Here is a 56704-nt window from a genome sequence, read left to right as displayed (position 1 = left end):
GTCATCTGAGAAGCTTTCCTCTGAGAGCATGAGGCGTATTTTCTTTCCGGGACCTGTCCGCCTGAGCCGCGCCCGCGACTGGCTGCGCGTGAAGACGAGAGTTTCAACTTGTGAGTGACACGACCCACGACGGTGGGGTGGCCCTCGGGGCCCCGCCGTCCGCCGACGAGGGCCTCGGCGCGGCCCAGCTGGCCGCCAAGTACGGCCTGACCGTGAGCGGCGCCCGGCCGGGGCTGCTGGCCTACCTGCGACAGCTCTGGGGCCGGCGCCACTTCATCCTGGCCTTCTCCCGGGCGAAGCTGACCGCTCAGTACAGCCAGGCCAAACTGGGCCAGCTGTGGCAGGTGGTCACCCCTCTCCTGAACGCCGCTGTCTATTACCTGATCTTCGGACTCATCCTGGGGACCAGGGAGGGCATTCCCCACGACGTCTTCGTGCCGTTCCTGGTCACCGGCGTCTTCGTCTTCACCTTCACCCAGAGCTCCGTGATGGCGGGCGTCCGCTCCATCTCCGGCAACCTCGGACTGGTCCGGGCCCTCCACTTCCCCAGAGCCTCGCTCCCCATCTCCTTCTCGCTCCAGCAGCTCCAGCAGTTGCTGTTCTCGATGATCGTGCTGGTCGCGGTCGCCATCATCTTCGGCAGCTATCCCTCGCTGTCGTGGCTCCTGGTGATCCCCGCCCTGATCCTCCAGTTCTTCTTCAACACCGGCCTGGCCCTCGTCATGGCGCGGCTCGGCTCCAAGACGCCCGACCTCGCGCAACTGATGCCGTTCATCACCCGGACCTGGATGTACGCCTCGGGCGTCATGTTCTCCATCCCGGTGATGCTCAAGGACAAGCCGGCGTGGATCGCCGACGTGCTCCAGTACAACCCGGCGGCGATCTACATGGACCTGGTCCGCTTCGCCCTGATCGACGGTTACGGCTCCGAGAACCTGCCGGACCACGTCTGGGCCGCCGGCCTGGCCTGGGCCGTGCTGCTGGGCGTCGTGGGATTCGTGTACTTCTGGAAGGCAGAGGAACGGTACGGCCGTGGCTGAGGACAACACGCAGGAACGGATTCCCACGGTCATCGCCGACGATGTCCACATCGTCTACCGCGTCAACGGCACCGGCGGCGGCCGGGGCAGCGCCACCGCCGCGCTGAGCCGCATGATGCGGCGCGGCAAGGGCGAGCCGCGCGGAATGCGGAAGGTGCACGCCGTACGCGGCGTCTCCTTCACCGCCTACCGCGGCGAGGCCATCGGCCTCATCGGCACCAACGGTTCCGGGAAGTCGACGCTGCTGCGGGCCATCGCCGGCCTGCTGCCGACCGAGTCCGGCCACGTCTACACCGACGGCCAGCCCTCGCTGCTCGGCGTGAACGCGGCGCTGATGAGCGACCTGACCGGTGAGCGCAACGTGGTGCTGGGCGGCCTCGCCATGGGCATGACCCAGGCCGAGATCCGCGAGCGCTACGACGAGATCGTGGACTTCTCCGGCATCAACGAGAAGGGTGACTTCATCACCCTGCCGATGCGGACGTACTCCTCCGGCATGGCGGCGCGCCTGCGCTTCTCCATCGCCGCCGCCAAGAACCACGACGTCCTCATGATCGACGAGGCGCTGGCCACCGGTGACCACAAGTTCCGCCGCCGTTCCGAGGAGCGGATCCGCGAGCTCCGCAAGGAGGCGGGCACCGTCTTCCTGGTGAGCCACAACAACAAGTCGATCCGGGACACCTGCGACCGGGCGCTCTGGCTGGAGAAGGGCGAGCTCCTGATGGACGGCCCCACCGAGGAAGTCCTCAAGGCGTACGAACGCGAGACGGGCAAGTAGTTTCCCAGCCATCCGTGGCCTCCACCGGACCGCTTCCGGTGGAGGCCACAGCGGTGTACGAGGTCGGGGCAGGCCACCCGCAGTAGGGAGCCGGGGACGATCTCCTCCCGGCGGATGAGGTCAATCCACCGGCGTACGAGCAAGGTTGATGAGCAGTGCGGTGTCCGCGCCACGGGCGCTCCACCCCCGCGCACCCCTGTGAGCTGTACAACGTAAGCTGTAGCGGTGCTGATTCATGGCAAGTGGGGCGATACGCCCCCGGCGCTCCGCCCGCTGTGCCGCAGTGCACTCGGAAGAACGAGCGGCGTGTCCGAAAAGGGATGTTTTGGGTCGGCAGTGTAGAACGGGAGATGTGACGGCAATGACGGAAAATCTCCAGCTCCGACGTGGTTTCGCCGTCCCCGCGCCGGGCGGTCCGCAGTGACCTCCACCCCGCAGGCGCGCACCGGCGACGCCACGCTCGGCAAGGCCGCGGACGAGAACTTCCCCGTGGCCCCCTTCTTCCTGCCCCGCGCCTGGCGCGGCGACCTGATGGCGGTCTACGGCTACGCCCGGCTCGTCGACGACATCGGCGACGGCGACCTCGCCCCCGGCGGAGCCGACGCCCGCCACCTGGGCCTGGAGCCCGAGCAGAGCGACGACCGGCTCGCCATGCTCGACGCCTTGGAGAAGGACCTCCACCGGGTCTTCGCCACCACCGGCCAGGAGCCGCACCACCCCCTGCTGCGCGCCCTGCGCCCCACCGCGCGGCGCCGCGCGCTCACCCCCGAACCCTTCCTCGGCCTGATCGAGGCCAACCGGCAGGACCAGAAGGTCCGCCGCTACGCCACCTACGGAGAGCTCGCCGCCTACTGCGAGCTCTCCGCCAACCCGGTCGGCCGCCTGGTCCTCGCCCTCACCGGCACCGCGAGCCCGGAGCGCGTACGCCGCTCCGACGCGGTCTGCACCGCGCTCCAGATCGTCGAGCACCTCCAGGACGTGGCCGAGGACCTCGCCCGCGACCGGATCTATCTGCCGGCCGAGGACATGGCCCGCTTCCGGGTCACCGAGGCCGACCTGGCCGCACCGTCCGCCGGAGCCTCGGTCCGCGCCCTGATCGCGTACGAAGCACAGCGCGCGAGCGAGCTGCTGGAGGAAGGCATTCCTCTGGTGGCGAGCGTCGACGGCAGACTGAGGCTCCTGCTCGCCGGATTCGTCGGCGGCGGGCGCTCCGCCCTCACCGCGGTCTCGGCCGCCGGATTCGACGTACTCCCCGGGCCACCCAAGCCCACCAAGCCCAGCATGCTGCGCGAAGCCGCAGTCGTCCTGCGAAGAGCGCGTAGAGAGAGGTGAGCTTGACCGTGGAGGGACAGACGACGTACATGTCGCCGCCGGTGCAGGCCGCATACAGTTACTGCGAGGCCGTCACCGGACAGCAGGCCCGGAACTTCGCCTACGGCATCAGGCTGCTGCCGTACGAGAAGCGGCAGGCCATGTCGGCGCTGTACGCCTTCTCCCGTCGCGTCGACGACATCGGCGACGGGGAGCTGGACCCGGGGACCAAGCGGACCCGGCTGGAGAGCACCCGCGAGCTGCTTGACCGGGTCAGGCACGGCAAGATCGAGGAGGACGACACCGACCCGGTGGCCGTCGCCCTCTCCGACGCCGCCCGCCGCTTCCCGCTCCCGCTGGAAGGCCTCGACGAGCTGATCGACGGCGTCCTGATGGACGTCCGCGGCGCCACGTACGAGACCTGGGACGACCTGAAGACCTACTGCCGCTGTGTCGCCGGGGCCATCGGCCGCCTCAGCCTCGGCGTCTTCGGTACGGAACCGGGCGCGCCCGGCGCCGAGCGCGCCTCCGAGTACGCCGACACCCTCGGCCTCGCCCTCCAGCTCACCAACATCCTGCGCGACGTCCGCGAGGACGCCGCCAACGGGCGCACCTACCTTCCCGCCGACGACCTGGCCAAGTTCGGCTGCTCGGCCGGGTTCCACCGCACCACCCCGCCGCCCGGCTCCGACTTCGCGGGTCTCATCCACTTCGAGGTGCGCCGGGCCCGGGCCCTGTTCGCCGAGGGGTACCGCCTGCTGCCGATGCTCGACCGCCGCAGCGGCGCCTGCGTCGCCGCCATGGCCGGGATCTACCGCCGCCTCCTGGACCGGATCGAGCGCGACCCGGAGGCCGTGCTGCGCGGCCGGGTCTCACTCCCCGGCCACGAGAAGGCGTACGTCGCGGTGCGCGGCCTCTCCGGCCTGGACGCCCGCCACATCTCGCGCCTGACCTCCCGGGGGCGGGCCTGATGCGCTCCGGCGGGTGCGGCGCCCGGTCAACCCTCCGGTGGCCCCACGCGTCCACGACTGCGACGATTCCTTCCGGGACGACCCGGCGATCGGCCGCGGTCCGGCGATCGGCCGCGGTCCGGCCGTCGGCGACGACCCATCGACCGGTAACGGTCCGGCGGTCGAAGACGGCCCGGCGAGAGGGGCAGGCATGAGCGACGAGATCCCGCGCCCCGTCGCGGTCGTCGTCGGCGGTGGCCTCGCCGGCATCACCGCGGCCCTCCGCCTCGCGGACGCCGGGCTGGAGGTGACCCTGCTGGAGGGGCGGCCCCGCCTCGGCGGCCTCGCCTTCTCCTTCCAGCGCGGCGACCTCACCGTCGACAACGGCCAGCACGTCTACCTGCGCTGCTGCACCGGCTACCGCTGGTTCCTCGACCGCGTCGACGCCGCCCACCTCGCCCCCCTCCAGGACCGCCTGGACGTCCCCGTCCTGGACGTCGGCCGCACCGCCGGACCCCGCCTGGGACGGATCCGCCGCACCGGCCTGCCCGTACCGCTGCACCTCGCCGGAGGCCTCGCCGCCTACCCGCACCTCTCCCTCGCAGAGAAGGCGAACGTCGGCCGCGCCGCGCTCGCGCTCGGCCGCCTCGACCCCGCCGACCCGGCCCTCGACCGCATGGACTTCGCCACCTGGCTCAGGCAGCACGGCCAGTCCGAGCGCGCCGTCGAAGCGCTCTGGGACCTCGTCGGCGTCGCCACCCTCAACGCCACCGCGCCGAACGCCTCCATGGCGCTGGCCGCCAAGGTCTTCAAGACCGGCCTGCTCTCCGAGCCCGGCGCCGCCGACATCGGCTGGGCCACCGTGCCGCTCGGCGAGCTGCACGACACCCTCGCCCGCAAGGCCCTGGACACCGCGGGCGTCCGCACCGAACTGCGCGCCAAGGTGGGGTCCCTGACCCGCACCGAGGACGGCCGCTGGAGCGTCGAGAGCGCGGGTGAGCGGATCACCGCCGACACCGTCGTCCTCGCCGTACCGCAGCACGAGACCCACGACCTGCTGCCCGCCGGCGCGCTGGACGAGCCGGACCTGCTCCTGGACATCGACAACGCGCCCATCCTCAACGTGCACGTCATCTACGACCGCCCGGTGCTGCGCCGCCCGTTCTTCGCCGCCATCGGCTCCCCGGTCCAGTGGGTCTTCGACCGTACGCACTCCTCGGGGCTCAAGGGCCCCGGGCAGTATCTGGCGGTCTCCCAGTCCGCCGCCCAGGACGAGATCGACCTGCCCGTCGCCGAGCTGCGGACCCGCTACCTCCCCGAGCTGGAGCGGCTCCTGCCCGCCGCACGCGGCGCGGGCATCCGGGACTTCTTCGTCACCCGTGAGCGCACCGCCACCTTCGCGCCCGCCCCGGGCGTCGGCGCGCTGCGCCCCGGCCCCCGTACGCGAGCGCCCGGACTCCACCTGTCGGGCGCCTGGACCGCCACCGGCTGGCCCGCGACGATGGAGGGTGCCGTGCGCAGCGGCTTCCAGGCCGCCGACGCGGCCCTCCACGACCTCGGCCGCCCCCATGGACATCCGCTGCAGGAGGCGGCATGAGCAGTACCACCGGAACAAGAGGAGAGTCAGTGACCCCGGCGAATCCGGCTTCCGACACCGTGGACCAGACCACGGACGTCACCGCGCTTCTGGAGCGCGGACGAGCCCTGTCAGCGCCGGTCCTGCGGGCTGCCGTGGACCGGCTGGCGCCGCCCATGGACACCGTCGCGGCCTACCACTTCGGCTGGATCGACGCCGAAGGACGGCCCTCGGACGGCGACGGCGGCAAGGCCGTGCGCCCCGCGCTCGCCCTGCTGTCGGCCGAAGCGGCGGGCGCCCCCGCCGAGGCGGGCGTCCCCGGCGCCGTGGCCGTCGAGCTCGTGCACAACTTCTCGCTGCTGCACGACGACCTGATGGACGGCGACGAGCAGCGCCGCCACCGCGACACGGTATGGAAGGTGCACGGCCCCGCCCAGGCGATCCTGGTCGGCGACGCGCTCTTCGCGCTGGCCTACGACGTGCTGCTGGAGCTCGGCACGGTCGAGGCGGGCCGCGCGGCCCGTCGGCTGACCTCGGCCACCCGCAAGCTCATCGACGGCCAGGCCCAGGACATCTCCTACGAGCACCGCGAGCGGGTCACCGTCGAGGAGTGCCTGGAGATGGAGGGCAACAAGACCGGCGCCCTGCTGGCCTGCGCGGTCTCCATCGGCGCGGTGCTCGGCGGCGCCGACGACCGCACCGCCGACACCCTGGAGACGTACGGGTACCACCTGGGCCTCGCCTTCCAGGCCGTCGACGACCTGCTCGGCATCTGGGGCGACCCCGAGGCCACCGGCAAGCAGACCTGGAGCGACCTGCGCCAGCGCAAGAAGTCCCTCCCGGTCGTCGCCGCGCTCGCCGCGGGCGGACCGGCCTCCGAGCGGCTCGGCGAACTGCTCGCCGCCGACGCCAAGAGCAGTGACTTCGACAGCTTCTCCGAAGAGGAGTTCGCCGCCCGCGCGGCGCTCATCGAGGAGGCCGGCGGCCGCGAGTGGACCGCTCAGGAAGCCCGCCGGCAGCACACGGTCGCCATCGAGGCCCTGCACGCCGTCGACATGCCGCACCAGGTACGGGCGCAGCTCACCGCGCTCGCCGACTTCGTGGTGGTGCGGAAGCGGTGATCAGCACCCGTATATGACTCGCAGTCGCCGTCCGGCGCCCTGACCAGGGCGCCGGGCGACGGAGACCCCAGCGCACAGCAGAGAAACCACTGCACGTAAGGGGAAGCTCATGACAGCGACGACCGACGGATCGACCGGGGCCGCGAAACTCTCCGCGGCCCCGGCAGTACATCCGGCCGACACGACCACCGCCGCGGACGACGTCACCGCCGTCGCTCGGCAGGCCGCCGAACGCTCCGTGGCCCACCTGCTGAGCCGGCAGGACGAGCAGGGCTGGTGGAAGGGCGACCTGGCCACCAACGTCACGATGGACGCCGAGGACCTGCTCCTGCGCCAGTTCCTCGGGATCCAGGACCCGGAGACCACCCGCGCGGCCGCCCTCTTCATCCGGGGCGAACAGCTCGGTGACGGCACCTGGAACACCTTCTACGGCGGACCGAGCGACCTCTCCGCCACCACCGAGGCCTATGTGGCCCTGCGGCTGGCCGGGGACCGCCCCGAAGAGCCGCACATGGCCCGCGCCGCCGCCTGGATCAGGGAGCAGGGCGGCATCGCGGCCGCCCGCGTCTTCACCCGGATCTGGCTGGCCCTGTTCGGCTGGTGGAAGTGGGACGACCTCCCCGAACTCCCACCCGAGCTCATGTTCTTCCCCAAGTGGGTCCCGCTCAACATCTACGACTTCGGCTGCTGGGCCCGCCAGACCATCGTTCCCCTGACCATCGTCTCCGCGAAGCGCCCCGTGCGGCCCGCGCCCTTCACCCTGGACGAGCTGCACACCGACCCCGCCGAGCCGAATCCGCCCAGGAAGCTTGCCCCGGCGGCCAGTTGGGACGGCCTCTTCCAGCGCCTGGACAAGGGGCTGCACCTCTACCACAAGGTCGCCCCGCGCCTGCTGCGCCGGATCGCGATGGACGTGGCGGCCCGGTGGATCGTCGAGCGCCAGGAGAACGACGGCTGCTGGGGCGGCATCCAGCCCCCGGCCGTCTACTCCATCATCGCGCTGCACCTCCTCGGCTACGACCTGGACCACCCGGTGATGAAGGCGGGCCTGGCCTCGCTGGACCGGTTCGCCGTCCGCCGCGAGGACGGCGCCCGGATGGTCGAGGCCTGCCAGTCGCCCGTCTGGGACACCTGCCTCGCCACCATCGCCCTGGTCGACGGCGGACTCGGACCCGACCACCCGGCGCTGGTGAAGGCCGCCGACTGGATGCTGGCCGAAGAGATCACCCGGCCCGGCGACTGGTCCGTACGCAAACCCGAACTCGCCCCCGGAGGATGGGCGTTCGAGTTCCACAACGACAACTACCCGGACATCGACGACACCGCCGAAGTCGTCCTGGCGCTGCGCCGGGTGCGCCACCCCGACCCCGCCCGGCTGGAGGCCGCCATCGAGCGCGGGGTGCGCTGGAACCTCGGGATGCAGTCCCGCAACGGGGCCTGGGGCGCGTTCGACGCCGACAACACCAGCCGCTTCCCCAACCGCCTCCCGTTCTGCGACTTCGGCGAGGTCATCGACCCGCCGTCGGCCGACGTCACCGGCCATGTGGTGGAGATGCTCGCCGTCGAAGGGCTCGGCAGCCACCCCCGTACACAGCGCGGCATCGAATGGCTGCTCGCCGAACAGGAGGCGTGCGGAGCCTGGTTCGGGCGCTGGGGCGTCAACTACGTCTACGGGACGGGGTCGGTGGTGCCCGCGCTGGTCGCCGCCGGACTGCCCGCCGCGCACCCCTCGATCCGCCGGGCGGTGACCTGGCTGGAGTCCGTGCAGAACGACGACGGCGGCTGGGGCGAGGACCTGCGCTCGTACACGGAGGAGAAGTGGATCGGGCACGGTGAGTCCACCGCCTCCCAGACCGCCTGGGCGCTGCTCGCCCTGCTCGCCGCGGGCCGCCGCGACAGCCGGGCCGTCGCGCGCGGCGTCACCTGGCTGACCGAGGCCCAGCAGGCCGACGGATCCTGGGACGAGCCGTATTTCACCGGCACCGGCTTCCCGTGGGACTTCTCCATCAACTACCACCTCTACCGCCAGGTCTTCCCCCTGACGGCCCTCGGGCGCTACGTGTACGGCGACCCGTTCGCCGACCGTACGGGCGCCGCCCTGGAGGCCTGATGGCCGGCGCACCGGGGGGCGCGGCCCCCCAGGCGCCGCTGCTGGTCGCCTGCGCGCTGGGCATCGAGCAGGTGGCCCTGCGCAGCGGCAGGCGCCCCGGCGGCCCGGTACGGGTCCTGCGGACCGGCATGGGCCCCCGGGCGGCGGAGGCGGCCGTCGCGGCGGCTCTCGCCCCGGGTGGCGTACCGGACGCCGCCGTCATCGCCTCCGGCTTCTGCGCCGGCCTCGCCCCCGGGATGCACCCCGGGGATCTGGTCGTCGCCGAGGAGACCCGGGACGCGGACGGCGCCACCCCCTGCACCGGCACCGGGCTGCTGGTCGCCGCCCTGGCCCGGGCCGCCCCCGGCGCGGCCGTCCACACCGGGCCGCTCACCGGCTCCGACCACGTCGTACGCGGCCCCGAGCGGGCCGCGCTGCGGGCCACCGGGGCCATCGCGGTGGACATGGAATCCGCGGCGACACTGCGCACCGCCCTGTGCCACGGACCGCGCCCGGTTGCGGCCGTCCGGGTGGTCGTGGACGCTCCAGAGCATGAGCTCGTCCGCATCGGCACGGTACGCGGTGGAATATCGGCCTTCCGTGTTCTCCGTGCCGTCCTACCGGCTTTTTACGAATGGCACCGATCTTTACTGCTCCCCAGGAGGTGAGCCAGATGGCCATGCCGCTCCGCCAGTCCATCAAGGTCGCGACGTATCTCTTCGAACAGAAGCTCCGCAAGCGTGAGAAGTTCCCGCTGATCGTCGAGCTGGAGCCGTTGTTCGCCTGCAACCTCGCCTGCGAGGGGTGCGGGAAGATCCAGCACCCGGCCGGTGTCCTGAAGCAGCGCATGCCGGTCGCCCAGGCAGTGGGCGCGGTGCTCGAATCCGGTGCCCCCATGGTCTCCATCGCCGGCGGCGAGCCGCTGATGCATCCGCAGATCGACGAGATCGTGCGCCAGCTCGTCGCGAAGAAGAAGTACGTCTTCCTCTGCACCAACGCGATGCTCATGCGCAAGAAGCTCGACAAGTTCACCCCCTCGCCCTACTTCGCCTTCGCCGTGCACATCGACGGACTGCGGCAGCGGCACGACGAGTCGGTCGCCAAGGAAGGCGTCTTCGACGAGGCCGTCGCCGCGATGAAGGAGGCCAAGGCGCGCGGCTTCCGCGTCACCACCAACTCCACCTTCTTCAACACCGACACCCCGCAGACCATCATCGAGGTCCTCAACTACCTCAACGACGACCTCAAGGTCGACGAGATGATGATCTCGCCCGCCTACGCGTACGAGAAGGCGCCCGACCAGGAGCACTTCCTCGGCGTCGACCAGACCCGCGAACTCTTCAAGAAGGCCTTCGCGGGCGGCAACCGGGCTCGCTGGCGGCTCAACCACTCGCCGCTCTTCCTGGACTTCCTGGAGGGCAAGGCCGATTTCCCGTGCACCGCGTGGGCGATCCCCAACTACTCGCTCTTCGGCTGGCAGCGCCCCTGCTACCTGATGAGCGACGGCTACGTACCGACGTACCGTCAGCTCATCGAGGAGACCGACTGGGAGAAGTACGGCCGGGGCAAGGACCCGCGCTGCGCCAACTGCATGGCGCACTGCGGCTACGAACCCACCGCCGTCCTCGCCACCATGGGGTCGCTCAAGGAGTCGCTGCGCGCGGCCCGGGAGAGCGTCGGCGGGAACCGGTGACGTCGTGACGGTGAGGGGGCCGGTGACTCCGGCCCCCTCGGGCAAACGCAGCGAAGGAGACGGACGGGCGATGACGGACGGCGGGCCGCAGGGCTTCGACCTGAAACGGCTCCTCGCGGAGCGCGGCCACGAGCGGTACGAGCTGCACACGCGCCACCTCAACCACCAACTGCCGCGCATGCTGCACACCATCGGCTTCGACAAGGTCTACGAACGGGCCGAGGGCGCGTACTTCTGGGACGCGGAGGGCAACGACTACCTCGACATGCTCGCCGGGTTCGGCGTGATGGGGATCGGCCGGCACCACCCGGTCGTCCGCCAGGCCCTGCACGACGTGCTCGACGCCCAGCTCGCCGACCTCACCCGCTTCGACTGCCAGCCGCTGCCCGGCCTCCTCGCCGAGAAGCTGCTGACCCACAGCCCGCACCTGGACCGCGTCTTCTTCGGGAACAGCGGTACGGAAGCGGTCGAGACGGCACTGAAGTTCGCCCGGTACGCCACCGGCAAGCCCCGCGTCCTCTACTGCACCCACGCCTTCCACGGGCTGACCACCGGCTCCCTCTCGGTCAACGGCGAGAGCGGCTTCCGGGACGGCTTCGCCCCGCTGCTGCCCGACACCCCGATCGCACTCGGCGACCTGGACGCGCTGCGCCGGGAGCTGAAGCGCGGAGATGTGGCGGCCCTGGTCGTGGAGCCGATCCAGGGCAAGGGCGTGCACGCCGCGCCGCCCGGCTTCCTCCGCGAGGCGCAGGAGCTGCTGCACCGGCACAAGGCGCTCCTGATCGCCGACGAGGTGCAGACCGGTCTGGGCAGGACCGGTGACTTCTACGCGTACCAGCACGAGGACGGCGTCGAGCCCGACCTGGTCTGCGTCGCCAAGGCGCTCTCCGGCGGCTATGTGCCGGTCGGCGCGACGCTCGGCAAGGAGTGGATCTTCCGCAAGGTCTACTCCTCGATGGACCGGGTCCTCGTCCACTCCGCGAGCTTCGGCTCCAACGCCCAGGCCATGGCGGCGGGGCTCGCGGTGCTCACGGTGATGGAGGACGAGGAGACCGTCGCGAACGCCCGGCGGACCGGTGATCTGCTGCGGGAGCGGCTTTCGGCGCTGGTGGACCGCTACGAGCTGCTGCACGAGGTGCGCGGGCGCGGGCTGATGACCGGCATCGAGTTCGGCCGCCCCACCTCGCTGAAGCTCCGCAGCCGCTGGACCATGCTCCAGGCGGCCCGCAAGGGCCTCTTCGCCCAGATGGTCGTGGTGCCGCTGCTCCAGAAGCACCGCATCCTCACCCAGGTCTCCGGCGACCACCTGGAAGTGATCAAGCTGATCCCGCCGCTGATCATCGGGGAGGCGGAGGTGGACCGCTTCGTGGCGGCGTTCACGGAGGTCATGGACGACGCGCACAGCGGCGGCGGCCTGATGTGGGACTTCGGCCGGACCCTGGTCAAGCAGGCCGTGGCCAACCGCTGAGTTTTTGCCTCCCGGGCAATTTATTTGCCCGGGAGGAAAGTTCCTGGCCCAATGGATCCATGAACCCTCCGGACGAACCGGCGGCCGACGAGCTCCCCGGCGTCGCCCCCCGACTGCGCGACCTGCGGCGCGGCCGCGGTCTCACCCTGGAGACCGCCGCCCAGCGGGCCGGACTCTCCCCGGCCCACCTCTCCCGGCTGGAGACCGGCCGCCGGCAGCCCTCGCTGCCCATGCTGCTCGGCCTCGCCCGTATCTACGGTACGACGGTCTCCGAGCTGCTCGGCGAGAAGCCGCCCGAGCGGGAGGCGGTCATCCGCGGCGGCGCCTTCGAGGGCGCCGAGGCGGACGGCTGGATGTACCGCCGGGCCGGCGGCTCCGGCCGCGCCATGCAGGCGCTGCGGGTCCGGGTCCCGTACGGCGCCCAGGGCGATCTGGTGCGGGTGCACCCCGGTGAGGAGTGGCTGTACGTCCTCGGCGGGCGGCTGCGGGTCGCGCTGGGGGAGACCGTGCACGATCTGGACCCGGGCGACAGCGCCCACTTCGACTCGCTCACCCCGCACCGGATCGCGGCCCTGGACCGGGGCGGGGCGGAGCTGCTCTTCGTCCACTCCCTGCTCCAGAGCCCCGCGGCCGAGCTCTGCCTCGGCAACGCGCTCCACGCGCGCTGACCCCTTCGTTCCCCCCGGCCGCGAGGCCGGCAGAGAGGACCGGCATGTCCGATTCCGAGCACTACGACCCGCTGACCCCGAGGCGCCCGAAGGCCGCCAAGGACACGCAGGAGCGCCGGATGCCGCGCGGCCTGGTGATCCGGCTCTTCGCCTATTTGGTGGTCGGCCACGTGATCGCGGCCTTCCTCTACCTGCTCTTCGTGGTGGCAGGCGCCGAATAGCCGCTCAGCCCTGGTCGAGCAGGCGCTCGCGAAGCCGCTCCCGGGTCTCGGGGGAGACGCCCAGCCCCTCCGCCAGGTAGCGGTCGGTCGTGCCCCAGGTGTCGTCGATCGCCGCGAACGCCGCTTCGAGGTAGGAGGCCTGCGCACCGAAGAGCGGGTTCAGCAGCTCCAGCACCTCGGGGGACATCCCGGTCTCCGACATGTCCGCGCGCTTCACCTTGTACCGGCGGTGCGGGTCGTTGGACTTGAGGTAGTCCGCCTCGATCGCCTCGCGCTCGACACCCACCGCGAGCAGCGAGATCGCGATCGAAAGACCGGCCCGGTCCTTGCCGGCCGCGCAGTGCATCAGGGCCGGCACGCTGTCCTCCGCCAGGGCGTGCAGGACGCGGCTGTGCTCGGCGGTGCGGTCGACGATGGTCGAGCGGTACATGGTGAGCATGCGCTCGGTGCCCTTGCCGTTGGCCAGGATCGAGCGCAACTGCTCGATGTTCCCGTCGCGCACCAGCCGCCAGAACTCGGCGCCGTCGGCCGGGTCGGAGAGCGGAATGCTGACATTCCGGACACCGGTCAGCTCGATGTCGTACCCGTCGAGCTGGTGGTCGGCGGAGTTGCGGAAGTCGAAGACGGTGTGCAGTCCGAGTCCGCCGAGGAAGAGGGCGTCCTCGGCGGTGGCGTGCGCCAGGTGGCCGCTGCGGTAGAGCCGGCCGAAGGCGGTGTGCCGGCCGTCCGTGGTGGGAAGTCCGCCCACGTCACGGAAGTTGCGGACTCCGGTCAGTGCGGTCTCGGTCGGCGGGACCTGTGGCACCTGCTGCGTCACGGGGGCTCCTGGAATCTCTGACGTCGGCGCGGCTCTCCGGCGAGGGCGCTCCTGTGACGATACGACATCGGTTCACGGGGCAATCATCGGCAGGCTGACGAGGTGTCAGGGCTCGCGCCGACGGCATGTCCGTATTGGTGCATTTCGCAGAACATGCCCCGCTAATGGGGGAGATGGGAATCCCTAGGTGAGCGGGATCATATCCGTGACGGACGGTGGCGGCGGCTCCCAGGTGTTTTCCCTGGATCCGTAAGGAAAGCCAAGATCCGTAATCCACGGAGGGTGACGGGAAATCCGGAGCGAAATTGAATCGGTGATTCCGGGGCGGAACCGACGGCTTGTTCCTGTCGTCCCGACTCGTTTACGGTCACCGTCAATCCGGACGGACCGCCTAATCCTGCCGCCGCCCGGAATTCGCACCCACCCACTCACGTGTGGCAGGAGCGGGGGAACCAGGTAAGCCGCCGGCCCGGAGCGATCCGGACCGGCTCGGGGTGAAGTCGCCAGCCGGCGACCGGGCATCTCCAGCCCGAACCCGACAGCTCACCTCGCAGGCGCCGGAGAGGAACTTCCCCATGCCCGCAAAGGGTAAGCACCGCCGTCCCAAGTCCGGCCCGATCCACCGCGGCGTCCTCGCCGCGGGCACCGGCGGCGCCGTACTCGCGCTCCCGCTGTTCGGCGCCACCGGCGCCCACGCCGCGGAGAAGGCGGCCCCCGCCGTCAAGCCCGCCGCCGCCCAGAGCGCACCGCAGGCCGCATCGCAGGCCGCCCCCGCCACCGAGAAGAAGGCCGCCCCGAAGACGTACGCCGTCGTCTCCGGCGACTACCTCGCGAAGATCGCCGCCGAGCACCAGGTCAAGGGCGGCTGGCAGAAGCTGTACCAGGACAACCGCTCGGCCGTCGGTGAGAACCCCAGCCTGATCTTCCCCGGCATGAAGCTGACCCTCGGCGCCAAGGCCACCGGCACCGCCGCGCCTTCGGAGGCCAAGAAGTCCGCCCCGGCGCCCAAGGCCGCCCCCAAGGCCGCCGCGCCGAAGAAGGCCGCCCCGAAGAAGGCCGAGCCGGCCCCGAAGGCCGACACCATCTCGGCCGACGAGTCCGACGCCGCCGCCGAGTCGGGCGCCTCCACGCAGACCGGCTCGTCCGAGTCCACCGGCTCCGGCTGGACCGCCCCGCTGGACAACGCCAACGTCACCACCCAGTACCGCGCTTCCGGCTCGAGCTGGTCCAGCGGCTACCACACCGGCTCCGACTTCCAGGCCGCCTCCGGCACCCCCGTCAAGGCCATCGGCCCGGGCACCGTCGTCTCGGCCGGCTGGAGCGGTTCGTACGGCAACGAGGTCGTCATCAAGCACGAGGACGGCATGTACTCCCAGTACGCCCACCAGTCCTCGCTCAGCGTCTCCGCCGGCCAGACCGTCACCGGCGGCCAGCAGATCGGCCTCTCCGGCTCCACCGGAAACTCCACCGGCCCGCACCTCCACTTCGAGGTCCGCACCGGCCCGAGCTACGGCTCGGACGTCGACCCGGTCGCCTACCTGCGGCAGCACGGCGTCTCCCTCTGACCCGAGGGCGGCAAGAAGTGAACGAGGGGCGGTGCGCGGCGGCGCACCGCCCCTCCACTTATTCCGGCTTTACCGAAAACTGACCGGGTGGTCTATCTCACCACCCGTCAACCCCGTATTACGGTCGCGTAGGTCACATTGAACGGTGCAGGATATGGGCTTGTGGCAGACGATTCGAGAACCCAGCAGCAGAACATCATCGGGTCGTACGCGGCGATCGGGGACAGTTTCACCGAGGGCGTCGGCGATCCCGGCCCCGACGGCACCCTCGTCGGCTGGGCGGACCGGTTCGCGGTTCTGCTCGCCGACCGGCTCCCCGCCCCCGACGCGGCGACGAACCCGGACGAGACCCGGCACGGCAATTTCCGTTACGCCAATCTCGCCGTACGCGGACGCCTCCTCGACCAGATCGTCGCGGAGCAGCTTCCCCGAGCCAAGGAACTCGCCCCCGACCTGGTCACCTTCTGCGCGGGCGGCAACGACATCATCCGGCCCGGCGCCGACCCCGACGATCTCGCCGAGCGCTTCGAGCGCGCCGTCGCGGACCTGACCCGGGCGGTCGGCACCGTCATGGTCACCACCGGGTTCGACACCCGGGGCGTTCCGGTGCTGCGCCACATGCGCGGCAAGATCGCCACGTACAACGTGCACCTGAGGGCCATCGCCGACCGCTACCGGTGCCCCGTGCTCGACCTGTGGTCGCTGCGCTCGGTCCAGGACCGGCGCGCGTGGGACGCCGACCGGCTCCACCTGTCGCCCGAGGGCCACACCCGGGTCGCGCTGCGCGCCGCCCAGGTCCTCGGCCACGACGTACCGGCCGACCCGGACCAGCCCTGGCCGCCGCAGGCCCAGCGCACGCCCTTCGACGCGCGGCGCGACAACGTCCAGTGGGCGCGGGAGTACCTGGTGCCGTGGATCGGCCGGCGGCTGCGCGGCGAGTCGTCCGGCGACCACGTCGAGGCGAAGCGGCCGGATCTGCTGCCGCTGTAGGGAACAGGTCCGGGGATCAGGGGCTGAGCAGCGGGAGCGTACGCCGGGAAGGGCCGGGGGCCACGGATCCGCCCGGCGCCTGGCCCGCGCCGAACCCGGCGGGTATCCGCTCCAGGACGCCGCCCGCGAACACGTCGTACAGCGGCAGTGTCTCCAGGTGCACATAGCCGATGTGGCAGTCGCACACGGCCAGCGGGCAGCCCCGAGGGCCGAGCGCCGCGCGATAGCTGCCGTCGTAGAGGTTGCCCAGCTCCGCCTTGACGAAGTGGCAGCGCCGCACCGTGCCGTCACCGTCCACCGAGATCACCGACTCACCCGTCCGGCAGGGCAGCCCCGCCGAGCGGTGCGGATGGCGGCTGTAGGGGAAGAGCGGATCCAGCTCGGTCCACCGCTCCGCCTCCTCGTCGGTGTACGTGTGCCCCTCGGCGGCGTTCACCCAGAGGTAGACCTCCCCGGGCAGCGCGGCCCGCAGCCGCCGGGCCTCGTCGAGGTGCTCGTCGAACCCCACCACGCCCACGCTGTAGCGGATGCCCTGAGCGGTCAGCTCCCGGCACTTCCCGAGGAACCGCTCGTACGGGGTCTGCCCCGGGTGGTACGTGCACCAGAGCGCGATCCGCTCCCGATCGGCGTCCGCCAGCCACGTGGTGCGGCCGCTGAGGTTGGTCTGGACGGCGACCCGGCCGATGTGCGGAAGGTGCGACAGCTCGGTCAGCGCACGCCGGTACCAGGAGCGCACCAGGCCCTCGCCCCACGGCGTGAACAGCACGGAGAGCCGGTCACCGGTCCGCGCCGCCGCCCATGTGGTGAACCGCTCCAGTGCCTCGCGGTCGGACGTCAATCGGGCCCTGCTGTCGCGCCGCTTGGCGAACGGGCAGTACGGACAGTCGTAGTCGCACGAGGCCAGTGGGCCCCGGTACAGGATCGTCAGGTCCACGGCCCGCTCACTTCCGCTCGTACGCGGCCATCGCGGCCCGCACCCCGGGGGAGAACAGCACCGGCCCCAGCGCGTCCGAGTGCGCCAGGCCCAGCGGGGAGAGCCGCAGGAGACCTTCCGGCGCGTGCGGGTCCAGCCAACCCCGGGCCGCGAACCGCTCCAGCTCGGCGGGGAAGTCCTCGCGGGGGTCGGTGCCGAAGCGGGCGCGGTAGCCGTCCAGGGGCAGGCCCGCCGCCTGGAGCAGCGACTGGAGGAGGTGGCGCCTGCGGGCCTCGGCGGCGTCGACATACCGGCCGACCTCGGCCCGGGAGAAGTCCTCGGTGGCGGTGAAGGAGTCGATGATGGAGCGGATCTCCCGCATGTCGACCGCGTAGTCGAAGGAGTAGTGCAGGGCCGCCGTGTAGGAACGGGCCCCGCAGCCGAGCCCGATCATGCCGTCGGTCTGGCAGGCGTAGTCCTCCGGGCCGTCCTGTGATTCCCGGGGTGCGCCGGCGCGCCGGAACATCCGCATCGACACCTGCTCGTAGCCGTGCGCCAGCAGATGGTCCCGGCCCACCGCGTACAGCCGCAGCCGCTGCTCGTCCCAGGCGGCCTGCTCCAGGGCCTCCGCCTCCGGGCCGATCCCGCCGGCGCCCAGGCGGTGCAGGCCGGTCAGCGGGCGGACGTACAGCGGGTAGAGGTACAGCTCTTCCGGCCGCCAGGCCAGCGCGGCGTCCAGGGAGGTGAGCCAGGTGCGCTCGGTCTGGCCGTCGATGCCGTAGATCAGGTCGATGTTGAGCACCGGTATCCGGGCGTCCCTTATGCGACCGAGCGCCGCCTCCACCTCGGACCGGCGCTGCGGCCGGACGGCGGCCCGTGCCTCCTCGTCCACGAAGCTCTGTACGCCGATGCTGACCCGGGTCGTCCCCCGGTCGGCCAGCACGGCGAGCCGGTCGGCGGTCGCGGTGGACGGGGAGGTCTCCACCGACAGCGGCACCGCGCGCAGGTCGGCGCCCATCCGCTTCTCCGCGATGTCGCAGAGCCGCTCCAGCTCACCCGCCGTCAGGAAGGTCGGCGTCCCGCCCCCGAACGCCGCCGCGGCGAACCGCACGGGATCCTCGTCGCCGAGCGCGTCCCGTACGGCCACGGCCTGCCGGTCCAGCGCGTCGAGATAGCGGGTCGTCAGCTCCTCGGGCGCGCCGATCCGGGTGAAGAGGTTGCAGAAGCCGCAGCGGACCTCGCAGAACGGTATGTGGAGGTAGAGGGAGAGGGCGTACTTGGGCTCCGCCGCCCACAGCTCGCGCAGCGCGGGTCGCTCCGGCAGGGGGCGGTAAGCCGTCTTGTGCGGATAGGCGTAGACGTAGCTCTCGTACGGCCTGACGGCGGGCATGGCTGTCGCCGTGGTGGTGCTGGTGGTCATCAGGAGGCCCCCGGTTCGGGCGGTGCGGGCGGTTCGAGGAAGAAGTGCGCGTACGGCACGGTCCAGACGGCCTCGTGGCCGAGCCGGTGGCCGGTGTAGCCGTCGTCGCCGTAGGTGGTGCCATGGTCGGAGCAGACGATGGCGAAACACCGGCGGCGGCTGCTCGCGGCGGCGAAGAGCCGGCCGATGTGCCGGTCGACGTACTCCAGGGCGGCCGCGTGCGTGGCCCGGGAGTCGCCCGCCTCGCGGGTCGCGCCCGGAGTGTGGAACCAGTTCGGCTGATGCAGCGCGGACACGTTGACGAAGAGGAAGAGCCGCTGTTCCTCGGGGAGTTCGGCCACCACCTGCTCGGCCCGGGTCACCTGCTCCTCGAACGAGGTCGGTGACGCGACACCGAACTCCGGCTCCCAGTGGCTCTCCTGGAACATGCCCGGCAGCACCGACCCCAGCGCGCCCTGCCGGTTGAAGAAGCCGACGCCGCCGACGCACACCGTGCGGTAGCCCTCGGCGGCCAGACCCGACACCAGGTCCGGGGTGTCGAAGACGAAGGTGCCGTCCGCCGTCGTCTCGCTGCCCGCGAACCGCGCCGCGAACAGGCGCGGGTGCGGCCCGGGGGCGGCGGGCGTCGGCAGGAACCCGGCGAACATCGCCTGGTGCGAGGCGTAGGTGAAGCTGCCCGGCGCGTGCCGCTTCTCCCATACGCCGCCGGGCAGATGGGCGGCCAGGTTCGGGATGCGCCCGGCGGCGGCCAGCTCGGCGGCGACATCGTGGCGCAGGGTGTCCAGGGTGACCAGCAGGAGGTCGTGGCTGCCCACGACCTCGGCCATATCGGGCCGGGAGCAGTCAGGCCGGGAGGGGTCAGGTCGTCGGTGGTCAGGTCGTCGGTGGTCAGGGAGATGTGACGGCATGGTCGTTCCTCGTTCGGTCCAGTACGGCGGCGACCTGTGCCGCATAGGTGTCCAGCCCCTCGGCGCCGCTGCCCGGCAGACCGGTCAGCCCGGGCAGCAGATCACCGAAGGCGTTAACCTCACCGACGGCGAAGCGCCGCCAGCCGGCCGCGGGCAGCAGGTCGACGCCCACGCACAGCGTCCCGGGGAAGCAGGCGGCGGCCCGCTCGCAGATCGCCAGCGCCTCGCGCCAGCAGCCGCCCACCGCCGACACGGCGGCCCGCACCTCGTCGAGATCGCCGCGGGCGCCCCCGAGGTGGAGGTTGGTCATGGGGGAGAGGCTCGTGCGGACGACGGCGTGGGTGGCCCGGCCGCCGACCACCACGATCCGCAGATCGGCGGCCCGCCCGCGCTGGGACGCCTTCGGCAGCCAGCGCTCGATGTGCAGACCGTCCGGGGCGAGCGCGTCCACGAGCGCGCCCACCTCCGCCTCCGTGGTGTACCGGCGGACCCGGAGCGAGTTGAACAGCCGCCCCTGGGCGTCCCGCTCCACCGAGGTGCTCGCCCGGACCCGGCCGGGCCCGGCGGTCTCCACCGCCAGCACGCCCGAGGCGGAGGAGCCGTGGGCGAGCTTCACGAACGCCCGGGGCATCCGGTGCTCCCGCAGCAGCGCCCGTACGTCGGACCAGCCCCGCACCTGGGCCGCCTGTGGCCCCGAGGTGGGCGAGGCGGGCACCGGCACCCCCGCGTCCTCCAGCAGGGCGTGGCAGAGCCGCTTGTCGAAGAGCGCGGCGAGGTCACCGGGGGAGGAGAGCACCTCGGCACCGGCCGCCGAGGCGGCCCGTGTCACCTCGCCGACCGCCGAGAGGAACCCGGCGTACCACCGCGCGGACCCCTCCACCCGGGTCGGATCGTCGACCCCGCGCAGCAGCCGCTCCACCTCCGCGTCCTCGCCGGGCGAGTCGATCCGGACGGTCTCGCCCGGCTCGAACTCCGCCTCGCCGCCCAGCACCTGGAGCCAGGACACCACCCGGGCGGGCTCCAGCCCGGCCGCCCGCACGGCCTCCCGGAAGAAGGCGACCCGGCGGTTCTCCGGATTGCCCACGACCGCGAAGCGCGGGGCCTTCGGGCCCCCGGGGCTACTCGCTGACGGCGACATAGCGCTCCGGTTCCTCGTCCGGGTCCGCGTAGTCCTCCTCGGCCTCGCCGCCCTCGACCACGGCCGGGGCGCACGCGGCCCTGATGCGGTCCAGCACCGGGCCGGTGAGGTAGTGGTGGCGCAGGTCGAGCGTGGAGAGGTGGTTGAGCGGCTGCCCGTTCAGCAGGGCTTCGCCGCCCGTGTCGCTGAGAGTGCCCATGGAGAGCGCGAGGGTCTCCAGTTGGGCCACGACGGGAGCGGACGCCACGGCCGCCGCGATCTCGTCCTGGATCTCGCTGTTCTGGAGGCCCAGGTGGCGCAACCGGGGGAACGTGCCGCCCGACAGGACCGGCCCGAGGTCGGCGAGCGTGGCGTCGCCCCCGTACCACGAGCTGCCGAACCACAGGTCGAGCCGCTCCAGCGCGGGCAGTTCGCTCGCGTCGACCGACCGCACCAGATCGCCGGGCAGCCCGCCGGACTCGAAGCGCAGCGTCTTCAGCGCCGTATGACGGATGGGCCGCAGGGCCAGGCCCTCCTGGCCGCAGCCCCGTACCGTGAACTCCTCCAGCAGCGGCAGCGCTTCGAGCACCGGCGTGATGTCGCACATCCGCAGCCACGACACCTCGCACTCCTCGCCCACCACATCGGCGAGGAAGAGCCCGCGCAGGGCCGGGAAACGCTCCGCGTGGGCGACGATCAGCTCCATCACCGGGGCGAACGGCGTGTACTCCTGATGCCACCAGGGGCCGATCAGGAGCGCCCGGACCCGCGTGGTGTCGACCGTGTCGAGGAACCGCTGCCACACGGCGGCGAAGTCCGTCCGCTCGTCGTAGCCGCATCCCAGCAGCCAGGCCACCGCGTCGGCGTCGGGAAGCGCTGGGGATGGGTCCGTTCCGGACGGCGGCGCCAGGAAGCGGACCGGCAAACCGTGGAAGCGGTCGGGATGCTGGATGTGGATGGGGGTCACGGCACTCACTCCGAGACGGCGGTGTAGCGGCCCTCGATGCCGCGGCCGCCCCACGGCTCGTTCCGCTCGGACAGGTCGACGCGCACCCCGTGCGGCTCCAGGGCCGAGCGGACCCGCTGCTCCATCGCCTCGGTGAGGAAGTGGTGGTGGAGGTCGAGCACGTCGAGATGGGTGAGCGGCTGTCCCTCCAGGAGTGCGGCCGCGCCCTCGTCCCCCAGCGTCCCGTTCGACAGGTCGAGCGTCCTGAGCCGGGCGACGACCGGCGCCGACGCGAGGGACGCCGCGATCTCGTTCTGCACCTCGCTGTTGCGCAGGCCCAGGTGGTGCAGGCGCGGGAACCGGGTGCCCGAGAGCAGCGGTGCGAGGTCCGCCACCTCGGTGTCGCCCTCGTAGGCCGACACGCCGAGCCAGAGGTCCAGCCGCTCCAGCGCGGGCAGTTCGCTGTCCAGCACCCCGCGGACCACCTGGACGGGCAGGCCCCCGGCCTGGATCGTCAGCGACCGCAGCCGGTCGTGCTTCGTCGGCGGGAACACCAGGCCGCTGCCGCCCCGCACCCCGAACTCCGTCAGCGCGGGGAAGGCGGCCAGCAGTGCCGTGACATCGGAATGTTCGATCCAGGTGATCTCGGCCTGCTCCGCCTCCAGATCCCCGACGAACACCGCCTCCAGCGACGTCAGCCGGTCGGCGGCGGCGATCACCAGATCGATCGGCACCGAGGAGTCCTCCTCGTACGCCTCACCCCACTGGCCGATGATCAGGGCCTTGACCCCGGCCGGGTCGACCGAGGCCAGGAAGCCGGCGAACTCCTCCGCCCAGGGCCGGTCGTCGTCATCGTACGGATCGACGGAGACGCGCCAGGCCACATCGTCGGCGGCGGGCCGGTCGGCCGGATCGTCCTTGGGCTGGAAGTCGACAGCGGGAAGGCCGCCGAACGCTTGCAGATGCTCCGCACCGTACATCGCACTGAACTCCTGGTCCTGGGGACGGCTGATGTCCGCAAGGTTTATCAAGCCGCACTGACAACGCCGCGACCGGGACCGCCCGAAGCCGGTGTGAGGACCCGTTGTCAGACCCTGCCCGTAGCGTTTTTCCTGTGGCCGGCACAGCGGGTGCCGCGACCGAGGGGAGACGTCTGTGTACCGGCAGGGCGATGTACTGATCGTGGCGCTGGAGGAGTCGGCGGTGCCCGCCCCCTTCCTGAAGGCTCCGGGCGAACTGCGCGACGGGCGGGGGCGGCTGGTGCTCGCGCTGGGGGAGGTGACCGGGCACGCACACGCGGTGCAGGGGCCCGGCCGGCTGATCCGGGAGGCGGGGCCGTTCGGACCGATGCTGCTCCATCTCCCGGAGGGCGGGCGGGTGGTGCACGAGGAGCACGCCACGATCGCGCTGCCTCAGGGCTGGTTCCGGGTGGTGCGCCAGCGGGAGTACGCGCCCGGCGCGATCCGCATCGTCGCGGACTGACCGCGCCAGGACCCGCGGACCGGCGGGGCACGGACACCGGCATCCGGCCGGCAAACGGACCGACAGCAGACCGACCACGACAACTGAGCACAACAACTGAGCACGACAGCCAAGCGCAACAACCGAGCACGACAGGGGACGGGACAACCGATGCAGCACGTGAATTCCTGGCGGGACGTGGCGGCGGCGACCGGCGCGGCGGACCGGGCGGCCGCCGAGGAGGGCGTGCGGCGCGCCTACCGCACCGCGGGACTCGCCGAGCCCGAGCGGATCGTCTGGGCCGCATCACCCCGGGCGGCCGTCGAGGCGGTCGGGAAGCTGGCCGACACCGGACGGTCGGTGCGCGAAGAGGTCCGCACCCGGCCGTGGGCCGAGGAGCGCCGCCGGATGTACGACGAGCTGGGCCCGGCCGGCTGGTCCGCGCTCTGGTCCGCCACCGGGGCCCAGCTCTGGGAGACCACGGCCGCGCTCGCCGGGCGCATACGGACCGGTGTCGTCGCCGATCTGGCGCCCAAGCCGGAGGACGAGGGCGCGGTGCGGCTGGTGCTGCTCGACGCGGTGCTCGGGCAGCACGACGCCGCCTGGCTCGCCGCCTTCGACGGGCGCGGCGACCGGCTCACCGGCCTGGCCGAGGTCGCCCGGAACGCCGGCTGGTGGTGGCCGTACGAGAGGGCCGTGGTGATCAGCGAGCGGCCCGATGTCCTGCACCGCGACGAGGCGGGCCGGCTCGACCACGGGGCAGGACCGGCCCTCGCCTACGGGGACGGGTTCGCGCTGTACGCGTGGCGCGGCATGCCGGTGCCCGCCGCCTTCCTGGCGGAGCTGGCGTCGCTGACCCCGCAGCGCATACGGGAGGAGGAGAACGCGGAGCTGCGCCGGGTGATGCTGGAGTACTACGGCTACGACCGCTACCTCACGGAGTCGGGTGCCGAGCCCGTCCACCGCGACGAGACGGGCCTCCTCTGGCGCATCGCCCTCGAAGGCGACGAGGACGTGGTGATGGTCGAGGTGGTCAACTCCACCCCCGAGCCGGACGGCACGCACCGCACCTACTGGCTCCGGGTACCGCCCACGACACGGACCGCCAAGGACGGGGTGGCCTGGACGTTCGGGCTGGACGGCGCCGCCTACGCGCCCGTGCGCCAGACCTGACGCACCGGGTCTGACGCACGGGGCCGGAGGCGCCAGGTCCGACGCGCCGGACGTGACCGCCCCCGACGTGACGCGTCAGCCGGTCAGCGCTGTGTGGTCGAGGCCCAGCTCGCGGGCGAGGGCGTCGTCGGTCCAGCGCAGCATCGTGGACCGGGAGAGCGGACCCACGTACGACGTCATCTGCACGGCCAGCCCGTCCAGCAGGGCGGTCAGCCGCCAGGCCGCCGACTCCGGGTCCTCGCAGCGGAACTCACCGGCGGCGGCGCCCTCCGCGATGACCTCGGCCAGCTCCGCCTTCCACCGCCGGTCGAGGTCGCCCGCGACCTCGCGCAGGGCGGGCTCCCGCAAGGAGACCGCCCAGCCCTCGATCCACAGCCGCCATCCCTTGGCCTGCCCGGTCGGCGCGTACCACCGTACGGCTGCCCGCAGCCGTCGTGCGGCGGAGGTGCGCCGGGCCAGCAGCTTGCGCAGATGGGCGAGGTCGGCCTCGGCCGCGTACCCGAAGGCGGCGGCGACCAGCTTCTCCTTGGTCGAGAAGTGGTAGAGCACCAGCGCGTTGCTCACCCCCAGCGCGGACGCCACATCGGCGATCCGCACGGCGGAGGCCCCGCGGATCTCGATCTGTTCGACCGTCGCCCGCAGCATCTCCTCGCGCCGCTCCGCCACGTTCAACCGGACTCTTGCCACGCGCCCACCCTAGACGAGCCATTCCGGTGCAACCGGTGGTGGCGGCGCCCCGGGTCACCGCTTCGCGCGTACGCGTGCGAAGGCCGCCGAGCGCCACGCCGGCCTGAGCCCCGTCGTGCCGTGGTCCGGCGGGTGGCGGTGGTGGGGGTATTCGCCTCGTCCGGGGTGATCCAGAAATTGACGTTGACGGCGGCGAAGTCCGCGTGGGTGGTGACGGCGGCGGGCACCTCGGGGCCGCACTTGAACCCCCACATCTGGCGCAGCGGGTAGCGGTCGCCGATGAGCCCCGGCAGGGCGTCCCGCAGTTCCTCGGCGATCTGCAGGAGCAGGGGGCAGCTGAACCCGTCCTGCATGAGCGCGCCCAGCCGCCCGTGGGCGTAGCGGTTGCCGAACCAGACCGTCGACTCCAGGCAGAACCGGTACAGCTCGTCCAGCGCTTCTCCGGTGAGGAAGTCGTCCACGGAGACGACGCCGGGTCCGTCCGCCAGATACTGCTCCTCGACGGCCGTGGGACCCCAGCGGTCGGACAGCGCACGCGCCACGCGCGGGGTGTCCCGGATGTGCAGCAGGCGGTTGTAGGTGGGGGCGATGCACGCGTCGGCCTCGGTGTCCAAGGGCTTCCGGGCGTCGGGGCCGTCGGCCGCCAGCCGGTCGTGCACCGCCTGGTAGGAGTCGATGACCCGGCTGTACTCCGGGCCCAGCACGCCCAGCCCCTGGAGGTGGCGCAGCTGGTCGATGTCGTGCCGCAGTTTGGGGACGCTCAGCGGGACGACCGACCGCCGGGCCGGATCGGCGACGTCCCAGCGCAGCCGGGCGAGGAGCCGGGCGCACCCCTCGGCCAGCGGGAAGTCGCCTCGTTCCAGGGCCACCGTGATGGCGCCCGGCAACCACGCCGTGGCGTCGTCGCCCGGGCCGTCGGCCTCCGTGCCCGGCGGGTCGCACCAGCGCAGCGCCTCGTCCCCCTGTTCCGAGGCGGCCAGCAGGAGCACCAGCTCGCGCCGGGACGCCTGGTCCGGCGGGCGGTCCCGCAGGGCGTCGCCGAGAACGCGCGCCGCCTCCCGCGTACGGCCGGCACCGGCGGCCGCGCTCACCCGGGCGACCAGCGGGCCGGCCTCCCATGACGTACCCACCCACGTCACCCGAGCCGGAAGGCGCCGCGCGCCTGGAGCTCGACCGCGTAGCGTGCGAGGGCGTTGAGGGTCACCGCGGCGTACGGGGGCACGAAGCTCGCGCTGATCGCGTGCTCGTCGTCCACCTGCTGGACGTGGACGAAGGTGGTCCAGGTGATGCCGGTGACGAACGGGGTGCTGCCGCGGGCCTGCATGCCGACACTCTCCTGTTCCGGCGCCGTCTCCCCGTCCCCCTTGCCACCCCCGCTTCCGCCCCGTCGCCGCAGAGCGTGTGCGAGACGTGGAGGTTGATGAAGTAGTGGAGCAGGTCGTCGGTGAGCCCGTGGATGCCCGTCTCCGCCGTACACCCCTCCAGCAGGGTCGCGAAGACCTCCTGACCGTCGTTCTCCACCGCCGCCCGGCAGAACTGCTCCCGCAGGAGGAAGTCGGTCTCCATGGCCAGGAACAGTGCGTCGATCCGGCGCACGTTCGCGGCGCGGGACATGACGGTGGATCGTCGTGCGTCCAAGGTCTGCTCTTCACATCTCGGTGTTCCGGTCGGGTGGCCCGGCGGCTGCCGGGCCGGGGGTCGGGGCTCAGGCGTGCGCGGGGTGGAGGCTGCCCCAGGCCATCCACTGTTCGGGGGCGGCGCCGACGCACCGGTCGCGCCACGTGCCGTACGCGCCGACGGCCGCATCGACGGCGCCGGGCAGCGGGGGCCCGACGCGGGGGGCGATACGGCCGGCCACGTCGGGCACGGCCATGGCCCGTGTCTCCAGGCTCCGCCGGGCGGCCAGGGCGAGCAGCCCGGTCGGTACGGTCAGCCGGCCGCCGAGCACCGGGAGGTCGCGGGTGTGCCGGGGGACGGACAGACGCCGAGGGGAGGGGGTGGGGCGAGGGAGGCGAGGTGGTTGAAGTCGATTTCCTCCTCCTCCAGCGCGTCGCGCAGTGCAGGCGCCGGACGTTCCGGCGGACCGGATCGCCGCCCCACATGCGCGGATGCATCGACGGCGCCAGCAGCGTGGGCAGCCCGGTCGAGCACAGGTAGGTCGTGGAGGCCAGGTCCGTCGCCAGACCCCCGGCCACCCGGCCGAGGAAACCGGCCGACGCCGGATGGACCAGCACCCGCCGGGCGACGTCCGTCAGCCAGACGTGCAGCGGCCGGAAGCCGGGGCCGGTGGTCTCGGTGGTCAGCACCGGACAGCGGCCCAGGTGCGCAGGGCCGGCACGGTCACGAAATGCGGGCCCGACGGCCGTGGAGCCGGGCAGCGCCGACGACAGTTCGTGGAGCAGGCCGCCGAGGTTGACCGCGGCCACCGACCCGGTGCCGATCACGAGTGTCAGCCCCTCCCGGGAGGCCGCCTCGGCGAACGAATCGGAGACCTCGCGGGGGCGGTACGCCGATGTCGTCGAGCATCGTGTCTCCGGTTCGGCTCGGTGCCTTCGAGGCCGCGCGGGGACCCCGCGCGAGCGCCGTGGCGACATCCATACCAGGTCCGGATCGGCGCGCGCCGGGCGGACAACCATCCCAACAGCAGATCGGCATGTGGGGTACGGCCCGGCGACGCGTGGTCGCGGTCCGCCTGCCCGGACAGCGCGGCGCGCCGGAATCCTCGGGGGGAGAAGCACGTTGGACCGTTCATGACGTCATTCGAACCAGCACAGGAAGCGCTGCTCCGCCTCATCGGTGAGCACGACGGGGGAGTGCTGGTCACTCTGAAACAGGACGGGCGGCCCCAGCTGTCCAACGTCAACCACGCCTATTACCCCGACGAGCAGGTGATCCGGGTATCGATCACCGAGGGCCGGGCGAAGACGCGCAACCTGCGGCGTGACCCCCGCGCGAGCTACCACGTCACCAGCGACGACCGCTGGGCCTGGACCGTCGTGGACGGCACCGCCGAGCTGACCCCGCCCGCCGCCGAACGGGACGACGCCACGGTGGAGGCCCTGATCACGCTCTACCGCGACGTCCGTGGCGAGCACCCGGACTGGGAGGACTACCGGCGGGCCATGGTCGAGGACCGCAGAGTGCTGCTCACGCTGCATATCGAGCACGTGTACGGGCAGTCGCGTGGCTGAACGGCCACGGGACCGCTGCCCCGTTCACCGCTCTCTTCTCGCCCTGTCGGACAGTCCGACGATAATGGGACGACACCGACTCCCCCAGGAGATGTTGTGACCGGCGCCGACTACTTTGTCCCCTTCCGTACGAAACTGCGTTCGATGCGCACCGAGCCCTTCGGGGCCGATCCGGCGGGAAGGCGGATGCAGCGCATTCTGAACTCGCCGAACTTCGCCGACGGGGTGTTCCAGAACCCGCTGGGAGCCCGGACCAGGCCGTCCGGGTCAGGGCTGGAATTCGCCAAGACCTACTTCCAGAAGGAGCAGCGGATCCGCAGGGCGCCGGCGGGCACCGTTCCGGTCCATGCCACCACGCTCGCCGATCTGGCCGCACCGCCCGCCACAGGGCTGCGGCTGACCTGGATGGGTCACTCCAGCGTGCTCGCCGAGATCGACGGCCGCCGGGTCCTGTTCGACCCGGTCTGGGGTGAGCGGTGTTCCCCGTTCCCCTTCGCCGGACCCAAGCGGCTGCACCCGGTGCCGTTGCCGCTGGCCACGCTCGGCCCCGTCGACGTGGTGGTGATCTCCCACGACCACTACGACCACCTCGACCTGCCGACGATCCGCGCGCTGGCGGGCACGGACACCGTCTTCGCCGTGCCGCTCGGGGTCGGCGCCCATCTGGAGCGCTGGGGAGTGGCCCCCGACCGGCTGCGCGAGCTCGACTGGAACGAGACCGCGCGGGTCAACGGGATCAGCCTCACCGCCACTCCCGCGCGCCACTTCTGCGGCCGGGGCCTGCGGAACAACCAGCACACCCTGTGGGCCTCCTGGGCCGTCTCAGGACCCGAGCACCGGATCTACCACAGCGGGGACACCGGCTACTTCCCCGGCTTCCGGGACATCGGCGCCGGGCACGGCCCCTTCGACGCCACGATGATCCAGATCGGCGCCTACTCGGAGTACTGGCCGGACATCCACATGACCCCCGCCGAGGGGATGCGGGCCCACCTGGACCTCCAGGGCGGACGCCCGCACGGGGTGATGCTGCCGATCCACTGGGGCACCTTCAACCTCGCCCCGCACGCCTGGGCCGAGCCCGCCGAGTGGACGAAGGACGCCGCCGAGGAGGCCGAGCAGGCGGCGGCGTTCCCCCGGCCGGGGGAGCCCTTCGAACCCGGCGGAACGCTCCCGGCGGACCCCTGGTGGCGAGCCGTCTCCGCCCCGATGACGGCCCCGCAGTGGCGTACGGCGACACCGGACGCGGTCCCGGGCGGCGCGCCCGTCGCGCGTCGGGACCTCGACGTGGCCGGGGAGCGGTGACGGCCGGGTGAGGGCCCAGGTGCCTGGGCCCTCACCCGCATCGGAGATCAGGACGCCGGTGCCGGGTACGTCGGGTACTCCACGCCGGAGACGTGCTGGACGACCCGGATGACCTGGCACGAGTAGCCGAACTCGTTGTCGTACCAGAGGTAGAGGATCGCGTTGTCGCCGTCGACCTTGGTGGCGCCCGCGTCGACGATCGAGGCGTGGCGCGAGCCGATGAAGTCGCTGGAGACCGCGTCGGGGGCGCTGATGAAGTCGATCTGGCGCTTGAGCGGCGAGGCCAGTGACACGTTGCGGAGGTAGTCGAGGACCTCCTCGCGGTCGGTCTCCCGGCCCAGGCGCAGGCTCAGGATCGCGATCGAGACGTCCGGCACCGGGACGCGGATGGAGCTGCCGGTGATCGGCGCGTCCAGGTCCGGCAGGGCCTTGGCCACGGCGGAGGCCGCACCGGTCTCGGTGATGACCATGTTGAGCGCCGCCGAGCGGCCGCGCCGGTCGGAGCTGTGGTAGTTGTCCAGCAGGTTCTGGTCGTTGGTGTACGAGTGGACGGTCTCCACGTGGCCGCGCAAAACGCCGTACTCGTCCGCCATCGCCTTGAGCGGCGGGACGATCGCGTTGGTGGTGCAGGACGCGCAGGACAGGATCTGCTCGTCGTCCTTGATCGTGTCGTGGTTGACGCCGTGCACGATGTTGGGGACGTCGCCCTTGCCCGGCGCGGTCAGGACGACCTTGGCGATGCCGGGGCGCAGGTGGTTGGAGAGCCCCTCGCGGTCGCGCCACCTGCCGGTGTTGTCGATCAGGATGGCGTCCTTGATCCCGTACTCGGTGTAGTCCACCGCCGTCGGGTCGTCCGAGTAGATCACCTTGATCTCGTTGCCGTTGGCGATGATCTTGCTGTTCGCCTCGTCAACGGTGATCGTGCCGGAGAACTGGCCGTGGATCGAGTCGCGCCGCAGCAGTGAGGCGCGCTTGACGATGTCCTGGCCGGAGCCCTTGCGTACGACGATGGCGCGCAGCCGCAGTCCGTTGCCGGAACCGGCCTTCTCGATGAGGAGGCGGGCGATGAGGCGGCCGATGCGGCCGAAGCCGTAGAGGACGACATCGCGCGAGTCGCGGCGTTCGATCTTGTTGGCCCCAGTCGCCCCGGCGACGGCCTCGGCGGTGAACTCCTCCACGCTCAGGCCGCGGTCGTCGGCGCGGAACGTCGCGGCCAGCATGCCTATGTCGATCTGGGAGGGGCCGAGGTCGAGTGTCGTCAGCGCCCGCAGGAACGGCATCGTCTCGGTGACCGAGAGTTCCTCACCGGCGATCTGCCGGGCGAAGCGGTGGGTCTTGAGGATGCTGACCACCGACTTGTTCACCAGGGAGCGGCTGTGCAGCAGGACGTTCACGTCCTGCTCACGGTGCAGCTTCCCGATGATCGGGATCATCGACTCCGCGATCTCCTCGCGGTGCATCCAGTTGGTGAACGAGTCGTCATTGACAGTCACGTGTTTATCTTTCGAGCTAGGCGGCGCTCATATGGTAGCCGCCCCGGTGTGTTCATCTTCAAGGTGGTCCCGTCCGGAGATCCGGGGCGGACCATGCCGGTGTCCGGGCGGCGTAATCGGGCGCCCGTGCGAGAGGTCATACCAGAGCGGGACGGATGGCGGGCAAGTTCCACAACTGCCCGTCGCACACAGGTTGATGGCGACTACCGTGTGTGCTCGGTGATCAACGGCGGGCTCCTGGACCCAAGGGCCGGCCCGACCGCTGACCCGAGCCGGACCGACCACCGTCGGTGCCACCGCAGGAACGCCGACAGGGGCGACAGGAACGCCGATTCCTGGTCCCCCGTACCGAGGACGCTGATGTCTCAACTTCGCGCACCCGCCGCGCGACCGGACCGCCGCGAGGGCGGGCGGCACGGCCGCCCCGGCGCACGCGCCCATTCGGCCCCGAACAGGCCGCGCGCCACCCCGGCGACCCCTGAAGGCCGCATTCGCCCGCAGTTGCTGCGCACCGCGCTGCTTCCCACCATCGCCGCCCTGCTCAGCGGCGCGGCAGCCGTCATCTTCACTGTCCGGGACGGTGCCGTCGACCCGTCCCCGGGCCTCTGGGCCGCGCTCGGCGGATCGGCCGCCCTGGCCGTCGCCGCCGTCGCGGCCGCCTACCTCGGCGCCCACCGCGTCGCCGGTGCCGTGCTCGACCGGGCCCTGACGCTCCGCCGCGCCAGCGCCCAGGGACAGGCCGAGCTCCAGCGGGTGGTGGAGCAGCTCCGGGCCGGGGAACCCGTCGGCCCGCGCCGCCCCCCGCCGCCGCCCGCCCCCGACGGCGACGCCTTCGACCTGCTCGCCCAGGAGATGGGGCGGGCCCAGGACGCCGCGGTCACCGCGATCGTCCAGGCCTCGCAGCTCTTCAGTTCCACGGGCAACGAACAGAAGGTCGAGGTCTTCGTCAACCTCGCCCGGCGGCTCCAGTCCCTGGTCCACCGCGAGATCCAGATCCTCGACGAGCTGGAGCACGAGGTCGAGGACCCCGACCTGCTCAAGGGCCTCTTCCACGTCGACCACCTGGCCACCCGCATCCGCCGTCACGCGGAGAACCTCGCCGTCCTCGGCGGGGCCGTCTCCCGGCGCCAGTGGAGCAACCCGGTCACCATGACCGAGGTGCTGCGCTCGGCCATCGCCGAGGTCGAGCAGTACCCCCGGGTCAAGCTCGTCCCGCCGATGGACGGCACCCTGCGCGGCCACGCCGTCGCCGACGTGATCCATCTGCTCGCCGAACTGGTCGAGAACGCCACGGTGTTCTCCGCCCCGCACACCCAGGTCCTGCTGCGCGTCCAGCGCGTCACCGCCGGACTCGCGCTGGAGGTGGAGGACCGCGGTCTCGGGATGCCGGACCACGAGCAGAACCGGATGAACGCCCTGCTCTCCGACCCCGACCAGGTCAACGTCGCCCATCTGCTCCAGGACGGCCGGATCGGCCTGTTCGTCGTCTCGGCCCTGGCCCGCCGCCACGGCATCGCGGTCCGCCTCCAGAGCAACATCTACGGCGGTACGCAGGCGGTCCTCGTCCTGCCGCAGACCCTCCTCGGCACCGACCCCGACACCGAGGCCCCGCCCGGCGCCGCCCCCGTACCGCCGCCCGGAGCCGTACACCGGCCGCCCGCCGACGACGGACGGACGGCCCCGCCCGCACCGCCCCAGGTGCGGGCCGCCCAGCCGCAGGCCGTCCCCGGGCCGGCCGGACAAGCGTCCCCCGGCCAGGCGCCCGCCGGCCACCCGCGCGACGCCCAGGCGCCGGGCTCGCACGCCCACGCCGCACCGGAGAGCCGCATGCCGGGGCCTCGCGGTGAGGCGCCGCCCCTCCCGCTGCGCGCCGAACGGGTCGACCGGCCCGCACCGGCCGCGTCCGCCCTCGACCGGCCGGCACAGGCCGCCTTCACGCCGGAGCACGCCGACCGCCCCATCCCTGCTGCCCTCACGCCGGAGCACGCCGACCGCCCGGCCCCGGGCACCTTCGCGCCGGAGCACGATGCCCGCCCCGGCCCGGCCGCCTTCGCGCCGGAGCACGCCGACCGCCCCGCCCCCGCCGCCCTCGTCCCCGAGCGGGTCGACCGGCCCGCGCCGCCCGCCGCCCGCCCTGAACTCCCCAAGCGGGCCAACCAGGAACACCTCGTCCCGCAGTTGCGGGAGGCGCCCGTGCCCCGCGTCGAGGACGAGCACGCCCTGCACGACCCGGGCCTCATGGCCGCCTTCCGGCGCGGTGTCGACCTCGCCGAGGCCCAGACGGCACAGACGGCCCAGGAGGAGGGGACCGGCGACGGATACGGCGGTGCCACCGGTGGGCCGACCGCGCTGGACGCCCCTTTGGAGACCCTCGCCCCCCTCCCCGTACGCGGAGCCGCCCGGGCGCCCGCGCCCCTCGGCCGCCCGCAGACCGGGCATGACACCTTCCTGCCGGGCCACGCCGTGCCGGAACCCCGTAAAGACACGACTTTCAAGGAGTAGACACGATGCCGAGCGACATGCAGGCCGGTCAGGTCTCGGACCTGGACTGGCTGCTGAGCGGACTGGTCCAACGCGTGCCCTACACGCGCAGCGCGGTGCTGCTCTCGGCCGACGGACTGGTGAAATCCGTCCACGGCATGGACCCCGACAGCGCCGACCACATGGCCGCCCTGGCCGCCGGGCTGTACTCCCTGGGTCGCAGCGCCGGCGCCCGCTTCGGCGACAACGGCGACGTCCGGCAGGTGGTCGTCGAACTCGACTCCACGCTCCTGTTCGTCTCCACCGCCGGGTCCGGCACCTGTCTCGCCGTCCTCGCCGGACGCGAGGCGGACGCCGCGGTCCTCGGCTACGAGATGGCGATGCTGGTCAAGAGCGTCCGCCCCTATCTGATGACCCCGCTGCGGCAGCCGGCCGGGGCCCCGTTCGCCTCGGGGCTGTGAGGATGCCGGCCCCGCAGGACGGGCCCCTGCTCGACGACGCGGCCGGCCGGCTGATCCGCCCGTACACCGTCAGCAACGGCCGCACCCGGCCGTCCACCGGATTCGATCTGCTCTCCCTGGTCATGGCCACGGGCATCGAACCCGACATCCCCCTCGGCCCCGAACACACCCTGGCCCTCGGACTGTGCGAGGGGCCCATGTCCGTCGCCGAGATCGCCGCACACCTCCGGCTGCCCGCGGTCGTCACCAAGGTCCTCCTCTCCGACCTGGTCGGCTGCGGAGCGGTCACCGCGCACGCCCCCGCATTCCATGACACACCCACCGACCGATCCCTGCTGGAGGCAGTGCTCGATGGTTTACGACGACAGCTCTGACCGCACCGGAACCACCGAGTTCTTCCCCGTGGCCCTCAAGGTGCTGGTCGCGGGCGGATTCGGCGTCGGCAAGACGACCTTCGTCGGCGCGGTCAGCGAGATCGCCCCGCTGTCCACGGAGGAGCTGCTCACCCAGTCCGGCGTGGGCACCGACAACCTGGACGGCGTCGAGTCCAAGACGGCCACCACCGTCGCCATGGACTTCGGCCGCATCACCCTCTCCGAACAGCACGTCCTGTACCTGTTCGGGACGCCGGGCCAGGAGCGCTTCTGGTTCATGTGGGACGAGCTCTCCAACGGCGCGCTCGGCGCCGTGGTGCTCGCCGACACCCGGCGGCTCGCGGAGTGCTTCGCCGCCGTGGACTTCTTCGAGCGGCGCGGCATCGGATTCATCGTGGCGGTCAACGAGTTCGACGGTGCGTACCGCTACGAACCCGACGAGATCCGGGCCGCCCTCGACCTCGGACCCGCGGTGCCCGTCGTCCTGTGCGACGCCCGGATCGCCAGCTCCGGTACGGGGGCGCTGGTCACCCTCGTACAACATCTGATCAACGCCACCTCCGCGCCCGCCCCGCTCCAGGCCTTCGGAGCCCACCAGTGACGTCCTTCGCCACCGGCCGGATGCTGCTGACCCCCGCCGACCGGGACGGCCCGGCCCGCGCGGAGCGGCTGCGGAGGCTGGACCTCGGTGAACGCCCCGACGCCTCGTTCGACAGCTTCGACGCCTTCGCCGACAAGGTGGCCGAAGCGACCGCGTCACCTTTCTCGATGGTCAACTTCATCGACGAGAACCGGCAGTTCTTCGCGGGGCTGCACACCCCGGCGGGCAATCGGGGCGGCCAGGACATCGGGGCCGTCGCGGCGGGCGGCAACCGCGGCGCCCGCTACATGGCCCGCGACCACGGCTACTGCCCGCATGTCGTCGTCCGGCGCAAGGCGCTGGTCCTGGACGACGTCTGCGACTACCCGCGGTTCGCCGGCAATCCGGTGGTCGACGACATAGGCGTCCGCTCCTACCTCGGCGCGCCGCTCATCGACCGTACGGGCATCGCGCTCGGGACCGTCTGCGCCGTCGACACCGTGCCGCGCCCCTGGGGCCGCGCGGGCCTGGACACCATCAAGTTCCTCGCCCAGGAGCTCGTCCGCCAGATCGACCACCGGGAGGGCTACCGTCATCCGTGACGCCGGATCCCTCAACTCCCATGCGGCGGTGGGCCCGTGCTGCCCCGCAGCACCACCTCCCCGTCGATCCGGACCACCCGCGAGCGCCCCGCCCCCGACGGTGTGCGCAGGGCCAGCGCGATCACCCGCTCGCCCATCGCGGTGAGCGGCAGCGCCACCGTGGTCAGCGGCGGCGACAACTCCCGTACGAGAGGGATGTCGTCGAACCCCGCCAGCGACATGTCCTCCGGCACCCGCACCCCCGCCTCGCGCAGCGCGGCCAGCGCACCGACCGCCATCACATCGGTCACCGCGAAGACACACGTCGGCCGGGGGCCGCCGGACGTCAGCAACCGCCGCGCCGCCAGATGCCCGCCCTCCCGGGTGAACGCCCCCCGCACCACCCGGTCGAGACCGATGCCCGCCTGGGCGAGCCCCTCCCGAAACCCGTTCAACCGGTCGTCCACCGTGGTCAGTTCGGGTGGACCGGTGAGAACGGCGAACTCCCGGTGCCCGAGCGCCACCAGTGCCTTCGCGAGCTCCGCCGCCCCGGCCCGGTTCTCCGGCTGCACGGTGTCCACCCGCAGCGACCGGTGCCGGCTGACCACCGCGACCCGGCCGCCGGCGCGCACGTACGGGTCCAGCTCCGCGTCCATCGCCCGCTCCCAGGCCCGGTCCTGGAAACCGGAGCCGATCAGCAGGATGGCCCGCGCGCGCTGGGCCCGCAGCATCGAGACGTACGCGATCTCCCGGGCCGGCTCACGGAAGGTGGAGGCCAGCATCACCAGCAGGTCCTGCTCCGCCGCCGCCCGCATCACCCCGCTGGCGATGCCCGCGAAGTAGGGGTCGCTGACGTCGTGGCAGATCAGCCCCACCGTACGGTTGCCATCGGAGCTGGCGAGGGCCTGGGCATGGGCGTTGGGGATGTAGCCGAGGAGGTCGGCCGCGGCGCGCACCCGGCTGCGCAGATCGTCACGGACCCGGGTGGTGCCGTTCAGCGCCCGGGAGGCGGTGGCCGGCGATACGCCCGCCTCGCGGGCCACGGCGTCGAGCGTCACGTGGGGGGCCGGGACGCGGCGACGCGGATCGGGGTGGAGAGGTGTTTCCCGTTCACTCAACTCGACCCCCAGGGGTGCGGTGGTGGCAGGGCCCCGAAACTTCGGGACGGCCTATTGACCGTGTGCGCGAACAGTCATTAGCGTGGCGGCACCTTACCAGAAAGCGCTTTCTGAAAGCGCCTTCAGATCACCGCCACCTGAGTCGCAGGATCGCAGGATCGCACAGCTCGTCACAACCGACCCCGGCTTACAGGGAGTTGACCGTGAGTGAGACCGCGTTGGCCAAGAGGCCCGCCGAGGTGGCGGGGGTCGCCCGCAGGGTAGGCCCCACGGCGGGGGAGCGGCTGGCCCGTGCCGCGGAACGGAGCTGGCGGCCCGTGGCGCTGCTGCTCGCCTGCTTCGCGCTCTGGTGGGTGATCGCGGCGGCCGAACTGGTCGAGCCGTATCTCGTGCCGTCGCCCGGCGCGACCCTCGACGTCCTGACGGGCAAGGCGGGTTACCTCTGGCAGCACAGCTGGGTGACGACGTACGAGACGCTCCTCGGCTTCGTCATCGCGGTCGCCGTCGGGGTGTTCGCGGCGGTGGTGATGGTGTATTCCTCCACCGTCGAGCGCACGCTCTACCCCATCCTCCTCTTCGCCCAGGTCGTGCCGAAGATCGCCATCGCCCCGCTCTTCGTGGTCTGGCTCGGCTTCGGTATCGCGCCCAAGATCCTCATCGCCGTCCTCATCGCGTTCTTCCCGGTGGTGATCTCGATGGTCACCGGTCTCAAGGCCGTCGACCCGGAGATGCTCCAACTCTCCGCCACGATGGGGGCGAAGCCCTGGCAGACCTTCCTGAAGATCCGCTTCCCGGCCTCGCTCCCGCACCTGTTCTCCGGCCTCAAGGTCGCCGTCACCCTCGCGGTGACCGGTGCGGTGGTGGGCGAGTTCGTCGGGGCGAACGAGGGCCTCGGCTATGTGATCCTCCAGGCCAACGGCAACCTCGACACCCCGATGCTCTTCGCCGGGCTGCTGGTGATGTCGCTGATCGGCGTCGTCCTCTTCGTCGTGGTCGAGATCGCCGAGAAGCTGCTGCTGCCGTGGCACGCCAGTCGCCGGGAGACCTCGGCCACCACCACGTACTGAACTCCCGGAAGCCACCGTCCCGTTGCGAGAAGGGCCAGCCCATGCACGCGCGCAGACTCCTGATCGGTGCCGTACCCCTCGTCCTGGTGGCGACCGCCTGCGGCGGCAACGACGCGTCGACCACCACCAGCGACTCCGGCAAGAAGCTGGACCGGGTCACGCTGACGCTCAACTGGTATCCGTACGGCGAACACGCGCCGTTCTACTACGGAAAGCAGCAGAAGATCTTCGAGAAGCACGGCATCGACCTGGACGTCCGGGCGGGCCAGGGCTCGCAGAAAACGGTGCAGGCAACTGCCGCCGGACAGACGGACTTCGGCTGGGCCGACACTCCGGCGCTGCTCGCGGGCGTGGACCAGGGCGTCAAGGTGAAGAGCCTCGGCGTCTTCCTCCAGACCACGCCCGCCTCCGTGCAGTCCTTCGACGCGAAGGGCATCGCCGCGCCCGGTGATCTCAAGGGCCGTACGATCGCCGGGACCGCCGGGGACGCGCTCTCCAAGACCTTCCCGATCTTCCTGAAGAAGAACGGCATCGGTGAGTCGGACGTCAAGGTCCAGAACACCGACCCGGCCGGCAAGATCGCCGCCGTGATCTCGGGGAAGACCGACGGGCTGCTCGGTTACGCCAGCGACCAGGGGCCCACCATGCAGGACAAGGCCAAGAAGCCGGTCTCCTACCTCCGGTTCTCCGAGCACGGGCTGAACTTCTACTCCAACGGGCTCCTCGCCGGTCAGAAGATCCTCGCCGCCAAGCCGGAGTTGGCGCAGCGCATGGTGCGGGCGGTCAGCGAGGCGTGGGCGGCGGCGGCGAAGGAGCCGGGGCCGGCGGTCGCCGCGATGGACGGTGCTTCCGAGCAACTGCCGCCAGAGTCCGTCCTGTCGGAGCAGTTCGCCACGACGCTCACCCTGCTGCACACCGAGGCGACCGAGGGCAAGGCGCCCGGCGTCAACACCGAGGCCGACTGGCAGCAGACCATCGACGTGTTCGCCGAGGCGGGCATGGTGGCCTCGCCGAAGGCCGTGGGCGACTACTGGGACACGAAGACGGCGTTGAAGGGATGACGGCGATGCCGAGGGAGCAGGCGACGACAGCGCCCGTGTCGCCGAAGGGGGTTGGGGCGGCCACAGTCCAGTTGGCTGATGTGGCGGTCCGGTTCCGTAGCAAGAAGCGTGATGTCACGGCGCTGAGCGACGTCTCGCTGGACGTGGCGCCGGGGGAGTTCGTCGCCATCGTCGGCCCGTCGGGGTGCGGCAAGTCCACGCTGCTGAAGCTGGTCGCCGGGCTGCTCACGGCCTCCTCCGGCGAGGTCCTGCTCGGCGGCGAGCGGGTCACCGGCCCACGCCACGACATCGGTTACGTCTTCCAGCGCGCGGCCCTGCTGGAGTGGCGCTCCGCGCTGCGCAACATCCTGCTCCAGGCCGAGATCCGCCGGATGCCGGCGGCCCAGGCGCGCGGGCGGGCGGACGAGCTGATCCGGATGACCGGCCTGACCGGATTCGAGGACGCCTACCCGCACGAACTCTCCGGCGGTATGCAGCAACGGGTCGCGCTCTGCCGGGCGTTGCTCCACGAACCGCCGGTCCTCCTGATGGACGAGCCGTTCGGCGCGCTGGACGCCCTGACCCGCGAGCAGATGAACACCGAGCTGAACCGGATCTGGCGGTCCACCGGCACCACGGTCCTCCTGGTCACCCACTCGATCTCGGAGGCCGTCTATCTGGCCGACCGGGTGGTGGTGATGAGCCCGCGCCCCGGCACCATCACGGAGATCATCGAGGTGGGGCTGCCCGCAGAGCGCGACTACAGCGAGACGCTGGGGCGCCCGGAGTTCCGCGCGGCCGCGGCGCACATCCGTGACCTGCTGGGGGCGGTGTCGGCGCAGGACTGAGGGGCCTGGGGCGGGGTCAGGGTCGGGGGTCCCCCTCACGACGGTGCCTGATCCAGCCCGAACGAGTCCGCCAGCATCTCCATGTGGGCGCCCAGCAGCGTGCCGCCCCGGTGCGCCATCCCGGCGAACTGGCCGGCCACCTCCAGGCTGACCGAGCCGTGCAACTGGGTCCAGGCCAGCACCGCGCCCGCCAGCGCCGAGGCCGCCCGGATCTCCCGGGCCTCCTGGGCCGGGGCGTCAGGAGGGTCGGCCACCTCCGGTGCGTACCGGGCCACCCAGGCTCCCACCGTCCCGTCCGCCGCGAGCCAGGCGGTCATCTCGTCCACCGTGGCGGCCACCGCCGGTCCGGGGCTGCCGGTGGCGAAGAGCGGCAGGAAGGGGCCCAGCACCGCACGGGCCCGCTCCAGGGTGTCGGCCGGGGCCACATAGCCGGGGACCGGGGCGCCCTGGATCAGCAGATAGCGGTGGGGCTCGGCGATCGCCCAGGCGCGGTACGCCTCGGCCAGATCGTGCAGCCGTGCGCGGACGCCCCGGGACGCCTTCGCCGAGCGGGCCGCCGCCCGTTCCATCGCGGCGGCGGCGTCGTCGTACGCGTCCCTGATCAGGGCGTTGAGCAGATCGTCCCGGCCGGCGAAGTAGCGGTAGAGGGCGGGGCCGGAGAGGCCCATCTCCTTGGCGATCCGGGTCAGCGCGAGAGCGGTGCCGCCGCCCTCCGCGAGCTGCCGCAGCGCCAGGTCCTTGATCTCCGCCCGGGTCTGCTCCCGGTACCGGGCGCGTGGTCCCTGCTGGGCCCGTTCCATCACGGTCCCCTCTCGCCTGCCCCCACCTGCCGAGCTCACTTCAGTTACAGAGTCTAACAAGCGCTATTGCTATGAGCTGTAGCAAGAGTTATGGTCTCTAACAGCAGTGCTGATCCGACCCACCTCGAAGGGGCACACCATGACCACCGCACCCGCTCTCCACACCGTCCTCGGCTCCGGACCCGCCGGTACGGCCCTGGCCACCGAGCTGGTCCGCCGGGGCCACCCGGTCCGGCTCGTCGACCGGTCGGGCGGCGGCCCGGCGATCGAGGGCGTCGAGCGGTACGCCGCCGATGTCGCGACCCTGGAGGGGGCCCGCGCAGCCGTGACCGGGGCCGCCGTCGTGTACCACTGCGTCAACGTCGGCTATCACCTCCAGGTGGAGGTCATGCCGAAGATCCAGGAGGCCGTCCTCGGCGCGGCCGAGCAGCAGGGCGCCCGGCTCGTCGTCCTGGACACGCTCTACCCGTACGGCGAGACGCACGGCGCGGTGATGACCGAGGACTCCCCGTGGAACGCGACCACCCGCAAGGGCCGTATGCGCGCCGAGCTCGACGCCCGCTACCTCGCCGCCCACCGCGAGGGCAGGCTGTCCGTCGTCCTCGGGCGCTCCGCCGACTTCGTCGGCCCCGGCGTGCTCAACTCCACCCTCGGTGGCGCCGTCTTCCCCGCCGCCCTCACCGGGCAGCCGGTTCCCGCCCTCGGCGACATCGACCTGCCGCACAGCTACACGTACATCGAGGACGTCGCCGCCGGGCTCGCCACCCTCGGCGAGCACCCGGAGGGCGACGGCCGGGTCTGGCACCTGCCCACCGCGCCGGCGCGCACCACCCGCCAGATCCTCGCTCTCGTCGAGGAGCGCACCGGCCGCCCGCTGGAGCTGACCGTGATCCCCGAGCCCCGCCCTTTCGGCCCCTTCGACGAGGCCTTCATGGCGGAGTACGCGGAGATGTTCTACCAGCACACCGAGGCGCAGATCGTCGACTCCTCGGCCATCGAGAAGGCCTTCGGGCTCGCCCCCACCCCGCTGGAGGCAGCCATCGACGCCACCCTCGGGTGGTACGAAGAGCTCCTCGCCGCCTCGCAGCGCTGAACGCGCCCCGGCCCCGGGTGCGGAACCGCACACCCGGGACCGGACGGCACGTACCGCCGCTCAGCGCACCACCGCTCCGTGGCCGCCGTCAGTAGCGCAGCCTCGACAGATACCGATAGCTGGCCCGTGCCGAGGCGAACGGGTCGGCCGGGGCGTCATGCTCCACCAGCCACTGCCGCACCCCGCCCTCCCGCGCGGTGTCGAACATCCCCGGGAAGTCCAGCACCCCCGACCCGACATCCGCGAAGTCCCCGTTCGGTGCCATGTCCTTCACATGGAGCGCCGGGAACCGCCCGGGATGCCGGACGAACAGCTCGCCGGGTGCGGAGGAGCCTCCCTTGGCCGCCCAGTACAGGTCCAGCTCGAACCCGACCAGCTCCGGATCGGTCTCGTCGAGCAGGATGTCGTACAGGCTGACCCCGTCCACCACCTCATGGTCGCCACCGTGGTTGTGGTAGAGCAGCTTCAGTCCTGACTCCCGGGCGGCGCGCCCCGCCCGGTTGAACTGCCGTGCCACTTCCCGGTATCCGGCCGGGGAGTGCAGGGAACCCGGCAGGCTCGGCACCACGATCCACGTGCCGCCAAGAGTGTGGACGTCCTCCAGGGCCTGGGGCAGCCCGGGGCCGGTCACGGTGTCGTAGCCGACGTGCTCCAGGACCGCCTTCAGCCGGACCCGGTCCAGCATCTGCCGTATCGCGGCGGGGGAGTTGCCGTGCCGGCCGCTGACGCCGACCGTGGCGTAACCGATCCCGGCGAGCCGCTCCAGCGTCCCCGCGAAGTCCGCCGCGAGCGGTGCCCGCATCGTGTACAGGTGCATCCCGATCCCGGACGGCGGGATGCGCCGGCAGCCCCGCCGCCCGGCCGCCGAGGCCGGTGCCGCGCCGCCGATGCCCACGGCGGCGGTGACGGCGGCCGTACCGAACGCCGCACTGGCTGCCGTACCGACTGCCATGCCGAGAAAGGCTCTTCGTGTGCTGTTCACGCGTTTCCCGCCTCTCACTTCACGTCGATGCGCACGGCACCGGTGGTGGTGTCGCCCTTGTTGTCGGTGACCGTCAGATGGGCGGTGTAGGCACCCTTGCGGTCGTAGCGGTGGCTCGCCGTCGCACCCTCGGGCCCGGTCGGCTTCACGTTGTCGCCGAAGTCCCAGTGGTACGAGGCGATCGTCCTGCCTTCCGCCGGCTCGACCGTGCTGCTCAGCGCGACGGTCAACGGAGCTGTTCCGGAGGCCGGTACGGCCTGCACCGCCACCTCCGTACCGCCCGCCTTCTCCACGCCCGGCCCGTTGAAGTGCAGCCAGTCGACCGAGAGCAGGTCGGCCTTGCCGTCGCTCCACTCCGGGTTGGTGAAGACGACGTACAGCTTCGTCGTGGAGCCCGGGTCCTTGAGCTCCGTCGTCGGCGAGATGAGCTTGTCCCAGCCGCCGGTGCTCGGAACGGTCACCGAACCGAGCAGCTCGCCCGTCGGGGATCCGGCCCGGAACTCCACCGTGGAGCCGAGCCCGCCCGACGAAGCGCCGACCGTCACGGAGTCGACACCCTTCAGGTTCACCGGGTCGAAGGTGACCCAGTCGCCGTCCTCGATCTCGATGAGCCGCTTCCCGCCGGAGGCGTCCGCCCGACTCCCCACCTCAGCACCGCCGTTGCGGCCACCGGTCGAGATGAAGTGCTCCGCCTCGCGGTAGGAGGTACGCAGGGTCAGCGAGGTGGAGCCGGTGAGCGCGGGGGCGTCCGGTGCGCCCTTGTCCTCGTACTGGGCGGTGATCCCGTAGTAGAGGTTCTGTCCCGGACCGTGACTGTCTCCCGCGTCCGTGACGATCTCACCCGTGCAGCCGGTGTAGTTGTCCAGCGGATGCAGATGGGTGTCATGGCCGAGCTGCGACTGCACCACGACTCGCGAGCAGTCGATCGGACCGCTCTGCCCGTCCTCCTTGTCGGTCACCTCGACCGTGAAGGGGATGGTGTCACCGAAGCTGAACATGCCGCCGTCCAGCGGCTGTTGAATGGTCACATCGGGCCGGGTGTTGCCCACGGTGATGTCCTGCACCGCCAGCGCCGTCAGCTCGTCGGGCCCGGTGACGGTCAGCCGGGCCGTGTGGAGCCCCTTGGCGGTGTACGTGTGCGAGGGGTTGGCCTCGGTCGAATCCGTGGTGCCGTCGCCGTCGAAGTCCCAGGCGTAGGTGACCGGTTGGTCTCCGGGCAGCCCGGAACCCTCGCTGGAGAACTCCACCGTGAGCGGGGCCGGGCCGCTGTCCCGGTCGACGGAGAGCCTGGCATCCGGCAGCCGGCCGTCACCGACGTGGTCGATCCGGTAGATGCCCGCGCCCTCGTTGCTGCCGCCCCGCCCGGTCCCGCTGCCGAGCCCGAAGTCGATGACGTACAGCGCCCCGTCCGGACCGAAGTCCGCGTCGAAGGGCTGGTTCCACTCCATGTCCTCGAAGATGCCGTTGATGGAGTGGAGGTCACCCTCCTTCACCGGGTCGAAGCGCGGATCGGTGAAGGTCTGGTCCTCGCTCTGGAACGAGAAAGTCTTGAACCACCGTCGGGTCAACTCGTAGTTGAACGCCTTGCCTTCGAAGTACGCGGGGAACTTCGTCCGGTAGGTGTTGTCCGGGTCGTAGTCGTAGACCGGACCGCCCATCGGGCCACCGCCCCCGGTGCCCAGCTCCGGGAACTCGGCCGACGCGGAGTACGCGTACCAGACCGTGGCGGGCTGGGCGGGCGGCAGCTCGCGCAGCCCGGTGTTGTTCGGCGAGTCGTTGACCAGGGCCGCGCAGTCGAACTTCGGGCCGGACTTCTTCGCCGCGAAGTCGTAGTCGTTGAACGGGGTGTTGTTCCCGACGCAGTACGGCCACCCGAAGTTCCCCGCCTCGGTGATACGGGTGTACTCGACGGTCCCCTCGGGCCCCCGGTCCGCCACCGCCTGCCGCGCGTCGGGACCGTAGTCCGCGACCATCAGCGCCCCGCTGATCGGATCGGTGGTGATCCGGAACGGGTTGCGCATGCCCATCGCGTAGATCTCCGCGCGCGTCTTCGCCGTGCCGGGCGCGAACAGGTTCCCCTCCGGGACGGTGTACGTCCCGTCGTCCTGCGGGGTGATCCGCAGGATCTTGCCGCGCAGGTCGTTGGTGTTGCCCGCGGTCATCTGCGCGTCCCAGGCACGCCGACCCTCGCCCTCGTCGATGGGCGTGAAGCCGTCCGAGGCGAACGGGTCGGTGTTGTCGCCGGTCGCCGCGTACAGGTTGCCGTCCTTGTCGAAGGCGAGCGAACCGGCCATGTGCGAGTTGGCCCGGCCCTCGCCGCGCAGCGTCGGAACGGTCAGCAGCCGTTTCTCGGACGTCGGATCGACGGTGTTGCCGTCCACGGTGAAGCGCGAGAGGTTCAACCGCTTCTCGACCTTGTCGGAGTGGAGCAGATAGAGCCAGTTGTTCTCCGCGAACCCGGGGTCCAGGGTCAGCCCCAGCAGCCCGTCGGACTGACTGGTCATCTCCGGTGTGTACGCGAGGTCCAGCGCGGTCGAGACCTTCATCGTCTCCTGGTCGATCACCTTCAGCTTCCCGGTCCGCTGGGCGAAGAAGACCCGCCGGTCGGGGGCGATCGCCAGCTCGAACGGGTCGGCCAGGTCGCTCGTCGCGAGCGCCGTACGCTGGAAGGAACCGGTGCGCGTCGCGGTGCAGTCGCCCTCCGCCGCACCCGCCGCCCACTGGATGCCGCCGAGCAGATGCTGGACGAAGGCCTCTTCCTGGAACGACGCCTTGTCGTGCCCGCCGGCGGTGAACCAGGAGCGCCCGCCGTCGTAGTTCTGGCACCAGGAGAACGGGTGGTCCACGCCCTCGTCGAGGCCGGTGACCCCGTCGCGCACCTTGATCTGGGCGAGCGTGTGCACCTTGGAGGTCGGGTTGGAGCGCCAGTTGTACCACTCCTCCGTCCGCTCCCAGAGGTCCGGCAGATGCTCCGTGGAGGGGTGGGCGCGGTCCAGCACCTTGACGCGGCCCGTCTGCACCTCGGGGTGCTGGTCGAAGATCGCGCCGACCAGACCCTCGTACCAGTCCCAGTCCCGCTCACTGGCGGACGCGGCGTGCACGCCCACCCAGCCGCCGCCCGCGCGGATGAACCGCTGGAGCGCGGCCCGTTCGTCGGCGGTCAGCAAGTCGCCTTTCTCCGGGGTGGAGTTGGTGTTGTTGAAGACGACGGCCTGGAAGCGGCCGAGATCGGCGTCGTTGAAGACGGCGGAGTCCTCAGTGGCCTCCACCTCGAAGTCGTGCTCGGCCCCGAGCTTCTTCACCGCCTCGATCCCGGCCGGAATGGAGTCATGGGTGAAGTTGGTGACCTCGGAGTAGACGAGCACCCGGTACGGGGCCGCCGCCTGCGCCGCGGGCGGCGCGGCCACCAGCAGGGCGAGGACCAGCGCCAGGAGGGAGGTGACGGCGATGAAGGGGGATGGGGCGCCGGGGGAACGGCCGACGCGGCCGGCCCGGCGTGACGAACGGCGTTTCATGGGGCGCTCCCTGTGCGGTAGATGCCGGCTGTGGGGTGTAGAAAGCGCTTTCTGAAGTACGCCGTTCAGGGTAGGTTCACCGCTCCGACGGGGTCAATGGGTCTGCGGGGCGCGCCGGTCCGGGTGCGACGCCGGTTTCCGCCGGGGGTGGATGTCGGTCCCGGGCGTTACGGTCGAATCCTGGGCAACGTCCGCCGTCGGGGGGATCGGAACATGACCGCCAGGAGCGACGCCACCGTCACGGCCGCCGATGTCCGCTCGGCCGCGCTGTCCCTGCCCGACACCACCGAGAAGCTCGCGTGGGGGCAGCCCACCTTCCGGGTGGCGGGCAAGATCTTCGCCTCGCTGGGCGACGACGACACGGCGATGGGGGTGAAGTGCCCCAAGGAGGACCGCGTGGAGCTGAGCGCCACCGAGCCGGGGAAGTTCTTCCTGAAGGAGGGGCACGACGACCACTACGCCTGGCTGCGGGTCCGGCTGGCCGCACTCGAGGACGCGGGGGAGCTCGCCGCCATCCTCGCCGACGCCTGGCGGCAGGTCGCCCCGCGCCGGCTGCTGGCGGCGCACCCGGAGCTGGAGGGGCCGGGGGAGGAGTGAGGGGAGGGGCCGGGAGACGGCTGAGGGGAGGGGCGGGTTCCGCCGCCCCTCCGGTGCCTGCGCTCAGCCCCGCAGGAACCCGGTGATCCGCTCCCGCAGCCCCCGCGCGTCCAGTCCGTGCGCGGCCAGATGCTCCTCCATCTGCCCGTACCGGCGCAGCTCGGCGCGCCCCACCCCCAGCCCGAGGACCCGGTGGGGCAGCTCCATGAGCGCCTCGTTCGCCGCGGCCGTGGAGGTGCCCGCCAGATAGGGCTCCACGATCACCACATCGGCGCTCGGGACCGCACCCGCATCGGTCCGGACCCCCGCCCCCACGGCGCGGCGCAGGCCCGCCGCGTCGAACGGCCGCACGGTGGTCGCGTACAGGACACCCACGTCCAGCCCTTCGGTCGCCGCGAGGACGTTGTCGAGCATCGGGCCGACCGCCACGACGGTCCCGCCCCGCCCCTCGCGCACCACGGAGAATCCGCCTGAGCCGGTGGAGCGGCCCACGGGCCGCGCCTCCTGGTTGGCCTGGAGCGATAGGCGTACGTACACGCGGTCGTCGCCGTCCACCGCTTCCCGCAGCAGCGCCTCGGCCTCGTCGGGGTGGCCCGGCACCTGGACCGTCCAGCCGTCCAACGTGTCCAGCAGCGCCACATCGCCCGGCGCCATATGGGTGAAGCCCCCGGCGGGCCAGTCGTACGAGCCTCCGGCGCTGACCAGGATCCCGCCCACCCCCTGGTGCCCGAAGTCCAGCTTGACCTGCTCGAACGGCCGCTCCACCAGGAAGCTGGCGAAGGTGTGCACGATGGGCCGCATCCCGGTCAGCGCCATCCCCGCTCCGGCTCCGATCAGCAGTTGCTCCCTGATCCCGACGTTGATCACTCGGTCCGGGTGGGCCCGCCGGGCCGGGGCGAAGCCGTCGGCGCTGATGTCGGCGAGCACGACGGCCAGCCGTGGCTCCTCGGCCAGGAGCTGCGAGGTGATGGCGATGAAGCGGTCACGCATGGTGTCCATGAAAGGGGTCCTCCTGAATCCGCCGGTGATGGACCGGCCTGAGCTGCGTTGACGGATGGCGGGGTCAGCCCTTGGGCTCGACCCGGGCGACCACGGCCCGGGGGCGGCCGGGGTGGGGTGCGGTGAAGGCCGCGTACAGGGCCTCGTGGTCGCGGCCGTCCACCGTCGCCGCCGACCATCCCGCCGCCTCGAACCGGGAGGCGATTCCGCCGGGCCAGCCGTGGGTGGCGGAGGCGTTGTCGATCACCAGCGTGTGGAGCTGGTCGAGCCCGGCCGGTCCCGCGTGGGCGATGGCCTCGTGGTTGCTGCCCTCGTCCAGCTCGGCGTCGCCGACCAGCACCCAGACCCGGGGGTCGGTGAGCCCCTGGGCCCGCAGCCCGAGGACGGTCCCGACGGCCAGCGGCAGACCGTGCCCCAACGACCCGCTGCCGATCTCCGCGCCCGGGACGAGCAGCCGGTCCGGGTGGTGGCCGAGTGGCGAGTCGTACGTGCCGAAGCCGCGCAGCAGCTCCTCGTCGAAGAACCCGTGAGCTGCCAGGACGGCGTAGTACGCCATGGGCCCGTGCCCCTTGGAGAGGAGGAAGCGGTCGCGCCCGGGATCGTCGACGGTGGCGGGCGTCACGCGGAGCACCCTGTTGTAGAGCACCCACAGGGCGTCCGTCGTGGAGTGCGCGGCGCGGGCGTGCTTCTCGGCCCCGGTCATGAGGGTGATCAGGCGGTTGACGTCGGGGACGTCGGGGGAGCCGGGGGAGTCGTGGAGTGCGGGTGCGGGTGCGGCGGTCGTGTTCGTCATGACACCGAGCGTTCACCCTCAACCAAAGTTGAGGTCAAGCGGGAAACGGGTTCGTGACCACCGGCTTGAGTGCGGTATTGTTCTCATGCGCGTTCGGCCAGGGGAAACCCCAGGTCAGACGGGCACCGGGACGTGGCGCAGCTTGGTAGCGCACTTGACTGGGGGTCAAGGGGTCGCAGGTTCAAATCCTGTCGTCCCGACCGTGCGGAAACGCAGGTCGGAGGCCGTTCTCTCATCCGTGAGAGGGCGGCCTTTCGTTTGTCCTGGGTGGTGGTCCCCATTTGCTGACGGCCGGAAGAGGCCACGCACCCTAGGGGAGGGTCCGGCTGTCGGCGGGCAGGACCTGTTCGGCCCAGATGACCTTGCCTTCCGGTGTGTACCGAGTGCCCCAGTGCTCGCTGATCTGTGCCACCAGGAACAGTCCGCGGCCTCCCTCGTCCGTGCCGGCCGCGTACCGCAGGTGCGGGGCGGTACTGCTGCTGTCCCACACCTCGCAGGTCAAGGTGCGATCACGCAGAAGCCGCAGGTGAACCGGTGCCGCGCCGTACCGTATGGCGTTGGTGATGAGCTCGCTGAGGATCAGTTCCGTGCTGAAGACGAGTTCCTCCAGACCCCACTCTTCGAGCTGCGCGGCCGCGCGGCCGCGCATGGCGCCGACCTCGCTCGGGTCGAACGGAACGTCCCACTCGGCGACCTGGCCGGTCCCCAGGGTGCGTGTCCGGGCGATGAGCAGCGCGATGTCGTCGGACGGCTGACTGGGGAGCAGGGCGTCGAGTACGGCGCGGCGGCTGGCGTCCGGGTCCCGGCCGGGGTGGCTCAGTGCCGTGCGCAGCTTCTCCAGGCCCTCCGCGATGTCCCGGCTCCGCTCCTCGACCAGCCCGTCGGTGTACAGGACGAGCTGGCTGCCCTCTGCCAGGCGCAGTTCCATGGTCTCGAACGGCATGCCTCCCAGCCCCAGCGGGGGGCCGGCCGGCAGCTCCGAGATCGTCGTCGTGCCGTCCGGGGCGACCACGAGCGGTGGCATGTGTCCGGCCCGCGCCATGGTGCAGTTCCGGGAGACCGGGTCGTAGACGGCATACAGGCAGGTCGCGCCCAGGACGCCGCCGTCGGGGGCGGCGCTGTCGCTTTCCTGGTCCATGCGCTGGACGAGGTCGTCGAGACGGGCGAGGAGTTCGTCGGGCGGCAGGTCCAGGGAGGAGAAGTTGTGCACGGCCGTGCGCAGCCGCCCCATGGTGGCGGCGGCGTGCAGGCCGTGCCCGACGACGTCCCCGACGACGAGCCCGACGCGGCTTCCCGGCAGCGGGATCACGTCGAACCAGTCCCCGCCCACGCCGGACTGGGCGGGCTGGTAGAAGTGCGCGACATCCACGGCACTCTGCTCGGGCAGGTCCCGTGGCAGCAGGCTGCGCTGGAGCGTCACGGCGAGATGGTGTTCGCGCGTGTAGCGGCGGGCGTTGTCCATGGCGACCGCGGCGCGGCCGACGAGCTCCTCCGCCAAGGACAGGTCGTCCTCGTCGAACGGTTCCGGCTTCTGCCACCGCCAGAAGTTGACCACCCCCAGCACGACGCCCCTGGCCTTCAGCGGAGCGGCGATGAGCGAATGGATCCCGTAGGCGACGATCGCCGATGTCCGGCCCGGGTCCTGGGCGTGCCAGCCTGGCGCGTCACGCAGATCCGGTACGAGTTCGACCGCGCCCGTGCCGTAACCGCGGGCCTGCGGCGTGGACGGCAGGAAGTCGATCAGAGCGCCGAGGGGGTACAGCGGGTGATCGGAACGGATGCCGTTGACCGCCGTGCGCCGCATGTCGGCGCCCGGGCCGGGCTCGTCGCCGTGCAGCACGGGGTCGGCCAGGTCGACCGTCACGAAGTCCGCGAACCGGGGGACGGCGACGTCGGCCAGCTCCTCCGCGGTCCGCACCACGTCGAGCGTGGTGCCGACGTCGCCCCCGGCGTCGTACAGCAGTTTGAGCCGTTTCCGGGCCGTTTCCGCCCGGCTGCTCAGGAGCCGCATTTCGGTGGAGTCGCGGATGGTCACCGCCGAGCCCTGCGGGCGGCCCCCGGGGTGGGTGGGCCGCTGATTGACGACGAGCAGCCGGTCCCCGGCCTCCAGCACCTCGTCCGTGGCGATCCGGCCGGACAGCAGCAGGTCCGCCATCCGGCGGTCCATGCCGACCTCGTCGACGGGACGCCCCTCGGCGTCGTCCGGCAGGTCGAGCAGTCTTCCGGCCTCGTCGTTCGCCAGGAGCAGTCGTCCTTCGCCGTCGGTGATCAGCACCCCCTCGCGGACGGCGTGGAGCACCGCGTCGTGGTGCTCGTACATGCGGGTCATCTCCTGCGTGCCGAGCCCGTGGGTCTGGCGGCGGAGTCTTCGGCTGACCAGCGCCGAGCCGACGGTGGCCAGCGCCAGGCCGCCGGCGATGGACAGGAGGATGACCGGAAGCTGTTCGTCGGCGATGCCGGTCACGCTCTTCACCGTCAGACCCGCCGAGACGAGGGCGATGACATCGCCGTCGGACGAGGTGACCGGCACGATCGCCTGGATCTCCTTGCCGAGCGGGCCCCGCACACTCTCGGTGTGGACTCGGCCGGCGAGTGAGGGCTCGATCGTGCCGACGAACCGCTCGCCGATGCGATCGGGCTGAGGGTGGCTGTAGCGGATGCCCTGGGTGTCCATCACCACGATGAAGTCCATCCCGGCGGCCTTGCGCGTCTCTTCGGCGAGAGGCTGCAGAACCAGGGACGGGTCCGGCGTCCTCAGCGCTTCCTGTAGGCCCAGGGACTTCGCGAAGGTCTGCGCCACGGAGACGGACCGGTTGCGCGCCTCTCGGTCGATGTCGTGCCGTGACTGCAACACCAGGGCCAGGAAGGCCCCGGCGGCGAGCAGCACCACGATCGCCACCTGAAGGACGAATACCTGCCCGGCGACGCTTCCGGATCTTCTGCCTGGGCTCAACCGCACCGGCACGCCGGGTATGAGAGACAGGAGGGGCTCACCACCCCAGTTGTAGCACCTCCCCGCGGCCAGGTCTTCCGGTGCTCACCGTACGTATCGGTGCCGCCTCGCAGGGTCTTCGCTCCCGAGGGCTGCGTCCTTGCGCGTGCTCCGGTCGCACATCAAAGCGGACGGTGGCCGGCCGCATTGTCAGTGGCGGCGCCTAGAGTCTCTTCCACTCGTCACGGTGCGTTGCCGTCGTCGGGTCTCATCAGCGTGCCGCCGCTCGGCGGTGGCGTACGGAACACGGGGAGAACAGCGCATGGGGTGGGTACCGGCGGGCGACTACGAAGTCGCCCTGGAGGCAGGCAAGGTGGTCTGCCGCAACGGGAAGGGCCGGCGGCTCAAGTCCGTACCGGCCAAGCTGAAGGAGGACCCGGCGGTCGTCGGGCTCCGGCAGCTGACCGAGTGGCTGGAGCGGCACGAGGACCGGTGCCTGACCGACGTCGAGCAGTGGATGGTGCGTTCCCTGCCCGTCCCCACCTCCGTCCTCGCCCAGGTCTGGCCCGACCCGGCGTGGCAGGCGGCCCTGCGGGACGTGGTGGTCACCGCACCGGACGGCGGAGTCGCCGGGTTCCTGCGCGATGTCGACCCCGACCGCGGCCTCGGCCTCGTCGACCTGGACGGCGACACGGTGCGCATCACCCCGGACGTCGTGAGCCTGCCGCACCCCGTCCTCCTCGACGACCTGGACGACCTGCGGGAGTTCGCGGTCGAACTGGGGGTGAGCCAGCGGGTGGAGCAGCTCTTCCGCGAGGTGTGGCGCCGCCCGCCGGGCCTCGCCCCGGACACCGTCTCCGTGGACACCTACTCCGGCGGCGTCTTCAAGGAGCTGCGGTTCCTGCACGGCCGCGTCACCCAGCTCGGCTACCGGTCGCGCGGCGGATACGCGGTCTGCCCGGTCGTCGAGGACGGTGCCACCGTCGAGGCGCGCATCTGGATCGGTGAGCACGACGGCTACGACGCGTACGGCACCGAGACGGGCCCCCTGGGCTGGACCGACCCTTCGGGGCGCGCGCTGACGGCCGCCGAGGTCGGCCCCGTCGCGTGGTCCGAGGGCATGCGCATGGCGGCGGCGCTCTACGCCGGTCGCGACGTGGAGGACGAGGAGCGGGCGGCATGAGCACCACGACGACGAACACCGAAGCGAGCACCGACGTGAGCACCGAAGCGAACAGCGACGTGAGCACCGAAGCGAGCACCGAAGCGAGCACCGAAGCGAGCAGCAACGTGAGCACCGACGTTGAGACCGATACGGCGGTGGGCGCGGCGGCACTCCCCGTCCAGGCCCGTGGCCGTGCCACCACAACCCCCGCCGCCGAGGCCCGCGCAGCCGCCCTGCTGGACGCGGGCGCCGTCCTCCCCGCCGGCACCACCGGCCGGGACGACGCCGACGCGCTCACCGCCCGCACGTACACACACACCGCACTCGGCGACCGCCCCGTCGTCCGCCTCGTGCCCGGCACCCTCGGCGAAGCCGAGGACCTGGCACTGGAGTTCCTCGGGCTGGCCCGGACCGCCGATGCCCCCGTCGTGGGCCAGGTCCGCCGCGAGACGCTGGGCTTCCCCGCCTGGGCGCTGGTCAACGACCCGGCCAACGGGCACCACGCCCTGGCGTTGGTCAAGGACATCGAGCGGCTGGGCCGGCAGGCCAGGACCCGCGCCGGTGCCGCGAAGGAGGGCTTCGACGACCTCGGCACCCGACTCGGCCGGGCCGTCCCGCACTTCCTCCCCACCTACTACGAGCAGGTCGCCCGCCTCTTCCTCCAGGCGGAGAACACCACCTACGCGGCCTCCTTCTTCGGCAAGGCCCGCGAGGCCGAGCGGGTCCACGGCCTCGTCGTGGACGAGGACCGGCAGCGGGCCGTCTTCCTGGAGTTCGCCTTCGCCGGCGCACTGACCGTCAAGGCGCTGCGGCAGTACGTGCGGGACCTGGTGGCCCGGCTCGCCCCGGCGGACGCCTGGGCGCAGTTCCGCCGTCTGCTGGTCGAGCGCTGCGCCGCGGGCATGCCGCCCTACGCGGCGCTGCCTCAGGACGTGCGGGCCCTGGTCAAGGCCGCCGGGCTGGACCGCGGGAGCGCCGAACGCGACCTGGTGGCCGACCTGATCGGCTCCCCGGGTGTGGTCCGCGCCCCCGCCTCGTTCTGGACGGCCTACCGCGACGCCGTCGTCGCCCTCGCCCACCGGGACCCGGCCGTGCGCGCCCGGCTCCTCGGCTTCTTCCCGGAGACCTTCACCGAGAACGGCGGCCGGGACCGGGACGCCGAGCGGGGCTGGCTCGCGCTGCTCGCCGAGTCGGGCGCCGAGAAGCTGCTGACCACCCTCCCCGACGACCCCGGTACCTTCGATACCCTCAGCGCTTCCGGCGCCTCCGGTGAGGATGCCCCGTCCGTCTCCCCGGCGGACTGGCTCGCCCGCTGGGAGGCGCACCGCCGACGCTCCTCGGCCACCGCCGACCGCAGCCCGGAGACCCTCGCCCTGGTCACCCGCGCGGCGGACCGGCTGCGCGCCGACGGACGGCCTGTCGAGCTTTTCCAGGGCCGCTGGCAGCGCACCGCCGACCTGGACATCCTCGACCTCTGCCTGGCCTCCGGCATACCCGTCGCCGAGCCGGACGACGAGGACCCGGGCACCCGGCAGGCCCCGGGCTTCGCCCTCAGCCGCTGGCTGACCGACACCGCGCCCGACGCCCGGGACCTCGCCGCCCTCGCCGCACGCCCCGCCTTCCGCGCCCTGCTGAGCCGCACCGTCGGCGAGCTCGGTGGCGGACGCGGCCAGCGGCTGAGCGACGCAGGCATGGCGAAGCTCGCCGCACACCCGGTGCTCTCCGGTGTCCTGCGCGAGTGGCTGACCGCCCGCGCCGAGGAGTACACGGCCGCCCGGGGACTCCCCGGAATGCAGTCCGCCCTCAACAAGCTCTCGGGATTCCGCGCCGTGGTCGCCGAGGTCGCCCCCGAGGCGGTGCGGCTCCTCAAGGCCCACGACGTGGTTCCCCTGCTCGCCGCCACCTTGCGCACCGGCGTCCTCGACGAGCTGGGCTGGCCCGCGCTGGACGAGACGTACGCCGAGCTCGCCGCGGAAGCGGCCGCGGCCTCCGCACGCAACCGCCACCACCGCTCGGAGCGCGTCGGCGTCACCGGCGCCTGGCCCGCGCTGATCCTGAACACCCTCGACCGCGCCGTCGTCGTCGGCCCCGAGGGCGTCCTGCTGCGGCACACCCTGCGGCTGCCCGCCACCGTCGACCACTGGCGGACCCTCGCCTTCCGTTACGTCGACGCCGAGTTGCTGGTCATCTGGTGGGAGGACGGCAAGCAGCGCGGCTACTGGTCGCACCGCCCCGCCGAGGTGTTCACCGTCGGCGGCGAACAGATCCCCCGCTGGGGCGGCTCCGGCGCCTTGGACGAAGTCTGCCTGCCGCTGCCCGGCGGCGGCCGCGCCACCGGCGGCAAGGCCCTGCACGCGGGCGACACCTCCCTCCCGCCGCAGCGCGCCGTCATCTCCGACGGCACCGGCCTCTGGCGCGACGGACACCAGAACCGGCAGCGCGTATGGCTGGAGTACGACCCCGCCACCGGTACGCACGGCCGTGCGTCCCTGCCCGCCTTCCTCCGCTCCGGAGTCCAGGACGGCACCCGGCTGCTCACCGAGCACTGCCAGGTGATGCCCCTCCAGCCCGGCCTGGAGACCACTCCGTTCGGCACGGACGGTACGGTCCTGGGCCGCTGGGTCCGCCGTACGGTCACCGAACCCGGCACCGCCGCCCCTGCGGACGGCCACCGGATCGTGGCCGGCACGCCCGACGGCCGCACGGCGGCCCTGCCGTACCCGCTGTGCGACGCCGACTGCGCCCCGGTGCCCCTCGGCGCGCTCGCCCTGCCCGGCGGATCGCGGCCGGTCGTGGCCCTGCACCACCGCTCCGTCGAAGCGCACCCGGCGGACACCGACGGCACCGGCGGCATCCTGTGGTCCGTCACCCCGGACTCCTCCGGCGACAACGACGCGGCGGGCACCCCCTATGTGCCGCCCGTCGCCTACTGGCACGCCCTGCGCCCGAGGGACGAGCGCGGCTCCGCGGCCCTGCGGGCCATGACCGACTCCCGGGCGGAGGAGCTGATCAAGGAGGTCGCCGCCGCGGTCACCCGGCACCTGGAGGCGTTCCGGGCCGTCGAGGAGTACACCGGCCCCTCGTCGCACGAGCTGAGCCAGGAGGCCCTCGCCCGGGTCCTGCCCGAGGTGTCCGACGTACGGCTCCTCGCCGGAGTGACCGCCCTCGTCCGCAACGCGGTGGACCGGGCCGTCGCGGCCGTCCGGTACCTGGACCCGCCCGAGCCCGCCCAGCCGGCCACCCCCAGGAACACCGCGCGCACCCAGGGCATGTTCTTCGACCACACCCCCGAGCACGCCGACGACAGGAGCCTGCGGGACGCCACCGCCTTCGGCTCCGACCGCATCTACGGCGGCTGGTGGGGAGGCGGCAACCGGTGGACCACCATCCGGCAGATCCTCGCCGTCAACCATGTCCTCGGCGGTGAACCGGCGTTCGGCCCACCCGTTCCGTCCAAGGTCCCCTTCCCGCCCGTCGACGGCTGGCAGCGCGACGAGTACACCGTGCCCGGCGGCTCCCTGTCCTGGACCTCCCTCCTCGACAAGCTGCCCGAACTCGCCTACCGGGCCGCCTCACCGGCCGTCTCTCCCGAGCACCGCGCCGGCCTCCTGGCGCTGCTGGGCGCTCTTGCCGACGGCCCGCTGGCCGATCCGGCGGGCACGATCCGGCAGGTGGAGCTCGTCGAGCCGTACAGCGGCACGCCCGGCCAAGGGAGCCGCGAGGCCGTGCACCGCCTCGGCCAGGTGCTGCGCAAGGGCGCCCGTACGGTGGTGGTCATCGCCGAGCGCGGCCGCAACACCCACAACGAGGCGGCGCACTGGCTGGCCCTGGACCACGACCCGACCGGCGCCTTCGGACCCGTACCCGGCTTCACCCTGGACCGTGAGAGCGTCCACCGGCAGGGCATCGACCGCGACCGGCTGACCCGGCTCATCGCCCTGGTGCGGGACCAAGGCCCCGCGCCTTGGCGCCCGGAGGCCGCCGAGGCGTTCCACACGGCCACCGGGATCGGACCGCTCCAGGCCGTCGCCCTGCTGTCGGCCGCCGTGGAGGAGCCCGGCGCCGAGGCGCTCGCCCTGCTCGGCGCGAAGCCCCGGACGTTCGAGGCGGCCCAGGCCAGGCTGGACGCCCTGCCGGGCGACGACCGCCGCGAGCTGGTCCGTGCGCTGCTGCCCACGGACCCGGCCGAGTTGTGGACCACGGGCCCGGACGTCCGGGCCGCCGCCGAGGTCTGGCGGGAGCGTCTGGCCTCCCTCGTCCGCGTCCCCGAGGAGCTGGACCTCGACCTGTCGGGCACCAACGCCGGCTCCGTCGACCTGGTCCTCAACGCGGGCTCCCGGAGCTGGCTCAGCCACGGCGTCGACGTTCCCGACGGGA

Annotated in this window: 50 protein-coding genes, 1 tRNA gene, 1 pseudogene and 1 riboswitch (2 of these 53 running past the window's edge); of the genes and pseudogenes, 32 read left to right on the top strand and 20 right to left on the bottom strand. The window is 72.0% G+C overall.

Features of this window, described 5'->3' with window-relative positions:
* The 13 genes from ACFWRT_RS01490 to ACFWRT_RS01430 form a co-directional block, all read left to right on the top strand.
* On the top strand, positions 1–9 hold the 3' portion of the coding sequence (locus ACFWRT_RS01490; protein WP_380949016.1) for a glycosyltransferase family 2 protein. The gene continues 864 nt to the left of window position 1, outside the view; only the last 9 of its 873 coding nucleotides appear in the window; the start codon falls outside the window, past its left edge; its stop codon occupies positions 7–9.
* Positions 10–110: 101 nt separating this feature from the next.
* Positions 111–1040: an ABC transporter permease gene (locus tag ACFWRT_RS01485; protein ID WP_018513264.1), complete on the top strand. Its 930-nt coding sequence runs from the start codon at positions 111–113 to the stop codon at positions 1038–1040.
* Positions 1033–1818 carry an ABC transporter ATP-binding protein gene (locus tag ACFWRT_RS01480; RefSeq protein WP_380948967.1) on the top strand — a complete coding sequence of 262 codons (786 nt, stop codon included), beginning with the start codon at positions 1033–1035 and terminating at the stop codon, positions 1816–1818. The genes ACFWRT_RS01485 and ACFWRT_RS01480 overlap by 8 nt, the downstream gene beginning before the upstream one ends.
* Positions 1819–2238: 420 nt before the next feature.
* A complete protein-coding gene (gene hpnC, locus ACFWRT_RS01475) occupies positions 2239–3150 on the top strand; it encodes a squalene synthase HpnC (protein WP_380948966.1) in 912 nt (303 codons plus the stop codon).
* Positions 3151–3179: 29 nt separating this feature from the next.
* The gene (hpnD, locus tag ACFWRT_RS01470) at positions 3180–4100 is read left to right on the top strand and encodes a presqualene diphosphate synthase HpnD (RefSeq protein WP_380949015.1); all 921 of its coding nucleotides are present in this window, start codon (positions 3180–3182) and stop codon (positions 4098–4100) included.
* 190 nt (positions 4101–4290) lie between these two features.
* The gene (gene hpnE, locus ACFWRT_RS01465; protein WP_380948965.1) at positions 4291–5676 is read left to right on the top strand and encodes a hydroxysqualene dehydroxylase HpnE; all 1386 of its coding nucleotides are present in this window, start codon (positions 4291–4293) and stop codon (positions 5674–5676) included.
* On the top strand, positions 5673–6776 hold the full coding sequence (locus tag ACFWRT_RS01460) for a polyprenyl synthetase family protein (protein WP_051104658.1): 1104 nt from the start codon (positions 5673–5675) through the stop codon (positions 6774–6776). The genes hpnE and ACFWRT_RS01460 overlap by 4 nt, the downstream gene beginning before the upstream one ends.
* Before the next feature lie 109 nt (positions 6777–6885).
* Positions 6886–8886 carry a squalene--hopene cyclase gene (gene shc / locus ACFWRT_RS01455; RefSeq protein ID WP_380948964.1) on the top strand — a complete coding sequence of 667 codons (2001 nt, stop codon included), beginning with the start codon at positions 6886–6888 and terminating at the stop codon, positions 8884–8886.
* Positions 8886–9533 carry a phosphorylase family protein gene (locus tag ACFWRT_RS01450; RefSeq protein ID WP_380948963.1) on the top strand — a complete coding sequence of 216 codons (648 nt, stop codon included), beginning with the start codon at positions 8886–8888 and terminating at the stop codon, positions 9531–9533. Before shc ends, ACFWRT_RS01450 begins: the two co-directional genes overlap by 1 nt.
* 5 nt (positions 9534–9538) lie before the next feature.
* Positions 9539–10558: an adenosyl-hopene transferase HpnH gene (gene hpnH / locus ACFWRT_RS01445; RefSeq protein ID WP_326702461.1), complete on the top strand. Its 1020-nt coding sequence runs from the start codon at positions 9539–9541 to the stop codon at positions 10556–10558.
* 70 nt (positions 10559–10628) lie between these two features.
* Positions 10629–12026 (top strand): aspartate aminotransferase family protein, encoded by a 1398-nt coding sequence (locus ACFWRT_RS01440; protein WP_380948962.1) that lies wholly within the window; start codon positions 10629–10631, stop codon positions 12024–12026.
* A gap of 59 nt (positions 12027–12085) precedes the next feature.
* On the top strand, positions 12086–12694 hold the full coding sequence (locus ACFWRT_RS01435) for a helix-turn-helix domain-containing protein (RefSeq protein ID WP_380948961.1): 609 nt from the start codon (positions 12086–12088) through the stop codon (positions 12692–12694).
* Positions 12695–12738: 44 nt separating this feature from the next.
* On the top strand, positions 12739–12915 hold the full coding sequence (locus tag ACFWRT_RS01430; protein ID WP_018513253.1) for a DUF6126 family protein: 177 nt from the start codon (positions 12739–12741) through the stop codon (positions 12913–12915).
* A 4-nt stretch (positions 12916–12919) separates the two neighbouring features.
* Here ACFWRT_RS01430 and ACFWRT_RS01425 read toward each other — a convergent pair whose 3' ends face one another.
* A complete protein-coding gene (locus tag ACFWRT_RS01425; protein WP_380948960.1) occupies positions 12920–13732 on the bottom strand; it encodes a tyrosine-protein phosphatase in 813 nt (270 codons plus the stop codon).
* Positions 13733–14143: 411 nt separating this feature from the next.
* A riboswitch (cyclic di-AMP (ydaO/yuaA leader) is annotated at positions 14144–14304 on the top strand.
* Positions 14305–14307: 3 nt separating this feature from the next.
* On the opposite strand from ACFWRT_RS01425, the gene ACFWRT_RS01420 reads away from it, so the two are divergent.
* On the top strand, positions 14308–15297 hold the full coding sequence (locus ACFWRT_RS01420) for a M23 family metallopeptidase (protein WP_380948959.1): 990 nt from the start codon (positions 14308–14310) through the stop codon (positions 15295–15297).
* A gap of 162 nt (positions 15298–15459) precedes the next feature.
* A complete protein-coding gene (locus ACFWRT_RS01415; RefSeq protein ID WP_380948958.1) occupies positions 15460–16287 on the top strand; it encodes an SGNH/GDSL hydrolase family protein in 828 nt (275 codons plus the stop codon).
* Between the two features lie 16 nt (positions 16288–16303).
* Here the strand turns inward: ACFWRT_RS01415 and ACFWRT_RS01410 are convergent, their stop codons facing one another.
* From ACFWRT_RS01410 to ACFWRT_RS01385, 6 genes are all read right to left on the bottom strand, one after another.
* A complete protein-coding gene (locus tag ACFWRT_RS01410; RefSeq protein WP_380948957.1) occupies positions 16304–17221 on the bottom strand; it encodes an STM4011 family radical SAM protein in 918 nt (305 codons plus the stop codon).
* 7 nt (positions 17222–17228) lie between these two features.
* A complete protein-coding gene (locus ACFWRT_RS01405; RefSeq protein ID WP_380948956.1) occupies positions 17229–18620 on the bottom strand; it encodes an STM4012 family radical SAM protein in 1392 nt (463 codons plus the stop codon).
* Positions 18620–19447 carry an STM4013/SEN3800 family hydrolase gene (locus ACFWRT_RS01400; protein WP_380948955.1) on the bottom strand — a complete coding sequence of 276 codons (828 nt, stop codon included), beginning with the start codon at positions 19445–19447 and terminating at the stop codon, positions 18620–18622. The genes ACFWRT_RS01405 and ACFWRT_RS01400 overlap by 1 nt, the downstream gene beginning before the upstream one ends.
* A 61-nt stretch (positions 19448–19508) precedes the next feature.
* Positions 19509–20666 carry an STM4014 family protein gene (locus tag ACFWRT_RS01395; RefSeq protein ID WP_380948954.1) on the bottom strand — a complete coding sequence of 386 codons (1158 nt, stop codon included), beginning with the start codon at positions 20664–20666 and terminating at the stop codon, positions 19509–19511.
* A complete protein-coding gene (locus ACFWRT_RS01390) occupies positions 20647–21612 on the bottom strand; it encodes an STM4015 family protein (protein WP_380948953.1) in 966 nt (321 codons plus the stop codon). The genes ACFWRT_RS01395 and ACFWRT_RS01390 overlap by 20 nt, the downstream gene beginning before the upstream one ends.
* Before the next feature lie 5 nt (positions 21613–21617).
* Positions 21618–22571 carry an STM4015 family protein gene (locus tag ACFWRT_RS01385; protein WP_380948952.1) on the bottom strand — a complete coding sequence of 318 codons (954 nt, stop codon included), beginning with the start codon at positions 22569–22571 and terminating at the stop codon, positions 21618–21620.
* 175 nt (positions 22572–22746) lie between these two features.
* On the opposite strand from ACFWRT_RS01385, the gene ACFWRT_RS01380 reads away from it, so the two are divergent.
* Complete coding sequence (locus ACFWRT_RS01380; RefSeq protein WP_073876098.1) at positions 22747–23073, top strand: hypothetical protein; 327 nt, start codon at positions 22747–22749, stop codon at positions 23071–23073.
* A 150-nt stretch (positions 23074–23223) separates the two neighbouring features.
* The gene (locus ACFWRT_RS01375; protein ID WP_380948951.1) at positions 23224–24225 is read left to right on the top strand and encodes a DUF6745 domain-containing protein; all 1002 of its coding nucleotides are present in this window, start codon (positions 23224–23226) and stop codon (positions 24223–24225) included.
* A gap of 75 nt (positions 24226–24300) precedes the next feature.
* Here the strand turns inward: ACFWRT_RS01375 and ACFWRT_RS01370 are convergent, their stop codons facing one another.
* The 5 genes and pseudogenes from ACFWRT_RS01370 to ACFWRT_RS01350 all read right to left on the bottom strand — a co-directional run.
* Entirely contained in the window at positions 24301–24912 is a 612-nt protein-coding gene (locus tag ACFWRT_RS01370; protein WP_380948950.1) for a TetR/AcrR family transcriptional regulator, read from the bottom strand.
* Positions 24894–26042 (bottom strand): hypothetical protein, encoded by a 1149-nt coding sequence (locus tag ACFWRT_RS01365; protein WP_380949020.1) that lies wholly within the window; start codon positions 26040–26042, stop codon positions 24894–24896. Before ACFWRT_RS01365 ends, ACFWRT_RS01370 begins: the two co-directional genes overlap by 19 nt.
* A 5-nt stretch (positions 26043–26047) precedes the next feature.
* Positions 26048–26236, bottom strand: coding sequence for a hypothetical protein (locus tag ACFWRT_RS01360; protein WP_380949019.1), 189 nt, complete (start codon positions 26234–26236; stop codon positions 26048–26050).
* 381 nt (positions 26237–26617) lie between these two features.
* Positions 26618–26860 carry a hypothetical protein gene (locus ACFWRT_RS01355; protein WP_380949018.1) on the bottom strand — a complete coding sequence of 81 codons (243 nt, stop codon included), beginning with the start codon at positions 26858–26860 and terminating at the stop codon, positions 26618–26620.
* A gap of 124 nt (positions 26861–26984) precedes the next feature.
* Positions 26985–27506, bottom strand: a pseudogene (locus tag ACFWRT_RS01350) (flavoprotein); the annotation flags it as partial.
* A gap of 156 nt (positions 27507–27662) precedes the next feature.
* Here ACFWRT_RS01350 and ACFWRT_RS01345 point away from each other — a divergent pair.
* Complete coding sequence (locus ACFWRT_RS01345; protein ID WP_356447923.1) at positions 27663–28103, top strand: PPOX class F420-dependent oxidoreductase; 441 nt, start codon at positions 27663–27665, stop codon at positions 28101–28103.
* A 96-nt stretch (positions 28104–28199) separates the two neighbouring features.
* Complete coding sequence (locus tag ACFWRT_RS01340; protein WP_380948949.1) at positions 28200–29408, top strand: MBL fold metallo-hydrolase; 1209 nt, start codon at positions 28200–28202, stop codon at positions 29406–29408.
* Between the two features lie 47 nt (positions 29409–29455).
* On the opposite strand, the gene ACFWRT_RS01335 is transcribed toward ACFWRT_RS01340, so the two are convergent.
* On the bottom strand, positions 29456–30901 hold the full coding sequence (locus ACFWRT_RS01335; protein ID WP_380948948.1) for a glyceraldehyde-3-phosphate dehydrogenase: 1446 nt from the start codon (positions 30899–30901) through the stop codon (positions 29456–29458).
* A gap of 360 nt (positions 30902–31261) precedes the next feature.
* Between ACFWRT_RS01335 and ACFWRT_RS01330 the strand changes: the two genes are divergently transcribed.
* The 5 genes from ACFWRT_RS01330 to ACFWRT_RS01310 are packed head-to-tail and all read left to right on the top strand — an operon-like array spanning position 31262 to position 35399.
* Positions 31262–33403 carry a sensor histidine kinase gene (locus tag ACFWRT_RS01330; protein ID WP_380948947.1) on the top strand — a complete coding sequence of 714 codons (2142 nt, stop codon included), beginning with the start codon at positions 31262–31264 and terminating at the stop codon, positions 33401–33403.
* Positions 33404–33408: 5 nt separating this feature from the next.
* The gene (locus ACFWRT_RS01325) at positions 33409–33843 is read left to right on the top strand and encodes a roadblock/LC7 domain-containing protein (protein WP_380948946.1); all 435 of its coding nucleotides are present in this window, start codon (positions 33409–33411) and stop codon (positions 33841–33843) included.
* Positions 33844–33845: 2 nt separating this feature from the next.
* Positions 33846–34217, top strand: coding sequence for a DUF742 domain-containing protein (locus ACFWRT_RS01320; protein WP_380949014.1), 372 nt, complete (start codon positions 33846–33848; stop codon positions 34215–34217).
* Entirely contained in the window at positions 34195–34818 is a 624-nt protein-coding gene (locus ACFWRT_RS01315; protein WP_380948945.1) for a GTP-binding protein, read from the top strand. The genes ACFWRT_RS01320 and ACFWRT_RS01315 overlap by 23 nt, the downstream gene beginning before the upstream one ends.
* Positions 34815–35399: a GAF domain-containing protein gene (locus tag ACFWRT_RS01310; RefSeq protein ID WP_380948944.1), complete on the top strand. Its 585-nt coding sequence runs from the start codon at positions 34815–34817 to the stop codon at positions 35397–35399. The genes ACFWRT_RS01315 and ACFWRT_RS01310 overlap by 4 nt, the downstream gene beginning before the upstream one ends.
* Before the next feature lie 11 nt (positions 35400–35410).
* Here the strand turns inward: ACFWRT_RS01310 and ACFWRT_RS01305 are convergent, their stop codons facing one another.
* Positions 35411–36436, bottom strand: a complete 1026-nt coding sequence (locus tag ACFWRT_RS01305) for a LacI family DNA-binding transcriptional regulator (RefSeq protein ID WP_380948943.1) — start codon at positions 36434–36436, stop codon at positions 35411–35413.
* Between the two features lie 263 nt (positions 36437–36699).
* Between ACFWRT_RS01305 and ACFWRT_RS01300 the strand changes: the two genes are divergently transcribed.
* From ACFWRT_RS01300 to ACFWRT_RS01290, 3 genes are read left to right on the top strand one after another with little or no spacing between them, the layout of a single operon-like run.
* Positions 36700–37563: an ABC transporter permease gene (locus ACFWRT_RS01300; protein WP_380948942.1), complete on the top strand. Its 864-nt coding sequence runs from the start codon at positions 36700–36702 to the stop codon at positions 37561–37563.
* 41 nt (positions 37564–37604) lie between these two features.
* Positions 37605–38624 (top strand): ABC transporter substrate-binding protein, encoded by a 1020-nt coding sequence (locus ACFWRT_RS01295; protein WP_380948941.1) that lies wholly within the window; start codon positions 37605–37607, stop codon positions 38622–38624.
* A 5-nt stretch (positions 38625–38629) separates the two neighbouring features.
* Positions 38630–39451, top strand: a complete 822-nt coding sequence (locus tag ACFWRT_RS01290; protein WP_380948940.1) for an ABC transporter ATP-binding protein — start codon at positions 38630–38632, stop codon at positions 39449–39451.
* A 35-nt stretch (positions 39452–39486) separates the two neighbouring features.
* Here ACFWRT_RS01290 and ACFWRT_RS01285 read toward each other — a convergent pair whose 3' ends face one another.
* On the bottom strand, positions 39487–40251 hold the full coding sequence (locus ACFWRT_RS01285) for a TetR/AcrR family transcriptional regulator (RefSeq protein WP_380948939.1): 765 nt from the start codon (positions 40249–40251) through the stop codon (positions 39487–39489).
* Positions 40252–40390: 139 nt separating this feature from the next.
* On the opposite strand from ACFWRT_RS01285, the gene ACFWRT_RS01280 reads away from it, so the two are divergent.
* A complete protein-coding gene (locus ACFWRT_RS01280) occupies positions 40391–41344 on the top strand; it encodes an NAD-dependent epimerase/dehydratase family protein (RefSeq protein ID WP_380948938.1) in 954 nt (317 codons plus the stop codon).
* An 88-nt stretch (positions 41345–41432) separates the two neighbouring features.
* On the opposite strand, the gene ACFWRT_RS01275 is transcribed toward ACFWRT_RS01280, so the two are convergent.
* A complete protein-coding gene (locus tag ACFWRT_RS01275) occupies positions 41433–42161 on the bottom strand; it encodes a sugar phosphate isomerase/epimerase family protein (RefSeq protein ID WP_380949013.1) in 729 nt (242 codons plus the stop codon).
* Between the two features lie 179 nt (positions 42162–42340).
* Positions 42341–45841: a ThuA domain-containing protein gene (locus tag ACFWRT_RS01270; protein WP_380948937.1), complete on the bottom strand. Its 3501-nt coding sequence runs from the start codon at positions 45839–45841 to the stop codon at positions 42341–42343.
* A 213-nt stretch (positions 45842–46054) separates the two neighbouring features.
* Here ACFWRT_RS01270 and ACFWRT_RS01265 point away from each other — a divergent pair, with 213 nt between their 5' ends.
* Positions 46055–46438, top strand: a complete 384-nt coding sequence (locus ACFWRT_RS01265) for an MmcQ/YjbR family DNA-binding protein (protein WP_380948936.1) — start codon at positions 46055–46057, stop codon at positions 46436–46438.
* A 63-nt stretch (positions 46439–46501) separates the two neighbouring features.
* On the opposite strand, the gene ACFWRT_RS01260 is transcribed toward ACFWRT_RS01265, so the two are convergent.
* Both ACFWRT_RS01260 and ACFWRT_RS01255 read right to left on the bottom strand, forming a co-directional pair.
* Entirely contained in the window at positions 46502–47437 is a 936-nt protein-coding gene (locus tag ACFWRT_RS01260; protein WP_380948935.1) for a transketolase family protein, read from the bottom strand.
* Positions 47438–47501: 64 nt separating this feature from the next.
* A complete protein-coding gene (locus ACFWRT_RS01255) occupies positions 47502–48230 on the bottom strand; it encodes a transketolase (protein WP_380948934.1) in 729 nt (242 codons plus the stop codon).
* A 126-nt stretch (positions 48231–48356) separates the two neighbouring features.
* Here ACFWRT_RS01255 and ACFWRT_RS01250 point away from each other — a divergent pair.
* Positions 48357–48430: transfer RNA gene (locus tag ACFWRT_RS01250), tRNA-Pro, on the top strand.
* A 110-nt stretch (positions 48431–48540) separates the two neighbouring features.
* Here the strand turns inward: ACFWRT_RS01250 and ACFWRT_RS01245 are convergent.
* The gene (locus ACFWRT_RS01245) at positions 48541–51129 is read right to left on the bottom strand and encodes a SpoIIE family protein phosphatase (protein WP_380948933.1); all 2589 of its coding nucleotides are present in this window, start codon (positions 51127–51129) and stop codon (positions 48541–48543) included.
* 355 nt (positions 51130–51484) lie between these two features.
* On the opposite strand from ACFWRT_RS01245, the gene ACFWRT_RS01240 reads away from it, so the two are divergent.
* Complete coding sequence (locus ACFWRT_RS01240) at positions 51485–52345, top strand: DUF4132 domain-containing protein (protein WP_380948932.1); 861 nt, start codon at positions 51485–51487, stop codon at positions 52343–52345.
* Positions 52342–56704: the 5' portion of a hypothetical protein gene (locus ACFWRT_RS01235; RefSeq protein WP_380948931.1), read on the top strand. Its footprint extends 1097 nt past the window's final position; the window shows 4363 of its 5460 coding nt (coding positions 1–4363); its start codon is at positions 52342–52344; its stop codon lies off the right edge, out of view. The genes ACFWRT_RS01240 and ACFWRT_RS01235 overlap by 4 nt, the downstream gene beginning before the upstream one ends.

The organism is Streptomyces cyaneofuscatus (genome assembly GCF_042718795.1).
GTDB lineage: Bacteria > Actinomycetota > Actinomycetes > Streptomycetales > Streptomycetaceae > Streptomyces > Streptomyces cyaneofuscatus_A.
The sequence above is the reverse complement of the archived record's forward strand: the minus strand, read 5'-3'. Positions and strand labels throughout refer to the sequence as shown.

Excerpts from the sequence above, each read along its gene's own strand:
- ACFWRT_RS01285 (WP_380948939.1), bottom strand. The coding sequence starts at position 40,251 with ATGGAACGGGCCCAGCAGGGACCACGCGCCCGGTACCGGGAGCAGACC.
- ACFWRT_RS01435 (WP_380948961.1), top strand. The coding sequence starts at position 12,086 with ATGAACCCTCCGGACGAACCGGCGGCCGACGAGCTCCCCGGCGTCGCC.
- ACFWRT_RS01315 (WP_380948945.1), top strand. The coding sequence starts at position 34,195 with ATGGTTTACGACGACAGCTCTGACCGCACCGGAACCACCGAGTTCTTC.
- hpnD (WP_380949015.1), top strand. The coding sequence starts at position 3,180 with ATGTCGCCGCCGGTGCAGGCCGCATACAGTTACTGCGAGGCCGTCACC.
- shc (WP_380948964.1), top strand. The coding sequence starts at position 6,886 with ATGACAGCGACGACCGACGGATCGACCGGGGCCGCGAAACTCTCCGCG.
- ACFWRT_RS01400 (WP_380948955.1), bottom strand. The coding sequence starts at position 19,447 with ATGGCCGAGGTCGTGGGCAGCCACGACCTCCTGCTGGTCACCCTGGAC.
- ACFWRT_RS01295 (WP_380948941.1), top strand. The coding sequence starts at position 37,605 with ATGCACGCGCGCAGACTCCTGATCGGTGCCGTACCCCTCGTCCTGGTG.
- ACFWRT_RS01345 (WP_356447923.1), top strand. The coding sequence starts at position 27,663 with ATGACGTCATTCGAACCAGCACAGGAAGCGCTGCTCCGCCTCATCGGT.
- ACFWRT_RS01320 (WP_380949014.1), top strand. The coding sequence starts at position 33,846 with ATGCCGGCCCCGCAGGACGGGCCCCTGCTCGACGACGCGGCCGGCCGG.
- ACFWRT_RS01260 (WP_380948935.1), bottom strand. The coding sequence starts at position 47,437 with ATGGACACCATGCGTGACCGCTTCATCGCCATCACCTCGCAGCTCCTG.
- ACFWRT_RS01325 (WP_380948946.1), top strand. The coding sequence starts at position 33,409 with ATGCCGAGCGACATGCAGGCCGGTCAGGTCTCGGACCTGGACTGGCTG.
- hpnH (WP_326702461.1), top strand. The coding sequence starts at position 9,539 with ATGGCCATGCCGCTCCGCCAGTCCATCAAGGTCGCGACGTATCTCTTC.
- ACFWRT_RS01405 (WP_380948956.1), bottom strand. The coding sequence starts at position 18,620 with ATGACCACCAGCACCACCACGGCGACAGCCATGCCCGCCGTCAGGCCG.
- ACFWRT_RS01460 (WP_051104658.1), top strand. The coding sequence starts at position 5,673 with ATGAGCAGTACCACCGGAACAAGAGGAGAGTCAGTGACCCCGGCGAAT.
- ACFWRT_RS01330 (WP_380948947.1), top strand. The coding sequence starts at position 31,262 with ATGTCTCAACTTCGCGCACCCGCCGCGCGACCGGACCGCCGCGAGGGC.
- ACFWRT_RS01240 (WP_380948932.1), top strand. The coding sequence starts at position 51,485 with ATGGGGTGGGTACCGGCGGGCGACTACGAAGTCGCCCTGGAGGCAGGC.
- ACFWRT_RS01360 (WP_380949019.1), bottom strand. The coding sequence starts at position 26,236 with ATGCAGGCCCGCGGCAGCACCCCGTTCGTCACCGGCATCACCTGGACC.
- hpnE (WP_380948965.1), top strand. The coding sequence starts at position 4,291 with ATGAGCGACGAGATCCCGCGCCCCGTCGCGGTCGTCGTCGGCGGTGGC.
- ACFWRT_RS01395 (WP_380948954.1), bottom strand. The coding sequence starts at position 20,666 with ATGTCGCCGTCAGCGAGTAGCCCCGGGGGCCCGAAGGCCCCGCGCTTC.
- ACFWRT_RS01450 (WP_380948963.1), top strand. The coding sequence starts at position 8,886 with ATGGCCGGCGCACCGGGGGGCGCGGCCCCCCAGGCGCCGCTGCTGGTC.
- ACFWRT_RS01275 (WP_380949013.1), bottom strand. The coding sequence starts at position 42,161 with ATGCACCTGTACACGATGCGGGCACCGCTCGCGGCGGACTTCGCGGGG.
- ACFWRT_RS01255 (WP_380948934.1), bottom strand. The coding sequence starts at position 48,230 with ATGACGAACACGACCGCCGCACCCGCACCCGCACTCCACGACTCCCCC.
- ACFWRT_RS01440 (WP_380948962.1), top strand. The coding sequence starts at position 10,629 with ATGACGGACGGCGGGCCGCAGGGCTTCGACCTGAAACGGCTCCTCGCG.
- ACFWRT_RS01265 (WP_380948936.1), top strand. The coding sequence starts at position 46,055 with ATGACCGCCAGGAGCGACGCCACCGTCACGGCCGCCGATGTCCGCTCG.
- ACFWRT_RS01280 (WP_380948938.1), top strand. The coding sequence starts at position 40,391 with ATGACCACCGCACCCGCTCTCCACACCGTCCTCGGCTCCGGACCCGCC.
- ACFWRT_RS01290 (WP_380948940.1), top strand. The coding sequence starts at position 38,630 with ATGCCGAGGGAGCAGGCGACGACAGCGCCCGTGTCGCCGAAGGGGGTT.
- ACFWRT_RS01270 (WP_380948937.1), bottom strand. The coding sequence starts at position 45,841 with ATGAAACGCCGTTCGTCACGCCGGGCCGGCCGCGTCGGCCGTTCCCCC.
- ACFWRT_RS01430 (WP_018513253.1), top strand. The coding sequence starts at position 12,739 with ATGTCCGATTCCGAGCACTACGACCCGCTGACCCCGAGGCGCCCGAAG.
- ACFWRT_RS01420 (WP_380948959.1), top strand. The coding sequence starts at position 14,308 with ATGCCCGCAAAGGGTAAGCACCGCCGTCCCAAGTCCGGCCCGATCCAC.
- ACFWRT_RS01375 (WP_380948951.1), top strand. The coding sequence starts at position 23,224 with ATGCAGCACGTGAATTCCTGGCGGGACGTGGCGGCGGCGACCGGCGCG.
- ACFWRT_RS01385 (WP_380948952.1), bottom strand. The coding sequence starts at position 22,571 with ATGTACGGTGCGGAGCATCTGCAAGCGTTCGGCGGCCTTCCCGCTGTC.